Here is a 48,626-nt window from a genome sequence, read left to right as displayed (position 1 = left end):
CGATCCTACCCGCCGATGCCGCCAACGGTTCCGGTCGCCGAGCATCGGGATTGCCCCGACGATGTGCGGTGACGTTCGGGTGCGCTCACCATTCCAAACTGGTTGGGAATCGACCGGATGACTCGGCTCGACCCGGACCTCACCAAGTGGTTGCGTCGTGTCCGGTGGCGGGTAGCCGGCTGTTGAGCTGGGCGCACAATTCCGTAGCGGCGGGGAAGCCGCACTCCCGTCGCCAGAGCTCGACCAGCGCATTTCGAAACGGGGCGTCGTGCCCGGAACCGGACGCGACGTGGCCGAGCTCGTGGCACACCGCCGTTGCCGTCCAGTGCTCACCGTCGACAAACCACAGGAGTCCGGCTCCGTCGCGCCTGCAGGCGGCCGAGAAGGTGGCGGTTCGGGACCGGCGTTCCACGTGAACCTCGATGGGTGCTCCGGGAAACGTGTCCGCCCACCAGTCGGAACAGACGATTGCTTCGACGTGGGTGCGGAGCTCGGCGAACGTGCGGTAGCGCCGTGGCGGGAACGCCGCTGAGACCGCATCCTCGGCTGCGTAGACGGCGCCAGCCCGGGCGTCGCCACCGGCCGTCTCAGCGCTGCGGGTGCTCACCGGCGCAGCGCCCTGGGACTGGGCTTCAGGTGTCCGCCCAGCTCGGCTCGATCGCCGGCACGCTTGCCCGCCCGGGCACCGGAGGACGAGCTGCCGCTGCTGACGTAGCTGCTGCGCAGCCGCGGGAACTGGCGTCGGGTTTCCTCGTCCACCCGCTTGGAGCGGTCGATCAGCACGAGGGCCGCCGAGGGCTGCGATGCTCCGGCAACGCGATCGTGTTCGACGCCGGCAGTGTGACGCGCCGACTGAAGCCGCTCGTCAACCCGGTTGGAAAACGCCACGATGAAGCTGCGACGCCACTGAGCGGTCGCCGTCGGAGTTGGCTGCCGGGACTCGTCGGCCAGCATGGCGCGGGTCATCTGCACGAGCAGCGAGGAGAACAACAGCTCGGTCACCTCGACGTCGTGGCCGAAGCCGATCAGCGCCACCCGATGGCCATTCGATGAGGTGCTCATTCGGATCACGCGACATCCGTTTGCCTGGGCGACGACACCGAGCAGCACGGTCTTTCGGTTGGCATAGGGCGCCGTGACGTCGACGGTTCTCGTGATCGGGGCCGAGCGCTCCTGCTCGGGCGTGTCGGCCCACACCATCGCCTCGTCCAGTTCCCACTTTGAGACCAGCGCCGCCGCCTTTGACAGGTAGGTGGTCGCCTCGTCGGGAAAGTTGGTCTCCTCGGCCTTGGCGAGCAGGGCGCGGACCTTGCGCAGACGGTCCGAGGCGAGTGGGTCGTTCACGACGTCGCCCCAACCAGCTCGATGAGTTCGTTCAGGTCTCGGATCTCGTGGGTGGGCGCCTGGTCGGTCGGGTTCGCGCGGCCCGTGGGGTTGTACCAGCACGTGTCGATGCCGTAGCCCCGCCCGCCGGCGATGTCCGAGCCGAGGTTGTCGCCGACGATGATGGCGCCGCCCTTGTCGGGCCACCCCAGCGCCTCGAACGTGACGTCGAAGATCGCCGGGTTGGGCTTGGCCGAGCCTGCCTCGGTGGAGATGACGATCGTCTCGAACAGCGGCTCGATGCCGAGGCGTTCGAGTCGTGGACGCTGGACGTCGGCGAGAGCGTTGGTAACCATCGCCAGCGTGGCCGTGCTTTTGAGACGGTGGAGCAGGTCGAGCGCGCCGGGATAGAGCTCGCCGTGGGCACCCATGGCGAGGAGAAACACGTCGGCCAAGCGTTGCGGTTCGGCGTCCAGGCCGAGGCGATCCACCCATTGCTCGAAGCGCAACAGGTGCACGTCGCTCGGCGCCAGCGTGCCGGCGTGGACCGAGTCCCACAGCGCCAGGTTGATCTCGCGGTAGGCATCGAAATGGTCGGAGTTTGGCGCCAGCCCCAGCTGGGCGATCGTGGTGTCGAAGGCCGGCGCTTCGGCGCCGTCGGTATCGAACAGTGTGAGGTCGAAGTCGAACAGCACGGTCGAGTAGGTCATGTCCGCCTCGGGTTGATCGGGCATCGGGGGGACATCCGACGATAGGGCACCTGACGCTCGATCACAGTGGGCCACGCTCCCCGGGTTGCGTCCCTCGCCGGGGACGTCGTGTGAGGAGCGGCCCGCCCTCGCTCCTCGATGTTGCCGGGCGATCTGTCGACCACGCGGTGCAGCTACTCTCATCCCGTCCGGGGCGACCACCCGGCGATTGATGACGCCACTGGGGGCCACCGAGCGATGTCCACGCCAACCGACACGACGCCGACCGAACTGCCGCAGGGGGACGAGGAGCCGATCAACGTCCCGGTCAGCGATGTGGGCTCGGACACACCGATCGAACTCGATCACGACACCGTCGCCCGGTTTCAGTTCCACGGACGCGACGTCGGTTGGCTGATCGAGCGGCGGGCCGCCGAACGCAGCGACCACCCCTTTCTCGTCTGGCAGCCCAAGGCCGGGCCTGCCCGCACCTGGACCTACGCCGAGTTCGCCGCCGCCAGCGCCGAGGTCGCTCGTGGGCTCATCGCCCGCGGCGTCGGCGTGGGCGATGCGGTGCTCATCCACGCCGAGAACTGCCCCGAAGCGGTCATCGCCTGGTATGCGGTCGCCCGCCTGGGCGGCATCGCGGTCACGACCAACACCCGCAGCGTCGCCGCCGAGCTGAGCTACTTCATCGAGCACTCGGGCGCTGTGGGCGCCATCACCCAGCCGAAGTTGGCGGCGGTGGTGGCCGAGGCCGGGCCTGATTTGGCCTGGACGGTGGTGACCGAGGACAACTCCGGCGAACCGGCAGGCTCCGACGAGGCGGCGCACGGCTTCGAGCCGTTCGAGGCGTTGATGGGTGACCCCGGAGCGCTGCCGGCGCTGGAAGCGGACCCGCTGCGCCCGGTGAGCATCATGTTCACCTCCGGCACCACGTCCAAGCCCAAGGCGGTGGTGCACACGCACGGCAACGTGCTGTGGAGCGCCACGGTCAACCCACCCAACATCGACTTCGGGCCCGACGACACCTACATGTGCTACCTGCCGTTCTTCCACATCAACACCCAGGGATGGGCGATGTGGACGGTGCTCGGTGCCGGCGGCACCGTCGTGCTGCAGCCCAAGTTCTCGGCCAGCCGTTTCTGGGAGGTCATCGCCGCTCACGAGGTCACCCACCTGTCCCTGATCCCGTTCGTGTTCAAGGCGGTCGGTGCCGAGCCGATCCCCGAGCAGCACACGGTGCGAGTGGGGGTGTTCGGCCTGATTATGCCGTTCCTGGACGAGTGGTTGGGCATGCGGGTGATGGCCGCGTACGGCATGACCGAGCTGGTGACCCATTGCGTGCGCTCCGACCCCAACGAGGTCTACCCCGACATGGCGATGGGCAGGGTGGCGCCGGGCTATGAGCTGATGATCATCAACCACGGCACCGGCCGCCCCGCCGAGGTGGGCGAGATGGGCGAGCTGTGGATCCGTGGGGTGCGGGGCATCTCGGTGTTCCAGGAGTACCTGAACAACCCGGAGGCGAACGACAAGATGTTCACCGACGACGGTTGGTGCAGGACCGGCGACGTGGTGCGCCTCGAGGCGGACGGCAACATCTTCTATTGCGACCGGGACAAGGACGCGCTGAAGGTGGGCGGCGAGAACGTCTCCGCCCGCGAGGTGGAGGATGTCTGTCGTACGGTCCCCGGCATCGACGACATCGCAGTCGTGGCCAAGAGCCACGAGATGCTCGACATGGTGCCGGTCGTCTTTGTGATCCGCACGGAGACCGCCGAGCCTGAGGCGATCATGTCCGAAGCGATCATCGCGGCGTGCCGCAGCGTCCTGGCCGACTTCAAGGTGCCCCGCGGGGTGTACTTCGTCGAGGAGTTTCCCCTCGCCGAGCTGGGCAAGATCTCGAAGAAGGACCTGCGCGAGCTCGCCGACTCCTTCGAGACATGACCATCGGCTGACCGGATGGGGCGGCCGAGTCAGTAGCCCGAGTACCGCTTGAGGGCCAGGCGATGAAGGCGGGTGGGCGCCCGGTTGATGATCGCTCGTTGCAGCCTGGACCCGGGCCTGTCGACGACCCAATGGACACGCGTGCGGTCCTCGGTGGCCGAAACGATGGCGTTCGCCACGTCTTGAGCGCCCAGGTTGACGCCGACAGCATCGACGATGTCGCCGTCGGCCCCGTCGAGCATCCCCGTGCCGACGAAGCCTGGAGCGATGTCGCACACGTGGATGCCGTGTTGCTCCCATTCGATGTTGATCGCTTCGGTGAACCCCTTCACCCAGAATTTGCTGGCGGAGTAGCTGGCCAGCTGGGGGACGCCGTAGTCGGCGGAGGCCGAGCACATGTTGATGACCTGCGGGTCGGTTCCCCCCTTCAGGTACGGGAAGGCCAGGTGGGTGCAGGTGAGCACGCCGTCGACGTTCACACGGGTGATCGTCCGGTGTCGGGCGAGGGGTAGCGACTCGAAGTCCGCCATCGAGAGCAGGCCGGCGTTGTTGAGCAGCGCGTCGAAGGAGCCTCCATGGGCGCTGGCAAAGGTGGCCATGACCGCGCCGACGCGCTCGGCGTCGGCGACGTCCATGTGTTCGTAGCTGTGGCGGTCGCCCAGCTCGGCCCGTTGGGCGGCGAGTGCCTCATCGTCCACGTCGGTGAGGCACAGCACCCAGCCGCGGCCCGCCAGCAGCCGCGCGGCGGCCAGACCGATGCCGGCACCCGCCCCGGTGATCACCATCGTTCTTGGCGGCACGCCGGGCCCCTCGAGCACCGTCGACCGAAGAAACTCGATCTGCTCGCCGACGAACACCTCGAACGCCTCCCCGGTGTAGGGCTCGAAGTGGCCGACGTCATGAACTTTCAAGGTGACGTGGCGACCGGCGCCGGCCGCTTTGATCGCCGCTGCCGGCGGGGTGGTCTGATCCCTGGTGCCAACCTGCATCAGCACCGGCACGGTCAGGTGCGCCAATGCCCGGCCTGGGGAGTAGCCGGCGAGCCTGAGGCCAAACCGAGCGGCGACCCGCTGATCGAAGTCGAACCCCTCCGGTACCAGGTCGAGGTACTCGGTGGCCTCGGGTGAGGACATGATGGCCAGCTCGCCGGGTCGTCCGGTGGCGGGCACATAGTGGGGGGATCGGCCGAGCGCCTCCCGGCCGGCGTCGTAGAGCGCGTGGATGCCGAGGCGGGCGCTGGCGGCCAGACCGGTCGAACGAGCCGACGCGACGGCGTCGGTGTGGGGCACCTGTGCGATAACGCCGGCGGCATTGACACGTTGCGCCAAGTGCAGCACGTGGCCACCCGACAGCGAGGAGCCCCACAAAACGATCCGGGTGCCATCGACCAGGGGACGCGTCCGGGCGTAGGCGACGGCGGCCTCCCAGTCGGCGTGTTGGGCGTCGATGTCGAGCAGTTGGCGTGGCTCGCCTTCGCTCGACCCGAAGCCCCGATAGTCGAAGACGAAAACGAACATGCCGGCGGCGGCGAAGCGCTCGGCGTAGGCGTCCAGGCGCATCTCCTTCACCGCTGCCAGGCCGTGGGCCATCACGACGCACGGTCGCCGCCGGTCATCGCTGGACGCATCGGCGTCATCGCCGCCGTCGGCAGCCGGGTACCACCAACCGGAACACCTGGTTCCGTCCACCACAAACGTCACATCGCTTCGCCCCATGAGCATTTTCCCTCCGGAATGGACCGACGAGGCGGTCCTCGTGTCCCCCGCTTGCACCTCGATCGGCTGGTCGATCAGACGGCGAGCGCCTACCGTAGTCCGATGGACATTCAGAACCGACGACGTGCCAGGGGGGCCGCATGCGGGTTTGGATCGATTGGTGGCGCGGCCATGGCCGGCAATTGGGCGCGAGAGCGGGTGCGTCGTGAACGCTGACGCTGTGCCCTCTGCCGATTGGGAGAGCGCCGGCACCCGGGCCGCCCGGCACCCGGAGGACGGTCGGGCCGGTCGCACCAAGACCGCACTGCGGGAGGCGATGGTCGCCTTGGTGCTCGAGCAGGGTTACGACGCGGTCTCGGTCGAGGCGGTCGTCGAACGGGCCGCCGTCACCCGGGCGGCCTTCGCCGCCCACTTCGGCACCAAGGAGCGCCTGTTGAACGCGGTCGTCGACGAGTTCGCGGAAACGGTTGCGATCGCGTTCGAGGACGCTGACGTGGAGATCGAAGGAGGTCGCCTCAGCGTTCTTTTGGAACAGGCCCGTCGGTCCCATGATGTGTTGGCAATCATCGTCAGGGGAGAGGGTGACGGCGAGCCGTTGAGACGGTTTGCGCGCCGTATCGCCGAGGTGCTGGCCGAGGACTTCGACGACGAAATGCTCGAGGCGGGCACGACCCCCCGGGCCGATCGTCACCTCGCGATCTCGATGTGGGCCGCCGGCTTGACCGCAGCGGTCGGGTGGTTCATCGATGCCGGAGAGGGCGCCGATCCAGCGAAGGTCGCCGGCGAGGTGAATGCGATCGCCGAGCACGGCTGGGCCTGGGCGGCGGGGCGTGGAACGGCGTCGACCTAGCAACGGGCGCGCAGTCGGCGATGTTCGTTAACGTGTCGCCTGGAGCAAGTCTGCTGGGCATCAGGCGGAACAGATTTGCTGGAGGATGTACAGAGTATGTTTGTTGATCTCGTTGACATGGTGCGTAGCCGCGCCGATTCTCAGGGTGACGAAACCGTCTTCCGATTCCTGCTCGACGGCGAGGCTGACGAGCTTCCGTTCAGCTACGGCGAACTCGACCGTCAGGCTCGCGCCTTGGCGGTGCGCCTTCAACAGGAGGGACGCCCCGGCGACCGGGTCGTCATCCTGATGGCGCCCGGGGCTGAATTCGTCGTTGCGTTCGTCGCCTGCATGTACAGCGGGTTGATCGCCGTTCCGGCCTTTCTGCCCGATGTGATGAACGCCGAGCGGAGCGTTCCTCGCCTGCGGGCGATCGCCCAGGATGCCGAGGCGGTCTGCATCCTCACCGACGAATTGTTCGCCACCTTTCGGGAGCAGTTGTGGTCGGTCGCCCCGGACCTGGCTCGAACCCCGTGGTTGCTGGCTGGTGAGGCGATCCGAACCGGCGACCCCGAAGCGTGGTCCGACCCCGGGCTCGGCGGCGAGGCGATCGCCTTCATCCAATACACCTCCGGTTCGACGGCGCTCCCGAAGGGCGTGGTGCTCACCCACGGCAACCTGCTCGCCAACTCCGAGGTCATCAAGTCAAAGTGTTTTGTCGATGGCGAGTTCAGCGGCGTGTCCTGGTTGCCGCCGTACCACGACATGGGCCTGATTGGTGGGGTGCTGCAACCCCTCTACCAGGGCCGACCAATGGTGCTGATGTCGCCGATGGACTTTCTGGCCAGGCCGCTGCGGTGGCTCCAGGCGATCACCAAGTACTCGGCGACCGTCAGCCCGGCACCGAACTTTGCCTTCGAACTGTGCGTGCGGCGCATTGCACCCGAGCAACGCGAGGGGCTCGACCTGTCGAGCTGGCGGGTCGCCTTCAACGGAGCCGAGCCCATTCGGCCGTCGACGCTGGAGCGCTTCGAGGAGGCTTTTGGGCCCTACGGCTGGCGAGGTCAGACGATGCTGCCCTGCTACGGGCTGGCCGAGTCGACGCTCATCGTCAGCGGGCACGGTCCCGAACTCCCGGCGGTCGTGACCCCCTTCGACCGCGATGCGCTCGGCAAGGGTGAGGCCCGGCCGGCAGCGGAAACAGAGACGGTCGAGCGGCTGGTCGCCTGCGGCGGGACCGAGCCCCTCCACGACATCCGCATCGTCGACCCGGACTCAGCGGTCGAGCTCGACGATGGCGAGATCGGCGAGATCTGGCTGAGCGGACCGAGCGTCGGGCGGGGGTACTGGGGTCGTCGCCGTCAGACCCGGGAGATCTTTGAAGCGAGGCTGGACTCGGGCGAGGGCCCCTTTCTGCGCACGGGCGACCTGGGGTTCTTCCACGATGGCGAGCTGTACGTGGCCGGGCGCATCAAGGACCTGATCATCGTCCGTGGCCGCAACCTGTATCCCCAGGACATCGAAGGGTTGGTTGAGAAGGTCCCCGGGGTTCGGGCTGGGTGCGTGGCGGCGTTCGCCGTCGCCGCCGACGATGGTGCCACCGACGCACTGGCCGTCGTGGCCGAGGTCGACGAGGCCAAGCTCGGCGATCCGAGCGCAGCGGCGGTGGCGATCCGCTCCGCCGTCACCGAGCACTATCAGGTCGCCCCGGCGGTCGTGACGTTGATTCGTCCCCGCTCTCTGGCCAAAACCTCGAGCGGCAAAGTGCAACGCCACGCCGCCAAGCGGGCCTTGGAGGAGGGAGCGCTCGATGCGGTGCTCGCCTGGCCACCTGAGTCGGATCGATAGCACCACCATCATCGACACAGCGCAATCGGACGACACCACACCATCAACGCCGCCGACGGCGGGAGGCAATCGTGAGCATTGACCAGATCAAAGACGCCATTGAATCGGGCGGGACGGGTGACGACCTGGCCGGGCTGGCCATTCCCGATACCTATCGGGCAGCCCACACCCTGCGATCGGAACAGGAGATGTTCGCGGACATGGCGTCCGCTGACAAGGACCCGCGGACGTCGCTGCACGTCGGGCAGGTTGCCACGCCCGAGTTGGCGCCCGACGAGGTCGTCGTGGCGGTCATGGCGAGCGCGATCAACTACAACACGGTGTGGACCTCGGTGTTTGAGCCGTTGTCGACGTTCTTCTTCCTCGACCGGTTTGCACGGGAGGGCCACTGGGAGTCCCGCCATCGTCAGGACTTTCACGTCGTCGGGTCCGATGCTTCCGGGGTGGTCGTCCGGGTTGGCAACGCGGTGCGCAATTGGAAGCCCGGCGATCGCGTGGTGATCGCCCCGGTCGTCACCCATGACCAGGATCCCGATGCCCACGAGGACCAGATGCTGGCGGCAAACCAGCGGGCCTGGGGGTTCGAGACCAACTTCGGTGGCCTGGCCGACCTGACGACCGTTCGGGCCAGCCAGCTGTTGAGGAAGCCAACCCACCTCAGCTGGGAGGAGGCGGCGGTCAACCTGCTGTGCGCAGGAACGAGCTATCGGATGCTCGTCGGTGCGCACGGCGCGCGCATGAAGCAGGGCGACATCGTGTTGGTGTGGGGTGGGACCGGCGGCATCGGCGGGTACGCGGTGCAGATGGTGCTGAACGGCGGCGGCATCCCGGTCGCGGTCGTGTCGTCGCCGGAGCGGGCCGAGGTGCTTCGGGAACTCGGATGCGAGTTGGTGATCGACCGCAAGGCGGAGGACTACCGCTTCTGGTCCGACGAGCACACCCAGGACGAGTCGGAGTGGCGACGCTTCGGCAAGCGGATCCGCTCGCTGGCCGGCAGCGATCCGGACATCGTCTTCGAGCATCCGGGTCGCGAGACGATGGGTGCGTCGGTCTTCGCCGCCAAGCGAGGCGGAACGGTCGTCACGTGTGCCGCAACCAGCGGATACAGCCTCGAATACGACAACCGTCACCTGTGGATGAAGCTCAAGCGCATCATCGGCTCCCACGGTGCCAACATGGCCGAGAACGCAGAGACCATCCGCCTGCTCGACCGGGGAGCCATCCAGCCGCTCCTCACCGAGACGTTCGCCCTCGACAACGTCGGGGAGGCGGCCCGCACCGTCCAGCAGAATCGCTCCGACGGCAAGGTGGGGATCCTCTGTCTGGCCTCGTCGGAAGGCCAAGGCATCGAGGACCCCGAGAAGCGTGAGCGGATCGGTGAGGATCGGATCACCTCCTGGTCCCGAAGCTTCGCTGCGACCAAAGAGGCCGTGAACGACTGACGCGGTGGGGGCGGCGTTGCCGAGGAGCTCACTCCGGTCGGGCGGCAACCTTCCGGGCGATTTCGTCGAGCACCGAACGAGGGTCGCGGCGCGAGTTGGGCAGTGGCTCGTTCCCCCGGTGCAACCGGTAGGTCGGGTGGGACTCGATGTCGAAGTCGTCTGCGGGGATCTGGCCGATCACCCGGCCCGGGTTGCCGGCGACCACCGAGAAGGGCGGCACGTCCTGGCTGACGACTGCGCCGGCGGCGATCACCGAGCCACGCCCGATCGTCACGCCGCTCAACACGACCGCCCGGAGGCCGATCCACACGAGATCTTCGATGCGAACGAACGACGTTTCGGTCCCTGGGCCGCAGGCGTCCATGACGTGCGATCCCTGGAACAGATCGATGCCGTGCTCGATGCGCTGGTTGGCGAGGAGCGGGTGGTGCAGCCCGTCGATGATGTAGACGCCTTCGGCCAGCGTGCACCCGTTTCCGATCTCGACGTAGCCGGCGCAGTCGATCCTGGCGTCGACGCCGATGCCACAATAGGAACCGATCGAGAGGTAGGCGTACTGCTGGACGTTCAGGAATCCGTCGACCAGACAGTGGTGGCCCATCTGAACCCGCGACGGGTCCCCGGAGATGTTGGCGATCTGCCCGCGTTCGCCGACGATCAGACCCTCGCCGGGAGTGGAGAGCCGGTGGAAGCGCCGCTCGCCTCCTAGGGCCCGGAGAAAGAAGTCGGCCTGGCGGTAGACGTTTCCGGCGGCTCCGACTGCGTTGCGGAGACGGGGGCTGTGGGCCAGGCGCTCGGTGATCGCTTCGGCCACCCGCCGCCGTCCGCCGATTTTGCTCGCGGTTGGGGGTGCTGTGGTTGGGGGTGCTGTGGTTGGGGGCGCTGTGGTTGAAGCCCCGGTGGGTGGAGGCACGGTCGTCATCTCCGGTGAAGGGATCGGTCGGTGCTGGCGGTGAACTGGATTGAGTGAGGCCATGACGACTGCGGCGACGCCGGCGGCGTGAGGCTCTTGGAGCAGTCCTGCGTGGTCGGTGTCGATCGTCGCTGCGGCGGGGGGAGTGACAAACCGATCGAGCCACGCCGCCACGGGTGCCGAACGGTCACCATCGAAGGTCGCTCCTCTCGTGGCACGCACGAGGGTGGTCGACGCATGAACGACTGCGGACGGGTGATGCCCGGCCATCGCCTCGATCGAGGCGATGGCGAGGCTCCAGAGCCGGGCGAGCAGGTCGCGAAGGGCGAGCTCGTCCAGGCTGGTGCTGCCGCCGTCGAGCACCCGGCGGACCGTGGCCTCAAGATCGGCGCCGGGCTCGAGGTCGGCAAGCTCGGCCGGGTCGAGCGGCTCTCCGCCGGCGTCCGGCCCGAAGAACAACCCGTTGAGGTGGTCGCACAGCAGCGATGCCACACGCTCGGATCGTTCCTGATCGGGTACACCGACGGGTGGCGGCGGGTCGAGCAACCACAGGTGATCCACCTGTTCACCGGCCGACTCGAGCCGTGCCGCCATCTCGAACGCCACCGGGGCGCCCAGCGAGTAGCCGCCGATCAGGTAGGGGCCCTCGGGTTGCCGTCGTCGAAGTGCGTCCAGGTAAGCATCGGCCAGTTCGGTTAGGGAGGCGAGCGGTCGATCATCGGGTTCGTCCAGGCCCTGCGCTCGGAACGCCCACATGTTGTGGTCGTCGAGAGCGGTACCCAGCGGCGTGAACGTCTCCGGGGTGCCAAACATGCCCGGCACCCACCACGACGTCGGGCCCGCCCCGGTCCGCACCGGAACCGCCGTTGCCGTGTTGGGCCCTGACACACCCGACGGGTCGGGCGGTGCGGCCCCGCGGTCTGATGGCCCCGCCACCCCGGGCTGGGACGGCCTAGCCGGTAGGGCGGGGCTCGCATCTCGAAGGAGGGCCGGTACGGCCTCGTCCAGAAGGTGGCCGGCCAGGGCGTTGGTCGTCATCGAACGCGACAACTCGGTCAGCGGAACCGTGTACCCGAAGCTGGCCTCGATCCGGGTCCGCAACTCCATGCCGACGAGCGAGTCGACCCCGTAGGTGTCAACCGGCGCATCGCCGTCGAGCTCGTCGGGGTCGATCCCCACGATCGAGGCAATGTCGGCACCGACGATGCCGGCGATGAGCTCGCGTCGAGCATCCACCGGCGTCGAGGCCAGGATGGTGGGCAGTGATGCCTCGACCCCCTCGCCCGCCGTCTGGTCCACCTGGGGGACGAGCCCGGCGAGCCAGGGCCGACGCGCCGCCTCACCGGCCTCGACGGCCACATGGGACCACCCGTGCTCGTCGTAGGCGGCGGTGGGCAGCCGGGCCGCCAACAGTCGATCGAGCACCCGGCCGGTGAGGTGGGAGGGAACCGAGTGTGCGTCCGCTCGACCGATCGGACCGATCGCAAGGTGGAGCCCTGGTCGTCCTGCGGCGCAGCGGCGCCGGGCGATCGCCGCAGCGGCGCCGTGATGAACGGCGCGTTCGGCGGTGCTGGTGGTGTCGGGAACCGTCGTACGCACACCCGGCAGGTCGGGGGCCATCCCGAGGATCACGAACAACGACAGGTCGAGGTGCTCGGTGGCCTGATCGACCATCTCGGCGGACCCGCTCCGGCGGGGGATCCACACCAGACCGGCCAGGGACGCCGGGGCCGTGCCGGCGTCGGCGACCAGCTGGGCAATGGCGTCGGGGTCGTCAGCGTCGATCAGGTGCTCGACGACCGCCCCCTCCGCCGCCGTGCCATCGGCGGTCGCAACGCGTGGATCGCCGGATGGACGGGCAGCGATCACCCGGGTCGCGCCACGTTCGAGCAGCCAGTTGATCGCAAAGCTTTGGGCGGCCCGGGATTCATCGTCGCCGTCATCGGCGCCGACCAGGTAGGTCGCAGCGGAGTCGGCGGCCCAGCGATCGACGAGTTCGGTGACCGGTGTGTCACTGGCGCCGAGGTCGACGACGATCGGGCCCTGCGGAGCGGAGCCGACGACCTCGCCGAGGGCCTGGGGCTCGAGATCGACGTCGCCCTCGCCGGCCAGTCGGGCAAAGGTGGCGCCGAGCAGGCCAGGGTCGCGTCGGCGGGCGGCGAGGAGGTCACCGTGCCAGGCATCGAGGCGAACCAACGCGCCGAGCGCCGCCGATCGGTTCGCTCCGTCGGCCCGATCGGGGAGCGGCCACAGCGCCGCCCGATCGACGACCAGGTGACTGGCAACCGCTCCCGCGACGACGACCGCCACCTCGGCGGGTGCCGGGGCTCGGTCGCCGGGGACTGCCCCGTTCGTGACGCGCCCGTCCGGCTCGCCCCCCTCGGGTCCGTGGTCGCCGTCAAGGACGATGCTCCCGATGGCGGCGACCCCGATTCCGACGCCGGTCAGGGTCGACGTTGCCTCGGCCGTCCCGGTGAGCGCAGCGGACACCTCGACGACGACCTGGTCGGGCCCCGGCTCGGGGACGACGAACGGGACGACGTCGATCGTGCTCTCACCGCTCCAGACCGCCCGAGACGGTCTGCCGTCGGCGGGATGGCGGACCCGACTGGGCGGGGGCACGGGCACGTCGGCGAGCTGGCCGGTCGATCGCAGCGACCCACGAATGAGCACAGCGTCGTCGGGCGCGTCGGCGAGGAGTTCGGCAGCGAGCCGATCAAGGTCGACGATCCCCCCGGAAACATCGATCGAGGTGAGGAGAAGCCCGGGGTAGGCGGTCACGGCCGCGCTCAACAAGCCGGTCACTCCCGCCGAGTCGAGGTCGAGCCGGCCGTCGGGGCCCTGACGGCCCTCCCGGGTGACGAGGTACATCCGCAGCCGGGGCGGCCTGCGCTGCGCCAGGCGCTCGATCGTCTCGAGCATCACGGCCCATTGGGGAAGGTCCCCTTCCCCGGAGTCCCCGGCGGGTCGCCGGGGACGATCGAACACGACGACGGCCGCCTCGTCCTCGCCGTAGCGGTCGAGCCAGGCCTCCAGGTCGAGATGCTCGGCGTCCAAGCGCTCCCGAACGGCCTCGACGAGGTCGTCCTGCTCATCGCCCAGACAGAACCAGCGCCGCTGCCGGACCGGTTCGTTCGCCGGGGCTTCCTCGTCGGACCAGCACTCGATCAACAGCGAGCCGGGGAGCGCGTCCGCTTCGGGCGCCAGGTTGGCGAAGCCCAGGCCGCGCACCTCGACGATGGCGGCTCCCCACTCATCGACGACGTCGAGGTCGTCGGTCGCAAAGTCGATCACCGCTCGGGCGCCGGAGGCCAGCGGGTGGCGAACGACGAGGCGCTCGACGGTGACCGGGGTGAGGGCGGTCGTCGCGTCGACGTGGGCGAGCACCGCCGCGGCATGCAGCGCGCCGTCGATGAGCGAGGGGCCGACCATCCACTTCGGATCGCCGTCGGGTCCCGGAGCCTGCAGGGTGACGACCGCTTCCTGGTCGGTGGTGACCACCGATCGCACACTGCGCAGCGGGTCGGTCACCGTCGACCGATGTGTCGATCGTTCGATCAGCTCGGCGCCATCGAGCCGTCGTCCGGTGAGCGCCAGGCGCGAGGAGGGGACGATCGGGCCTGGGCCGTCGGCCATCGCTTCGGCGGAGCCTCGGGCGACCAGATGGATGTGGTCGCCGTCGTGCGCCGAGAGCTGCCAGTCCCGTCCGTCGGCGGTGGCCGTTGCGCTCAGCCGGAGGTCCAGTTCGTCGCTTCCGCCGTTCGGCTGGGGGGCGAGCTCCACGTCGCGCAGCATCACCGCGGCGCACCCCATGCTCGACTGCATGGCAGCCACCGCCAGCTCGAGCACCAGCCCGGGCGTCAGCCCCTCGGGTCGATGCGTTTCATCGGCCGCGGCGGTGCGGGCCGTGACAATCGTTGCGCTCCACGCCTGGGTGTCGGCGGCGTCGAACAGGTCGACCCCCTCGTCGAGTATCGGGTGCCAGCGCAGGCGGCGTTCGTCGCGGTGGCTGTGTCGGATCTCGGCCGTCGCACCGTCGGGCGCCGCATACCAGCAACTGCGGTGATCCCAGGAGTAGCGGGGTGCCTCGACCTTCGAGGTCGAACGTCCGGTCACCGCCCTCCAGTCGACCGCAGCGCCCGCCGTCCATGCGGCCGCCAGCGACCGCCGCAGCGCCAGCGGGCCCGGTTCGCCCTGCTTGATCGTGTGCTGCACCGTGCCGGTAGAGCCGAGCGCGTCCAGGCAGCGACGGGCGGAGACCTCAACCACCGGGTGGGGGGCAATTTCGATGAACAGCTCACCGCCGGCGTCGACGGCACTGGCCATCGCGTCGGTAAAACGCACGGTTTGGCGCAGGTTCCGACCCCAGTATCCGGCGTCGAGCTCGGTGCCGTCGACGAGTCCGCCGGTGACCGTGCTGATGATCGGTACCCGGTTGGGGCGTGGTTCCAAGAAGTCGATCGACGCGGTCAGCTTGTCGGCAGACGGCGTCATCAGTGGCCCGTGTCCCGGGATGTCGCCGACGGTGAACACCTGGGCCATCACCCCCTGTTTGGCCGCTGCGGCCACGACGACAACCGTGTCGTCCTTGGGGCCGCTGATCAGGCAGTTGTCCGGCGCGATGATGCCGGCGATCGTGACATCGGCGCCGAGCTCCTCGATCAAGCCGGCGAGATCATCGGCGGCGAGCTCGACGAACGCCGTATTTCCGGTGCCGTTGGATTCCTCCATGAACCGCCCGCGGTTGAGGACGATCTCCAGGCCGTCGGCCAGGGCGATCGCCCCACCGATGTGAGCGGCGGCTACCTCGCCGATGCTCTGGCCGACGAGCAGGTCGGGCTCGACCCCGAACGATCGCCAGCGCTCGGCCAACGCCACCTGCAGGCTGTAGAGCAGCGGCTGGGCCCGCTCGTGGTCGAGGACCGGCTCGCCGGACCGGAGGACGTCGATGAGTGAGAAGTCGGCGAGCTCGGACAGTTCGGTGTCGCAGCGCTCGAGCGCGGAGCCGATCACCGGATCGGCAAGCAGGTCAGGATCGAACGGCCACCAGGCCCGGCCCTGCCCGCTGAAGACGAACACGACGCGGGCTGGTTCGCCGCTCCGGCGATCGCCGCCGATGGCGCAGCGGTGGGCCTTGCCCGCCGACGTCGCCGTGAGCGCAGCGATCGCCCCCTCGGTGTCGGGAGAAACGATGGCGAGGCGGCGGGGGTGTTCGTCGCGGTCGAGCGCCTGGGCCACCGCCAACTCGCCGAAGGATCCGGGGTCATCGGCGAGCGCCTGAGCGAAACGGCCGACGGACGCGGCGAGGGCGCCGGGCGTTCGCGCCGACAACGGAAGAAGGACGACGACACCGCCGTCGTCGCTCGCCGGCGGACGCGAAGCGGGAGCCGCAGGTGGTGCGCTCACGATCACGTGCGCGTTGGTGCCGCCGAAACCGAATCCGCTGATCGCCCCTCGGATCGATCCGTTTTCCGGCCACGGCGTGGGGGAGGTCACCACGGCCAGGGCGTCGGTGCGCTCGAGAAACGGGTTGGGGTTCTCGTAATGGATGGTGGGTGGAATCGAGCGGTGGTGAACCGCCAGGGCCGTCTTGATCACGCCGGCGATCCCGGCAGCCGGCTCCAAGTGGCCGATGTTGGTCTTGACCGAGCCGACCAACAACGGCTCGTCGGCGCTTCTCCCGGAGCCGTACACGGTATCGAGCGACCGCAACTCCATCGCATCGCCCAGCACCGTTCCGGTGCCGTGCGCCTCGATGTAGGCGACCGAGTTAGCTTCGACACCGGCGTCGTTGCAGGCGGCGGTAAAGACGTCGATCTGGGCGTCGGGGTTTGGGGCGGTGAGGCCGTTGGATCGGCCGTCGGAGTTGGTCGCGGAGCCCTCAATGACGCAGTAGATGCGGTCGCCGGCGGCGATCGCCGCCGACAACGGTTTCAGCAGCACCAGGCCGGCACCCTCGCCACGCACGATCCCGTCAGCGGCCGAATCGAAGGCCTTGCACCGCCCGTCGGGCGCGATGGCGCCCGCCCCGAGAAAGTTGAGCGTGATCAGGGGGGTGAGGATGGCGTTTGCGCCGCCGGCAAGGGCGGCGGTGCACTCGCCGCGCCGGATCGCCGCGCAGGCCAGATGGATGGCCACCAGCGACGACGAACAAGCGGTGTCGACGGCGATGCTCGGCCCCCGCAGGTCCAGACCATAGGAGATGCGGTTGGCTGCGATGCTCAGCGCATTGCCCGTGCCGAAGAACGCGTCGATCAGCTCGGGGTGTGCGCCCTGCCGTCGGCCGTACTCGGGAGTCGAGATGCCGAGGAACACGCCGGTGGCAGACCCCCGCAGCGACGAGGGTCGGACGTCACCGTCCTCGAGTGCTTCCCACCCCACCTCGAGGAGCATCCGTTGCTGGGGATCCATTCGATCGGCTTCGAGCTGGGAGATGCCGAAAAAGACGGGGTCGAACTGGTCGATCCCGTCGACGAAACCGCCCAGGCTGACCTGCGGGGGCAGATCCTCAGGCAGGTCGCGGTCCTCCCAGCGCCCCTCGGGGACCGGTCCGACGGCGTCGATTCCGTCCTGCAGCAGGCGCCAGTAGGCCTCTGGTCCGTCGGCGCCAGGAAAACGGCAGCCCATGCCGACGATCGCAATCGGTTCGTGTCCCTGGTCGGCCGAGCGTGCTGAGACTGCATCCCCGGTGTGTCCGGGCCTGATCGGGGCGGCTGCTCGGTCGACTCGGGTGGCACCGGTGCCCAGGAACGCGGCCAGCTCGGAGGGGGACTCGAAGCTGAACACGACCGTCGGGTCCAATTCGGTGCCGAGTTCGACCTCCAGGTCGGCGAGGAGCTCGGCGGCGGCGAGCGAATCGATGCCCAAGGAGTTGAAGGAGGCGGCGGGGTCGATCTCGTTCTCGGCCAGGTTCGCCGTCTGGGCGACCCGGGCGATCAGCCACCGACGGATCTCGGCCTCGCCGTGTCGGGGCTGCGAGGACGCGCCCGGTTCAGTGGGGTTCATCGACGCCTCCGGCCAGCTGGGCACATCCCGGAGCGGCCGCCGCCAGGTCCAACGAGCCATCGGCCGTGGCGCGCAGGTCGTCGAGCAACGACTTCGGGAAGACCCGGAAGGTGATCACCAGCAGCGGATAGGCGATGGCCGTCACCGTAGCGAGCACCAGGAAGTTGTCGCTGACGGTCCTGGTCGCGCTGAGGGCCAGCCAGAGGATGGTTCCGAGGACGGCCAAACGGAACGTGCCCCGGGCATCGAAGGAATACGGCGCGAACTTGCGAAGCAGGAGGGCTGCGCTGACGGCGCCGATCATCGTGGCAACGATTCCCACAGCGGCGAGCCCGGGCAGCCCGAACCGGGGCACGACGAGGGGAGAGGCGGCCACGCCGACGGTCAGGCATAGCGCGTTGATCGCCAAGATCAGCCGGGGCCTGCCGATCGACAAGAACACGAACCCTGCCCAGACCATCAGGCTGGCCAGGATGAGCGCGATCGACATCAGCCGCAATGGTTGGGCGGCGGCGTCGTAGCCGGGTCCAAAGCCGGTGTTGAGCAGCTCGGCAAGAGGTGCCTGAAACAACAGGATCGAGACCGGGAGGAACAGGGCGAGGATGGCGGTGCGGGCGGTTGCGTCGATGCGGCCGAAACGGATGCGGTCCTTGCGGATCCAGGCCGCCGACGCCAGCGGGAAGGCGACGATGGCGATGACGCTACCGAACAACGAGAGGTATTGGATCGGAAGGATCGCGGCGTTGAAGATGGCGACGGTCTCCGGCGGGGCGGTCACCCCGAGATAGATGGTGCCGAACTGGACGGTCGCCAGCCCGAGCAGCCCGGCGACGCCCAAGGTGAGCGCCTCGCCGACGAGCAGTCGGGTGCCGCGGAGCCGGGGACGGAGACGGATCCCGGCCTTGAGGCGAAACAGTCCGTAGGCGACGACATCGGCGATGGCGTACGCGCCCACCCAGGCGAAGAACAGCGCCCACCACGGCACCTCAAGGGCGAGCAGCATCAGGGTGAAGGCAAAGCGCAGTCCCACGTAGACCATGCGGGGGGCGACGTCGAGGTAGGCGCGCAGCTGCGACTGAAAGACGGCACCGACGACAAAGAAGCTCTCGCCGAAGAACTGGCTCGATGCGAGCAGTGCTGCGAGTTGCACCTCGAGGAGTATTCCGCCCCGCGCCAGGCCGATGGCGAGGAAGATGAGCTGGGCGGCCAAGGTCGCCAGCACCGAACCGGCGAGTCGAACGCCGACAGCCGCACCGATGACCTCCTCCGGGTCTTCCCGCTGGGTGACCCGCCGCACCGCCACCTTGTCCATCTGGAGGTCGGCGACGACGAAGGCCAGGTTGATGACGACGTTGACGAGCGCATACCAGCCCATCTGCTCCTTGGGGAGGTAGCGGATGATCAGCAGAAATGCTGCGACGTTGAAGACCAGGAACGAACCGAGCCGGGCGAGCTCCGAGAGGGAACTGGCCGCCCCGCGGCGGTTCCAGTTGGCCGATTCGTCCGCAGCCTCAGCGGTTGGAGCGTCCTCGGTCGCTTCGTTCGATCCGGTCGACGACGTTGGAGCGCCGACCGGCTCCGTCGCTGGATCGCCAGTCACCTTCACCGCATCGCTCCCCGCCGCAACCATCCAGCGCGTTTAGTGGGCGCCCGCACGCCCGGATCCTGAGTTGACCAGTAGAGGATGCTGTAACAGCCGCGAGCCACCAGTCAAGTGCCAGCGAATGCCAAGATGGCATGGTGATGACTGTGGGGCCATCTGATCAGCAACCACCCGAGCCTGCGGGTTCGGCACCGCCGCCGAGGCGGCGCGGTTGCCTGCGGGCGCTGTTGATCACCTTTGGCGTGCTGGCGGTCCTGGCCGTGGCGGTGGTCATCGCCGTCACCATCGTCATGAAGGTATCGGCCAACCGGCCCAGCTCCGGTGAAGCGATCGACGGTCGGCCGACGCGCCAGGGGAGTGAAGCGTCGGTCACGACCGACGTCCCTCCCGGCGCCGAGGACGTCGACCCGATCTCGCCTGACGAGATGCTCGTCCCGGTGGCCCGCAACCCACCGGTCAACCCGTGCGCGGACTCGGGGCCGGACTTCGATATCGAGATCATGGGGCTTGACGGCGGTGATCGGCGTCGAATCGGGGAGGGTCTCGATGAAGGGAGCACGGGCGAAGGTGCGGTCAACACCTCGAAGGAGGAGATGTGGCCGCGTCTATCGCCGGATCGGCGACGCCTGGTCTTCTACCGTGCGCCCAACGCCAAGACCGGTGAGATCTGCCGGTACACCGTTCAGGAACTCTGGATGGCCAACGTCGATGGCACCGGCGTCCGCAAGGTGTTCTCCAACGCTCAGAAGCTCGAGCTCGCCTCCCGGCTGGGTTGGCCCTCCGAAGGCTCGCTTCAGGGTCATGCCGATTGGGCCCCCGACGGACGCCACGTGGTGATGGTGCTTGGGCACGCGCCGTCGCTGGGCCCTCTGCCGTTACTCAATCAGGGTGAGACCCAGCTGTTCGTCCTGGACGTCGATACCGGGGACCTTCGTCAGGTCACCCGACGCGTCGACGATCAAGGTCGTGGGGTCTCCAGCGACCCGAGTTGGACCCCCGACGGCAGCTCGATCATTTTCGTCGGCTGTCCGGACGCCACGCCCAGCTGCGACGACATGCAGATCCTGTCGGTGCCCTCCGACGCCAAGGAGGCGAGCGAGACCTCGGTGGTCTTCGATGCGCCCGGTCGCAACGGCAACGACGTGTACGTCTCGCCGGACGGTAAGTCGATCTCGTGGATGGAGGTAGGGGTGCTCGAAACGAAGCTGTTCGCCGCCGAGTTCGTGCCCGGCCGGGAGATCCAGCCCGAGGATGCGGTGCTGATCGACGCCCATGGGGGGTATGCAAACTGGAGCGCCGACAGCAGTCAGCTCATCTACACCCGGCTGTGGTTGGGGGACCGTTTCGCGATGTACTCCAACTCCTTCGATGGTCAACCGTCGGAGCGGGTGAGCCCGCCCGGCACCGACGAGGTGTTCATGACCCCGTCACCCTGACCGAAGGTAGAACGCTCTCAGTAGCCGTGCGGTGACTGAAAGAGGTGTTTGTCGGCTGCCCTCGGACGGCACGGGTTGAGGTGGGAGTGCCACTGAGCACAATCCCAGGTTTCCTGTTGATGCTCAACCGGGGGCTTGGCTACGTTGTAAGAAGCAGTGTGGGCGAAAAGCGAGACCACGCAACGTGGTCATGCCTGATGGCGGAGGAACTAGGTGGAACAGACCACGTGGACCAGGCGTGAGGTCAACAACGTCCTGGAGAGGTCGAGCCAACCGGTTCGTGCCGTGCAGATGGAGCAGGATGAGCCGGACGAGCGGCCGGTTGTCCCCGCCCGGCTGGAGCTCGATGAGATCGAGCCGTACGTGCGGGGCGTGTTGAACGGCCTCGATTCGACGCTGACCACCAAGCCGAGCCGGCGTTACCGACGGGCCAAACGGGCATTCGACCTGGCGGTCGCTGTCCCCGGGCTCGTCGCAGCAGCGCCGATCATCGGTGCTCTCTCGCTGGCGATCCGACTGGAAAGCCCGGGTCCGGCGATCTTTCGTCAGCAACGGGTCGGCCTCGATGGGCGGGTCTTTACGTTCTACAAGTTTCGGACGATGTACACCGATGCTCGCGAGCGGTTTCCCGAGCTCTACGACTACTCGTTCGATTCGGCTGAGCTTGAGAACCGCTACTACAAGCAGACGGTCGACCCACGAAACACCAAGCTCGGCGTCATCATTCGTCAGACCACCCTCGACGAGTTGCCCAACCTGATCAACGTCATCAAGGGCGATGCAAGCATCGTCGGCCCGCGACCCGAGCTTCCGGAGATGATTCCGCATTACCGGCCGTCGGACCTGGTGAAGTTCCGGGTCAAGCCCGGCCTGACCTGCCTTGCGGCCTGCACGGGGCGCAACACCCTGACAATCGACGCGCAGATCCGGGCCGACGTCGAGTATGTGGCCGGTCAGTCCTTCAAGCTGGACCTCCGGATTATTCTGCAAACCGCCCGCACGATCGTGCAATCGATCGGCGCCGTGTGAGCCCGGTGGCTGGGGCGTCCACCCGTCCGGCCGCACCCTCGGCGCAGGGCGTGACGAGGTCGGTACCGGCTCTCGAACCTTCGGGCGACGAGGGATCGGTTCCGGACGTCTCGGTCACGATCGTGACCTACCAGTGCAAAGACCTGGTGCTGACGTGTCTGGAGTCGCTCACCGACGGCGCTCGCGCCAGTCAGCTCGAAGTCATCATCGTTGACAACGGCTCGACCGACGGTGTGGTCGAGGCGGTGAAGGACCGCTATCCGGACCTGCGCGTGATCGAGGTCGGCGGCAACGACGGCTTCGGTCGATCCCATAACCTGGCAGCGTCCCACGCCACAGGCAGGTATCTGTTGGTTCTCAACCCCGATACGTTCGTGGAACCCGGAGCGATCGACACGTTGGTGCGTTTTGCCGATGAGCGGGAGCGTCTCGGCCACCCGGTCGGCATGGTGGCGCCCCGCCTGCTGAATCCCGACGGAACCGATCAGCGCACCGCCCGTGCGTTCCCGACCGCGTCGGCCGGATTGTTCGGTCGGCGCTCACCACTGACTCGAGCGTTTCCGCGGAATCGTTGGTCGCGCCGGTTCTTGGTCTCCGATCGCACCGAGGACGACGAGCCGTGGGTCGTCGACTGGGTGTCGGGGGCCGCCATGCTGATCCCGAGGGCCGAGTTCGACGAGCTCGGTGGTTTCGACCGCGACTTCTTCATGCACTTCGAGGACGCCGAGCTGTGTCACCGCATCGGTGCGAGCGGGCGAGAGGTATGGTGCGTACCCCGGTCCGAGATCGTCCACGCTGAGGGCGGGTGTCGGGACGGTTGGTCGCCGGCTCAACTCTGGCATTTTCACCGCGGCGCCTATTTGTTTGCTCGTAAGGCGAGGTATCCGAAGCTCTCCGACCCTCGCCGTTGGGGCATCGCCACGTTGTTGGGCATGCGCTTTCTCGGGGCGTTGGGGCTCCGCCTGCTGCGATCAGCCCCAAAGAACACAACCAATCAAAAGGAGGTCGAGCCACGTGCATGAGCGCAACTCGGCGTACAGGACGCAGGATTCGACCAGTGACGAGTCAAAGGCCAGCTCGGTACCCAAACGGCGCGTGCCGTTGAAGTCGCAGCGCCTCGGGGGTTACTGGCGCGTCCCGGTTTTCGCGTTGGCCGCCGGGTTGATCGCCTTCAGCGCCTCCTTCGTCGTCCAATCGCAGTACCCGTCGGTTTCCCGGATGTTGATCCGTACCGGTGAGACCTCCTACAGCGCGACCGACTCGGCCGCGCCGATGGGCGACGGCATCAACATCGGTGGCATCGACATCACCAAGCAACAGACGCTGGGCAACACGCTGATCAACCTGGCACTGTCTAAGCAGTCTGCTGCCGAGATCGTGGACCGAATTGGTGTCGAGAAGATCAACGGGGGTGAAGAACCGAAGATCGGGATGGCGACGAAGATCGTCAACTTCTTCAAGGTTGGCGGCACGGGCACTGCTCCGACGGCAACCGAAGCGGCGATCGAGCGGGTTCAGGGCTCGCTCGAAGCGGTCGTGCTCGACGAATCCTGGGTGATGGAGATCACCGCCTGGGACCCCGATCCCAAGCTGGCCCGTGAGATCGCCGACGTCACCGCCGAGGTCGCCGTCGATCAGAGTTCGCAGCGGTTCAAGGAGAACTCCGTCCGTGAGCTCGAGTATCTGGCCGGGCCGGTCGAGGCCGCTCGGGCCGACGTGACCGCCAAGGCCAAGGCGATCGCCGACTTCAAGTCGGCCAACAACATCATCGCCGAAACCGGGAGTGGGCCCCTTGCAGGCGGCCTTGCCCCGTCGGCCTCGGCCAGCCTTGAGACCCTCAACGGTCAGCTTGCCGGTCTGCGGGCACGGGAGCAGCTGCTTCAGCAGCAGTTTTCCGACACCCCACAGTCGGTGACGGTCGAAACGCAGCAGGCAAACGGCGCCATCACCCGTGCCCAAGAGCCCAACCCTGAGTACGACAAGGCCCAGCAGGCGCTTGAGAGCGTCCAGGGAGATATCGCGGCCGCTGAGGCGCAGTTCAACGAACTCGCCGGTCGCCTCGGTGGTGGTTCGGCGCCCTCGATCAACGAGATCCAGGTGAAGCTGGCGGCGCTCCAGAGCGACCTCGATCTCTCCCAGGAGTCCTACAAGAACCTCAACGACCATTACAAGGCTGTTGCGGTGTCGGTGGAGAAGCCCCGGTTCGACGCTTCACGTTTGGGAGCTGCCAGCGTGCCGACCACCCCCGGCCGCCCGCTGCGCTACCTGTTCTTGTTGGTCGGTGCGTTGGTCGGTGCGTTGGGAGGGTTGCTGTTGACCTGGTTCCGCAGCATCCGCGAGGAGGGCGAGGCTGTCGATGCACCGCAGGTGCCCGAGGACAGCCTGCGCGCCGAACGTGCGACGTCGGCCCCACCGGTCGGGGCGCAGGTGGTCGACGTCACCGGCTCGCCACGTCGCGACGCTGCAGATGTGACCGGCTCGCCAAGTCGCGACGCTGAGGCCCCCACCGACGCCGACGAGCCACGAGTCGAGAAGCGCTCGACCCCGTTCGTCGACAGTCGGCAGCGCACGTGACGGTGGTCGACGTCGCGCCCGACGGGCTTGATGACGTACCGGCCGGCGGGCGGGTCCCGCCGATCGCCCGGAAGCGCCTCAAGGGAGCGATGGTCGGCTTCGGTCTCTTCATGTGGGTGATGAGCGGAGCGATGGGAGGGGTTAAGGGAGCGACGGTTGCCGCTGTGGTGTCGGTGCTGGTCGCAGCCGGCCTGGCTGCACGACCGGGCATCGCCCAATGGTTGCTGGTCGACAGCCCCACTGCGGACGTCCCGCCAACCCGCCGCAGCGTATTCCTGGTTGACCTTGCCGAACGTGCGACCGGAAGCCGGATGCGGGAGGCGGTCACCGCCGTCGTACTGCTCGGGCTCAGCGTCGTGCTGGCGATCGTGGCGGCCAGCATTGGCGAGAAGGCGCTGATCATCCTGGTCGGCCTGGTCGCCCTGTTGGCGATGCTGGCGTTCATCAAGAACCGCACGCTGTTCTTCATGTTCGTCTTTGCAGCGTCGTTCAGCCTGATCTTGTACAAGAAGTTCACACCCATCCTGGCGGAGAGCTACGCGGTAGCGATCTACATCACCACGGTGGACGTCGTGATCCTGTTTCTCTACTTCATCTGGGCATCCGAGGGAACCCTGTTTCGCGACCTCCGATCGGGTCTGAAGAACCCGGTGTTCATGTTGCCGATCGCCGGCCTGGCTGTGACCCTTTTGTCGGCGGTCAACGCGGCCGACCAACGCCTGGTGTGGGCCGAAATGGTTCGCTATCTGTGGATGGCCGCCCTGTTCATCTACGTCGGCATCCGCGTGCGTCGTCGGGAACACATTTGGGCGTTCATGCTCGGTTGGCTGGTGTTTTTGGGGGTGCAGGTTCTGGTCAGCACCTCCCAACGGTTCACCGGTGGGTTCCTCGGTATCGAGATCCTGCAGTTGAAGCCGGATCCGATGGAGCCGAACAGCATCGAGTACATGCGGCCCTTCGGTACCCAGATCCACCCGGTGTTCCTGGGCACCGTCGTCGGCATGGTCAGCGTGATGGTGGCTTGCTTTGCGTTGCACGTACCCAAGGACCGGTTGATTCGCTACGTGCTGCTCGGTTGTATCCCGCTGGCCTTCATGTCGTCGCTGCTGTCCAAGGCCCGCGGTCCGCTGGTGGCCCTGGTCCCTGCGGTGGCCGTGATCATCGTGTTGGTTATCCGCCGCAAGATGATGTCCCCTCGGGTGCTCATCGTCGGGGTGATGCTGGGCCTCATCGGCATCGGGGTGTTTCACAAACCGGTCACCGAATTGACCGGGTCGATGTTCGGCTCAACCCAGTCGAACGCAGGCGAGAACTGGAGCGCCCGGTGGAAGATCAACCTGATCGCCTACCGGATGGTTCGGGCACACCCGTTCGTCGGAACCGGCATCAACAGTTTCGAAAGCCAGATCAAGGACTACACCTACGAGGAGAATCCCTTCGACTTCCGCCCGGCGCACAACCTGTTTGTGCTGATGGCGGCGGAGACGGGCCTGATCGGGCTCGGCATGACCATTCTCGTCGGCCTGGTGTTCGCGAGATATGCCTACCGGCTGACGCGCGCTCGTGACCCGATGTACGTGAGCCTGGGTATCGGCGCGCTCGCCGTGCTGGTATTTCTGATCGTCGAGGAACTCAACTCCTTCACGCTCAAACAGGACATCCCCATGGCCATGTTTTGGACGATCTTCGGGCTGGTCGTCGCCGCCAACCGAATGGCCGATGAAAACGCCCCCGATCTTCCAGAGCTGTCCTGGCTGCGGCCGAACCCGGAGGGCGATGCGCCGGAGACCACGGAGCCCGTCGAAGCGACGGCCGAGCCTGAGCGCGTGATCACAGGAGGTGTGCGATGAACGCTGATACCGAGACGATCAACGGGCAAGCGCCAGCGAGCGTCGAGCGGGAACGCGTCGACGTCGTGATCGTCAACTACAACACCGCCGATCTGCTGATCGATACCCTTGACGATCTCCACCGACAGATGCCCGACGATGTCGACTGGGCGGTGACGGTCGCCGACAACGACTCGGCAGACGACTCGGTCGAGCGTGTTCGCAGGTCGTGGCCGGACGTCAACCTGATCGAGATGGGGGGCAACACCGGCTTCTGTCGAGCCAACAACGCTGCCATTCGCTCCGGCGACGCCGAGTACGTGTTGCTCGTCAACACCGACACCAGGCTGTTCTCCGACACGGTCGATTCGCTGCTCGACACGCTACGAAACGACCCCTCAGCCGCCGTGGTCGCCCCCCGCCTGGAATTCGCCGATGGTCGGTTTCAGCCTGCAGCCGGCGGAGCCGAGATCACCGTTCGCTCCTATGCGATGTGGGCCATGGGCCTCGAGCGCTTCGCCGACCGGTGGCCGTCCCTCGAAGGTGCCTACACCACACGCGACCATGGCCGGGCCGTGGAGGTCGGTTGGGTGTCGAGCGCGTGCATGCTGCTGCGTCGCAGCGCCATCGAAGCGGTTGGGTTGATGGACGAACGAATCTTCCTGTATATGGACGATGTCGACCTGTGCCAGCGCCTTCGCTCCGACGGTTGGTCGGTGTGGTTTCGCGGCGATGTTCGGGCGGTTCACTTCATGGGCGGCGGCGATCGACGGCCCCCGAGGACGATCTCGCCACATACGGTGGACTCGTTGACCCGGTGGTTCGACCGCCAATACGGCGGTTGGCGAACGAAGGTGTTTCGTGCGACGGGAATGCTCGCCCATGGCGCTCGCAGCGGCCGGTTGGCCCTCCACTACGCGATCCGTCGAGACGACGATTCGCTGGACCGGTCGATCATGAACCTGCGCTTGGCGCAGTACTTCATTCACAGCGGGGTCGAGCCGCCCTCGATGGACGTCTCAACCGAATCACACCAAACAAGGGAGAAATTGTGAAAGTACTGGTAACTGGCGGGGCAGGGATGTTGGGTAGATCCCTCGTCCCAGCGCTGGTTGGCGCCGATCACGACGTGACGGTGACCGACATCGATCTCTCTGCCCCCACCCCATGGGGGCCGAGCGGCCCGGTCATCACCGAGTTGGACGTGCGTGAGCGCTCGTCCATCGCCGACGCCTTTGCTGACGTGCGCCCCGATCTGGTCGTTCACCTTGCGGCCGGCACGTCACTCGAGTTCGCAGATGCCAACGAGGACGCGACCTACCTGACCAACACGATCGCCACCAAGTACGTGGCGTTGGCGGCCCGCAAGCACGATGCGGCCATGGTCTACATCTCGACCGCCGGCGTGTTCGACGGCACCAAGCCGTCGGAGGTTTACAACGAGTACGACCAACCGAACCCACTCAACGTGTACGGGCGGACAAAGTACCTCGGGGAGTTGATGGTCAAGGAGTTCCTCGAACGGCACTACATCATCCGTGCGGGCTGGATGGTCGGCGGCGGTCGGTCCAAGGATCACAAGTTCGTCGCCCAGATTCTCCAACAGATTCGTGATGGCAAGACAACCCTGTACGCCGTCGGCGACAAGCTGGGCACGCCCACCTACACGCCGGACTTCGCCCGCACGTTTCTTGGGCTGATCGATTCCGAGCTCTACGGCCTCTACCACATGGCCTGCGGGGGACGGGGCAGCCGCTTCGATGTTGCCGCCCGCATCCTCGACGTTCTGGGCATGAGCGATCAGATCGAGCTGGTCGAGGTGACCAGCGACCATTTCGCCGAGGAGTTTCCCTCTGTGCGGCCGTACTCGGAGATCATGCGGAACATGAACCTGGAGCTGCAGGGCATGAACCACATGCGTCCCTGGGAGGTCGCCATCGAGGAGTACCTGCACAACGAATTTAGTGATCTGATCGTCAAGGATCGGTCGGCGCCGACCGATGCCTCACCTAGCCTCATGGGAGCCTGACATGACCAACCCGACCGATGACCGCAGCGTGTGCGTTGTCATCCCGATGCCCAACGATCCTCCGTGGGAACTCTTCGACGCGATCAGCGACGACATCCCCATCATCGTCTGCGATGACTCCAACGGGAAGCTCGCACCCGCGCCGCGACCGAACGTGACCTATTTCGACTACGCCGCCCAAGAGGCCTATGCGGGCAAGCATTACGCCGCCATGCCTCACCGCTCAGCGGCCAGTCGAAACTTCGGCCACTACTGGGCGTACAAGGAGGGCTTCGACGTGATCATCGCCCTCGACTACGACTGCGACACCCGAGGCGACTGGGTCGGCGACCACCTGTCGTGTCTCACCACCGTCACCGATCAGCCGGCGGTGAAGCCGGTTGCCCAGGGCGGCTGGGTCAACTCGATCGAGAACGACGAGTTCTATGCCCGCGGCTATCCATACGAATATCGCACGAGCGAGCTGTCACAGGTGATCGACACCACCGCCTCCGGTGAGGTGAAGCTCAACATGGGCGTCTGGGATCGGGTGCTCGACCTCAACGGAGTCGACAAGTTCTGGAAGGAGCCGCCCTACGACCCGGGCCTGCGCGCGGACGAGAACTGCATTGCGCTCGGCAACATTCCGGTCTGCGGCATGAACACGTCGTTTGCCGCCGAGCTGACCCCGGCGTACTTCTTCCTGCCCGACTGCTGGGTCAACGGCACCTGGCAGCTGTCGCGCCACGATGACATCTGGGGCGGCTACATCATCAAGAAGCTCATGGACATCAACGGTGACCTGTTCAGCTGGGGTCGCCCGGTCGTCGAGCACACCCGCCAGACCCCGTTGGAGCGTGTGGCGGTGCTCGAGCAGTGGATGCACCTCATGTCGGTGCCGTTCTACGAGCTGGTCGATGAGGCCGTGGCCGACCTGTCACCCGGCGGGTACGTCGACCTGTACGCCAACTTTGTCGACGAGTTCGAGCGTCGCATCGAGGGCAGCCGGGCGCCGGTGCACTACCGCGCGATCTACTCGGAACTGGCCGACTGGATGCGTCGCTGGTCGCTGGCGTTCCAGAAGACTGCGTGATGCCAGCCTTCCCGACGTCGGGACAACGCGTCCCGACGTCGGGACAACGCGTCCCGACGTCGGGACGGCGCTCACCCGGTGCGCTGGGCGATCACCATCACGATGTCATGAACGTTGATAGGCACGACGAGATCCGCCAGCGGTGTTCGTCGGATGGCGCGCAAGGCAGCCTCGCCGATCCGTTGCGGGAGGTACTGGGACAGGATTCCCTGAACCAACCACCCGATCGAGAGACGACGGGTGGGTGCGTAGCACTCACGCACGGTGAAACCGTGGTCGCCGACAAAGCGCTTCAGCGTCTCCGGGGAGAAAAACCAGAAATGGTCCGGGTTGAAGTGGCGGTGGCTTCCGCCGAGCAGCCGAACCAGAGGCGATGCGATGCTGGGTACCTCGATCGCCAGAATTCCGCCCGGTCGCAGCACGCGAGCGATGTGTTCGAGTTCGGCAGCGGGGTCATCGAGGTGTTCGAACACCTGCAACGACACGACGGCGTCGAAGTGGCCGTCCGGGAAGAGATCCGGGGTGAGCGTGGTCGTGCGAACGTCGAGGTCGAGCGATTCCCGGGCGTAGAGCGCTCGACCGGGCGTCGGCTCGATGCCCACGACGTCCCAGCCGGCCTGGCTTGCCGCCAGGGTGAACTGTCCCCAGCCGGCGCCAAAGTCCAGCATGCGCCCCTGCTCGCCTCCCAGGTGTCGGCGAAGTCGATCGAGAATGTCGTCGTAGGTGCCGCCGGGGGCCGTCCGAGTCTGCTCGCACTCCAGGAACTGCATCTCCCAGCAGCCGTCGAGGTCGGCCAGATCGGAACTCGTCCGCAGACGGTCGGCCTGCTCGAGCTGCTCGGGGGACAGGTTGAGACCTCTCACCCGAACCGGCGAGACGAACACCATGCCGCAGTCGGTGCAGGAGACGACGTCTCCCGGCGCGGTTGGAGCGGTCACGAACGGGTCGGTCGAGTGCCCCCCGCACACGCAGCAGGCCACGTGTTCCGGCGTTACCGACCGCCAGTCGCGCCAGTAGCCCTGCTCCCGAAGCCGTCGGGCGCGTCGAGCAACCCATGGCCGTGTACCCGCCGTCAAAGTGTTCCGCACCGTTGCGACGTTACCGGAACATCACGAAGAACCAGTGATCAACGCCGGCGTTCGGCAGCCGAACGCAGCGCACAGATTGCCATGACCGACGGGCATGTCACCCCGTCTCCAAATGAGGAGTCAGCCAATGGGCCCAGAAGCGTTCATTAAGTCGCGGCGCGAAGCCATTTCGCTTGAGCACCGCCATGCCAACGAGAAGTCGGTCTACGACGATATGGCCGATCAGGTACTCGCCGAGTGGACCGACGAGGAGATGCTCGTCGACCCCGATGAGCTCCCCGAGTGTCATCAGTTCGAGGGGCCGATGCAGACCCTGATCGACTGGGCGGGCCCGCTGGAGGGCACGACCGTGCTCGAGACGGGTTCGGGGTTCGGCACGCTCACTTGCTGGTTGGCGATGAACGGAGCCCGGGTGATCGCCACCGACATCTCCCCAAAGTGCCTTGAGGTCGTTGACGAGCGAGCCCGACGAAACGGGGTCGCCGACCGGATCACGACGATCAACACCCCGGTCGAGACGTTGGAGGGAATTGAGGACGAGAGCGTCGACCTCGTGTTCGGTCGCACCGTCGCCCACCACTTCGAACTCCCCCCCTCGGCTGCGAGCATGTATCGGGTGCTCAAGCCGGGCGGTCGGGCGGTGTTTGCCGAGCCGGTGATGTTGTTGCCGGACTGGGTCTTCCGGCTGCGCCGCTCACGTGCGGTGACCAAGGTGTTTCCCCCGTTCGTGCATACCCCGGATGAACGATCGTTCGATCACGAGATGATCGACGACCTGTCGGCGCCGTTCGACAAGGTGACGATCGCCCACTTCGGCGTCCTGACCCGGGTGTCCAGCTTCGTTCGAGTGCCCGACCGGCTCTTCGCCGCCGTCTCCCGGGTGGATCAGAAGATCCTCGAGCGCGTCGACGCCGCCCAAACCCTCAGCCGGTACATGGTGATCCGCATGGACAAGTCCCCGACGGGTGCGGCCGATGTCTGAGAGCACCGATGTGAGCGCCGAGGCTCGCCGCCTGCTCAGCGCCGGCAAGGAGCGGGTCAAGCGGGCCGTCATCGATCCGCGCACCGTGATGCAGGACGTCCTGCGGGCTTCTCCGAAGACCCCCTTCTCCAAGAAGGTGTTCTGGGATGCGCTCGATCGACCCCACTACGCCTACGGGATCTATCAGGCCGCCTACAACGCACGGCATCAGGGCATCGACGAGATCTCCGCCGTCGAGTTCGGTGTTGCAGGGGGCAACGGCCTGGTGGCGATGGAGGACGTCGCTGACGCGGTGACCGCCGAGACCGGCGTCGGGGTGCGGGTGTTCGGCTTCGACACCGGTGCCGGTATGCCCGAGCCTGTCGACTATCGGGATCTGCCCTATGTGTGGCAACCCGGTGACTTCCCGATGGACGTCGACCGGTTGCGGTCACGGTTGCGTTCGGCGACCCTGGTGCTCGGCGACGTTGCCGAGACCGTCGGAGGGTTTGTCGACACCTACGAACCACCTCCGATCGGCTTCGTTGCCTTCGACCTCGACTATTGGTCGTCGACCGTGTCAGCGCTGCGCCTCTTTGATGAGGCCATCGAAAGGTTCCTGCCTCGGGTGTTCTGCTACATGGACGACGTGATCGGATCCGACGTCGAGATTCACTGCGAGTTCGTGGGAGAGCTGTTGGCCATCCGCGAGTTCAACGACACCCATGAGGATCGCAAACTGGCGCCGATCAACGCTCTGGCACACAAGCGACCCGTTCCGGCGATTTGGAACGATCAGATCTGGGTGCTGCACGGTTTCACACACCCCTTGTACGGCACCTACATCCCGCAACCGCGGGCCGAGGTCTTCGACCTGGCACTGAAGGCCTGATCGATGGCGACGTTCCTGGTCACCGGGGCTTCGAGCGGCATCGGTGAAGCCTCAGCGCTGCGTCTCGATCGCCTGGGACACCGGGTGTACGCCGGGGTGCGATCCTCGAAGGATGGTGAGCGGCTCCAAGCCCTCGCATCGCCCCAGCTGCGGCCGGTGCTGGCCGACGTCACCGATCCGGACCAGATCGGGGCGACGATGGCGGTCATCGACGACGAGGTGGGCCCGGCCGGCCTGGACGGCCTGGTCAACAACGCCGGTGTCGCCATCGGCGGGCCGGTCGAGTTTGTGCCGCTGTCGGAGTGGCGCAGCCAGTTCGAGGTCAATGTTTTCGGTCAGGTCACGGTGACCCAGGCGGCGCTGCCGCTGCTCCGGCGGGCACGTGGCCGGGTGGTGTTCGTCGGCTCGATCTCCGGTCGGGTGTCCACGCCGCTGGGTGGGCCTTACGGGGCGTCGAAGCACGCTATCGAGGCCATCGGGCAATCGCTGCGCGAGGAGTTGAGGCCTTGGCGCATCCGGGTGTCGGTGGTGGCCCCCGGCGTTGTGCGCACGCCGATCTGGGGCAAGGGGCTGGTCGCGGCCGACGAGGCGATCGCAGCACTGCCGCCCGAAGGCACCCGACTGTACGGAGCGTCGATAGATCGTCTGCGATCTCAGGTGAAGAAAATTGAGTCCACGGCCGCCACCACCCCGGAGAGCGTGGCCGAGGCCATCGAGCACGCCCTGTTGAGTCGGCGACCTCAGCACCACTACCTCCCCGGAGCCGACGCCAAGCTGGTCGCGGCTGCCGTGTGGCTCTTGCCCGATCGTGCCGTGGCGAGGCTGCTCCGCATGCCTGCGCGGTAATGGAAACCATCATCAGCTACCGATGCGAGAGGAAACCAAGTTGGCCAGCCTGAGGGAACGAACCAAGCGACGTGCCCGCAGGATGTTGCCGCCGCGCGCGTTTGCCGCACTCCACGATCTACCGTTTGCCGCCCAAGATCTGTTCACGGGAAACTGGAACGGTGAGGATCTCGTCCCGCCCGTCCGAATGATGCGGGACGGCCCACGGCATCGGAACGCGTTCGTGGAGGGGGGTCGCGAGATCGTCCCCTTCTACCGGGACGTGATCGGAATCCGTCCCGACGCCGCGCTGCTCGACATCGGTTCGGGCATCGGCCGCAAGACCATCCCGCTGCTCGATTACCTCGACGATGATGGGCGGTACGTCGGGGTCGACGTCGATCCGGACCTCGTCGACTGGTGCGTGCATCACATCTCGACCATCAACCCTCGGTTCGCGTTTATGCCGATCAGTATTCACAACAGCTTCTACAATCCACGCGGCGCCCTGGCTCCCGAGCGTTTCGTATTCCCATTTCTCGACGATTCCTTCGACGCGATCGTGCTGTGGTCGGTGTTCACCCACCTGTACCCGGCCACGATCGAGCATTACCTGCGGGAGATCAAACGGATGCTGCGCCATGGCGGTCGGCTCGGCGCCTCGTTCTTTGTGTTGGATGAACGGGCCCGCAGCGAGGTGCGCAGCGGGCGTTCCCTCTACCCGGTCGGTCACGAGATGGAGGGCTACTCGACCTCCAACCCGACGATGCCCGAGGATCTGATCGCAATCGATCACGACTGGCTACTCGGTGCGTTCGACCGCGCAGGGTTGTCCATCGAGGAGTTGCGTTTTGGCAGTTGGTCCAACCACCCGATCGACCCCGCATACGCCGGGATCAACGTCCAGGATCTCGTGATTGCAACAGTTTCTCCGATGGAAGCACCGCGAGCGGAGGCAGCACCGTGAGCGGACGTGAAGTGAGCTTCTCGATCATCCTTCCCACCTACAACCGCAGCTCGGTGGTCGAGGAGACGCTTCGGCGACTCATCGACCAGGACTACCCGCCAGATCGCTACGAGATCCTGGTGTGTGACAACTCCTCCGACGAGACGCCGCAGATGGTCGAGCGGGTGGCGGCGACGTCGCCGGTGCCCGTTCGGCTGCTGTCGAGCAACGAACGGCTCCCGGCGGTCAAGCGAAACCAGGGCCTCCGGGTGGCCACGGGCGACTTCGTCCTGTTCATGAACGACGACGTCTGGGTCCGACCCGACTTTCTCCGCGAGCACGCAGCGTCCCACGCCGCTCACAGCGCGCCCGTGGCGGTACTCGGCCTAGTGGAACAGTCGCCCAAAATGCCACAGAACCCGTTCATCGAGTGGTACCAGCCCTTCGCGTATCAGCTGATCGAGGACCGGGCGGACCGGTCGGTTCCCTACCAATTTCATTGGTCGATGAACCTGTCGCTGCCCCGTCACGTCATGATCGACCGCCAGCTCATCTTTCACGAGGACTGGGTGGAGATCGGCAGCGAGGACGTGGAGTTGGGCTTCCGCTGGACCAGCGCCGGCTACGAGGTGATCTACAACCCCCGGGCCTGGGGCGAGCACTACCACCCTCACGATCTCGACACGGCGTGTCGCCTGCAGGAGGTGATCGGCAGGGGTCTGCGTGACCTTGAGGCCCTGATCCCCGATCCCGGCCTCCTCGAGCGTTACGGGGTGTTCAGCTGGGACAATTCACCGAGGTCGATCGTCCGTGGAGCAGCGCGTCGCGTGTTGTTCAACCGTGTGACCGTGCCTCCCGTCCAGCGGCGCCTCGGGGCTCTCCGGCATCGCAACCGGCTGGCGGATTGGAGCTATTGGAAGGTGTTATTGCACTACACCAACCGTGGTTATTACAGCGCGCCACCCAGCCGAACGACGCCGGTGGTCACCCTTCCAGAAACCGACCGGATCGGAAGCGAGACATGAGCGGTCTCCGGCCGGCTCCTTGCGATCGGATGTCGCGATGAGGGTGGTGTTGGACGCGACCGGGCTGGGATCGGGCGCCGGGGGTGACGAGACGATGCTCACCGGCGTGCTCGAGGGTCTCGCTGTGGCGGCGGAGGCCGACGATGCGTTTGTCGTGGTGGCGGCTACCGACGCCGATCTGCCCGCAGTGGTCATGTCCGACCCTCGTTTTGAGGTCCATCGGGTCGCTCGCCGCTCGGGCCCAGTTCACTTCGGCGCTGTCATGCCGCGGGTGCTGTCCGGACTGGTTCCCCGACCAGATCTGGTGTTTTCGCCCACCCACGGACCCGTCCGATCGCCCATTCCCCTGGCGCTGATGGTGCAGGACCTGTCCTTCGTGCACCGTCCTCAGGATTATCCGCTCCCCACCAGGCTGCGGCTCCAGTGGGCGGTGCGGGCACAGGTTCGGTCCGCACCGGTCGTGTTGACGGTCAGCGAGCACGCTCGGGGTGACCTGATCGAGACCTACGGGCTCGATCCGGCCCGGGTCTTTCGGGTGTACAACGCTGCGCTGTCGTCGGTGCCGGTCGAGGCGGCCGACATGGAGGCTCAACGGGGCTGGTTGCTCGATGCCGGGGTCCCCGGCCCGTTCTTCCTCTATCTGGGCAACCTCCACCCGAGAAAGAACGTGGTCCGTGCCATCGAGGCGTTTGGATTGGCCCGGGCGACAAATCCGTCCCTGGTCGACCACCGTTTGGTGATCGCCGGTGGGCGCTGGTGGGGGAGCGGGGAGCAGGAAGCAGCGAAGCGCCTCGCCGATCCGGACTCGGTCGTCTTCCTCGGACGCGTTGACGAAGCCCAGCGGGAGCTGTTACTCAGCAGCGCGGTGGCGCTGGTGTATCCGTCGCTTTTCGAAGGCTTCGGTCTGCCTCCACTCGAGGCGATGAGCCGAGGTACGCCGGTTGTTGCGGCGAGGGCGACCTCGATCCCGGAGGTGGTTGGCGATGGGGGCCTTTTGGTGGATCCGCTGAACACCGCCGAACTGGCCGAGGCGCTGATCAGCGTCGCCACCGACCCGGTCCTGGCTTCCGATCTGGCGGAGCGGGGACGTCGGCGCGCTGCGTCGTTCAGCGTTGAGGCGACGGGCGAGGCACTCCGGGCGTCGTTCGCCGCGGCGATCGACCTGGGCGAGCGAGCGGACTAGAGCGGGCCGGGTGGGCGGGGCGAGCCACCACTGGCTCGAAACCCGTGGCCGACGCGACAGAGGACGAAGGGCCCATCGCCCCACCTGCGGGCCCTAGCATCTGGCTTTGGCCACCAGGCCGGACGGAGGGAAGCTGCGTGGGGGAGTTCGTCGCTCGGTACGGACCGTGGGCGGTCGTGACCGGTGCCGCCCAGGGAGTGGGGTTGGCCTTTACCGAAGCGCTCATCGCGCGCGGGCTGGGCGTGGTGATGGTCGACGTCGATCCTCGGGTGACCGCCGTTGCCGCCGCACTCGGCGACGAACGGTCGGCCCGGCCACTCGTCGCCGACCTGGCCAACCCGTCGTGGATCGACGCACTTGACGAGGCCACAGATCAGCTGGAGGTGGGCCTGGCGGTCGCCAACGCCGGCGTGGCTTTCGTCGGACGGTATCTCGACATGGATCCGGGGCGGCGCCGGGCGATTCTTGACGTCAACTGCACCGCCACCGTCGACCTGGCATCGTGGGCGCTGCCGGCGATGGTCGAGCGAGGCCGGGGCGGGTTTGTGGCCACCAGCTCCGGTTCCGCACTCGCCGGCACGGGTGGGGTGGCGCTGTACAGCGCCACCAAAGCCTTCTCGGTCAACCTGATCGAGGCCCTCGGCTGGGAGTTGGCCGACTCCAGCGTCGACACCCTCGCCGTGGTCGCGCCCACGATGGACACCCCGATGTTCCGCTCCGGCGGGGCCGACCCGGCGCGCGCCTTCGCCCCACCGGTCGACCCTCGGGTCGTCGTCGAGGGAGCGCTCGACGCACTCCCCTCAGGCGGCCGTTGGTTGGCCGATGAGGGGCTGGCGTTCGCCGCCGGCGTCGACCGTGCCGAGCGGGTGGCCATGATGAGCATCGCCACCACCGCCATGTACCCCAACACCTTCACGCCGCAGCGCCCCAAGCCGGAGGATGATCCCAAGTGACCGATTCGAGCCTCAACCCCACCTCGCAGGACGCCATCGACCTCAACGCCTGCCCCAACATCGTGGTGGCCGATGCCGCCCGCATCCGCACTGTCACGATCGACCGGCCTGAGGCCAAAGGGGCGATGCGAGGAGACATGTGGAGCGCCCTCGGCGACGCGCTGGCCGACGCCAATGACAACCCGGCGGTGGCGGTCGTCGTGCTCACTGGCACAGGCGACGCGTTCTGCGCCGGCGTCGACCTCACCGAGATGGCCGAGATCGCCATGGGGACAGGTGTGGCCGACGCCCATGCCTTCCCCAAACTGGCTGACACCATGTCCACCTTTGCCAAACCGTTACTCGTGGCGGTCAACGGCATCGGGGTGGGCTTCGGCGCCACGGTGCTCGGTTTCGCCGACCTTGCGTTCATGGCCTCGACAGCGAGGGTGAAATGCCCCTTCACCCGCCTAGGCGTCGCCCCGGAGTTGGCGAGCAGCTACACGTTTCCGGCGTTGATCGGCCGCCAGAATGCCTCCTGGGCGCTGCTGAGCTCGGAGTGGCTCAGCGCCGAGGAGTGCGAGGCGATGGGGCTGGTCTTCCGGGTGTGCGAGCCCGACGATCTGCTCGCGGTGACGATGGAGCACGCCAGGGTGCTGGCCGCGAAGCCGATCAGCTCGCTCGTCGAGTCCAAGCGCGCCATCCTGGCGGGGATGGCCCCGCAGATCGCCGCCGCCCGTCAACGGGAGGACGAGGCGTTCCAGCGCCTGCTCGGAACCCCGGAGAACGTGGAGGCGATGACCGCCTTCGCCGAGAAGCGCGAGCCCGATTTCACCGGACTCGGCTGAACCGTTGGCCGGGAGGCCGCCCACGGCCAAACGTGCCAGTTCGGCCTGAGTAACTCGCCATGCCGGTGCCCCTACCTGGTCGACATCGGGTCCGAGGGCAGCTGACCCGGGCGGTGCTGGTCACCTGTGTGGCCAGCGGCGTCCAGGCCGCGACGCTCCCGGGTCCCACAGCGATCGCACCCAAGCTCTCTCTGGGTGTGATCGCTGTGGGACGGGCCACAGCGATCACACCCAGTTGGACCGTGGGTGCGATCGCTGTGGAAGGGATTGACCCGTGCAGACCACGGCCACAGGTCGGCCGACCCGGGGCGCGACACCCAGTGTGTTGCGCACGACTTCGTCGTACGTTCGCCGACATGGCGGTGCTTCCAGCCGAAATCGATCATCTGGCCAGCCGACAGGGTGGCGTGGTCGCTCGAAAGCAGCTGCTCGAGAGCGGCCTCAGCGAGTGGCAGCTGCGCCGGGCCCTGGAGACCGGCCTGTTGGAGTCGATCATGGCGGGTGTCATGCGGGTGCCGGGGTCGCCTCGCAGCGAGATGCAACGACTGTGGGCGGCGCACTTGCGGGTGGGGGCCGAATCGGTGCTCGCTTTGGGTTCGGCGGCCCGCTTGTGGGGGCTGAAGTCGATCGAAGAGTGCCGACCAACCCTGGTGGTGCCCCATCACCGAACTCCAAAGACTGAGAGTGGGATGATCGTCCACCGCACCCGTCGCCTCGAGGAGGTCGATGTTGGTGCGATCGATGGACTGCCGGTGACTTGTCCCGCCCGGACCCTGGTCGACCTGTCGAGCGAGACCGGCAAAGCCCGGCTGACCGCGGCCCTGGAGGAGGCGCACTACGACCGGATTGTCGGGTACACGGAGGTGGGGCGGGCGTTGGTGCGACTCGGTGAAGCAGGTCGTCACGGCGCCGTTTTGCTGGCGGAACTGCTCGACGAACGGACCGGTGGGCGGGACTTGGAGCAGTCGGCGTTGGAACGGCTGTTGAGCGATCTGTTCGATGCCGCCGGCATCACCGACGTCATCCGTCAGCACCCACTGCCGTCTTGCGGCCAAGTGCGTGGGCTGGTCGATGGGCTCATCCCCCGGGGGGCGGTGATCGCCGAAGGGGATGGACGCCGCTGGCACAGCCGTTGCGCCGACATGGTGCGCGATCGGGAGCGGGACCTGGCGGCAGCCGAGATGGGCATCCAAACGCTTCGGTTCATGCACGAACAGCTCACCTCCGACCTGGAGGGGTGCGCTGCCCAGTTGAGGCGCACCGTCGACCTTCGGGCGAGCCAGGGTCTGGGCCTCAGACGCGCTCGATGATGATCGCCGGCGCCATGCCCCCGCCGGCGCACATCGTGACCAGGCCGGTCTGCAGGTCGCGACGCTCGAGTTCGTCGAGGATGGTGCCGATCAGGATCGACCCGGTGGCGCCGATCGGGTGGCCGAGGGCCATCGCTCCGCCGTTGACGTTCACCTTGTCACGGTCGAGGTTGAGATCGCGCTGGAACTTCTCCGACACGACGGCGAAGGCCTCGTTGATCTCAAACAGGTCGATGTCGGCCAGCGTCATGCCTGCCCGCTGAAGCACCTTGTGGGCTGCCGGCACCGGCGCGTTCAGCATCAGTGTCGGGTCATCGCCCATGTTGGCGGTGGCCACCACGCGGGCCCGCGGCGTGAGGCCGTGGGCCTTGGCGTACGCCTCACCGGCCAACAAAATGGCGGCGGCGCCGTCGACCACGCCCGAGGAGTTGCCGGCGTGGTGGACGTGCTCGATCGTGAGGTCGGGGAACTTTTGGGCGACCAGCTCGCGGTAGGTCTTGGCATCCTCGCTGTGGCGGTAGTCGGCGACCGCCTCGAACGAGGGAGGCAGTTTGGCCAGGGACTCGGCGGTCGTGCCGGGGCGGGGGAACTCTTCGTGGTCGAGCGCCAGGGTGCCATCGAGGTTGTACACCGGCACGAGGCTGCGGTCGAAGCGTCCCTCCGTAATCGCCCGGGCGGCCCGGGCCTGGGAGCTGGCGGCGTGCTCATCGAGTGCGTCGCGACCGATGCCCTCCAGCGTGGCGATGGCATCGGCGCACACGCCCTGGTGGGGCTGGGGATGGAGGTCTTGGAGGTGGGCGTTGTTGGCGCCGATCGGCAGCATGCCCTGCTTGGGCAGTGACATCATCTCGGTGCCGCCGGAGATCACCAGGTCCTCCATGCCGGCCATGATGGCGTTGGCCGCGATGTTGGTGCTGGTGATGCCCGAGCCGCAGAAACGGTCGAGGGTGACGCCGCTTGCCTTGACGTCGTAGCCGGCGTCCAGCGCGGCCATGCGCCCCAGGTCGCCGCTCTGTTCGCTCACCTGCGAGCTGGTGCCCCACACGATGTCGTCCACATCGGCGGTGTCGAGGTCGTTGCGGTCTCGCAGCGCTGCCAAGACGGTTGCGCCCAGATGCTGGGGGTGCAGGTGGGCGAGCGCCCCCTTGCCCGGCTTGCCGATGCCTCGCGGTGTGCGGCAAGCGTCGATGATGAATGCGTCGGCCATGGTGATCCCCTGGTGTCGATGTATCTCAGCGCTCGAAAGAGTCCGCGTCATGCGTAGCTGAACCGTGCGCCGTCGCGCCAGCGTGTCGGCGCATCGGTACGTACCGGCATCGGCGTATTCCGCTGCCGGCCCGCAGCTTGCTCCGGCTTATCGTGATCAAACTCGGGCGTGAATCGGTTCGACGCCCGGTACCCTGGGGTTGACTTCGACCGGCAGGGGGGCCGCCATGGGTTCGACGTGGATGCTCGGCGGGTACCAGAGCGACTTCGCCCGCTCGTTCGCCCGCGAGGGGCTCGGCATCTCGGACCTCACGCGGGAGGTCACCGAGGCGACCCTCGAGGCTGTCGGGGTGAGCCCGGCCGAGGTTGAGTCCGTGCACGTCGCCAATGCGTTTGGTCAGATCTACACCGGCCAAGGCCACCTCGGGGCGATGCCGGCCACTGTGGTGAGCGGGCTCTGGGGCGTGCCGGCGATGCGTCACGAGGCGGCCTGCGCGTCCGGCTCGATCGCCGTGCTGGCGGCGATGGCCGAGATCGAGGCGGGTCGCTACGACTGCGTGCTCGTGTTGGGCGTCGAGGTGGAGCGGACCATGCCCGGCGACCAGGCCGCCCGCACCCAGCAGGCGGCTGCGTGGGTGGGCCACGAAACGGACGGGGTTGACTTCATCTGGCCGGCGACGTTCGATCGAATTGCGGACGAATACGACCGTCGGTTCGGCCTGGACGACACCCACCTGCGGGCGATCGGTGAGCTCAACCTGACCAACGCCAAGCGCAACCCGCTGGCACAGACGCGGAGCTGGCGTTTCGACGAGCACAGCTTCGGAACCGACGATCGTTCCAACCCGCCGGTCGCCGGGCGGTTGCGTCGCAACGACTGCACCCAGATCTCCGACGGCGGCGCCGGGCTCGTGCTCGTCTCGGACCGCTGGCTGACAGAGCGTTCCGGTCCGGCGTCTGCGGGCCCCGCCGGCCGACCACTCGCCCGCCTCGCCGGGTGGGGCCATACGACGGTGGGCCTGGGACTCGACGCCAAGCTGCTGCGCAGCGCCGCGGGCGGCGTCGAGCCGGGCCCATACGTGATGGGTCATGTTCGCCGTGCGATCACCGATGCCCACGGCCTGGCCGGCATCGCGGGCATCGGGGACGTCGACTGTGTCGAGACCCACGACTGCATGACGCCGTCGGAGTACCTGGCGATCGACCACCTGGGCATCACCGCACCCGGCGAGAGCTGGAAGGCGATCGAGGATGGCCGTATCGGGCGCGACGGCTTGATACCGGTCAACCCGGGTGGCGGCCTGATCGGTGGCGGCCATCCGGTCGGGGCGACCGGCGTCCGCATGCTGTTCGACGCGGCCAAGCAGGTGAGCGGTACCGCCGGTGATTACCAGGTCAACGGGGCGAGTCGGGCCCAGACCCTCAACATCGGCGGCTCGACCGCCACGACGGTTTCGTTCGTCGTTGAGTCGGTGCCGGCACCGTGAGGTATCGGGAGCGTCAGACGTCGGGTCGTTGCGTCGTATCCCACGACGGTTTCCTTGTCATCGAGCCGGTGCTGGTCCTGTCGTGACCACCCAGAAAGCGAGTTCATCATGAAGGTCCAAAAGGTTGCCACCTATGCATCCGACCTGCCGGAGAAGGACGATCACCCCTATCGGAGCGGCGCCTGGCGGCCCCAGCACACCGAGTACGACGCCTGGGACCTCGACGTGATCGGTGAGATCCCCGATGACCTGACCGGCACCTACCTGCGCAACACCGAAACGGCTGTGTTCCAGCCGATCAAGCGCTACCATCCCTTCGAGGGCGACGCGATGATCCACTCGATCACCTTCGGGGGCGGTGAGGCCCGCTACGCCAACCGCTTCGTCAAGACCGACGGGTTTCTCGCTGAGCAGCGGGCCGGAAGGTCGTTGTGGGCGGGCATCTCCGAGCATCCGTCCAACGCCACCGCAGAATACGGCTGGGGCGCCCGCGGCATGTTGAAGGATGCGGCCTCCACGGACGTGATCGTGCACCGTGGCGAGGCGTTGGCCAGTTACTACCAGTGCGGCGAGCTGTACCGGCTGGATCCGGTCACGCTCGAGGACCGGGGCGTCAGCAAATGGGGCTGTGAATATTCCGGTCGGGGGGTGGCGGCGCACCCCAAGGTCGATCCTCGAACGGGCGAGCTGATGTTCTTCAACTACACCCGGGACGACCCCAACCTGGGCTACGGCGTGATCGGCGCCGACGGCGAGCTCACCAACTACGTCGAGGTGCCGTTTCCCGGCCCCCGCCAGCCCCACGACATGGCGTTCACCGATAACTGGACGATCCTCAACGCACCGTCGCTGTACTGGAACGAGGAGGCGAGGCAGGCCGGGTACTTCGTCAACACGTTTCACGAGGACGAGCGGCTGCGGTTTGCCCTCATCCCGCGACACGGAAGCGCAGAGGACGTCCGCTGGTTCGAGGCCGACCCTACATTCATCCTGCACATGACCAACGCCTACGAGGACGGCGACGAGGTGGTGCTCGACGGCTTCTTCGAACACAACCCGGGCGTGTGGGGCAGCCGGCCGTCCAACCGGCTGTACCCGGGCTTCGATGCCCTGGCCCTCGATGCGATGGATGCCAGGGCGCACCGGTGGCGGTTCAACCTGGTGACCGGCCGGACCACCGAGGCGCCGATGAGCGAGCGCATCTCGGAGTTCCCGATGATCAACGGCGAGCACGCTGGCGTGCGGCACCGCTACAGCTACAACGCCTTGGGCGTGCCGGGCATGTTCGCCTTCAACGGTCTCCTCAAGCACGACCTGGACACCGGCGAGGAGGAGGTGCTCGAAGCCCCGGACGGCGTGTTCCTCTCCGAGACGGCGATGGCTCCCAGGGATGACAGCGCAAGCGAGGACGACGGCTACCTGCTGACGTTCGTCTCCGACGTGCCCAACGATCGCTCGGAGTGCTGGGTGCTCGACGCTGGGTGCCCGAGCGACGGACCGATCGCCCGGATCAGCCTGCCCGAGCGGATCTCCAGCGGCACGCACTCCACCTGGTCACCGGCAACCTGATCGGACCGGAGTCCCACGCCGCACAGCGCCCGGTCGGCGTCCGGTGGCTCAGCGCGGCCAGTAGGGGTTGGTGCCGGTACCCGGCAGTTCGTCGTTCGGCGGCGGCCCCGGGGCGGTCCCGTCGCCGAATGGACGGCCACCGAGACGCTCGCGGTCGTGCGGCGTGGCCCACGGGGTCAGGTCGGGACCGATTGGCACGATCCCCGACGGGTTCAGCTGCCGGTGCACCAGGTAATAGTGCGTCTTGGTCTGGGGGAAGTCGATCGTGTCGCCGAACCCCGGCGTTTGGAACAATTCGCGGGCGTACCCCCACAGCGCCGGCATCTCTACCAGCTTGTTGCGGTTGCAGCGAAAGTGGTTGTGGTAGACGGCGTCGAATCGCACCAGGGTCGGCCACAGCCTCACGTCGGCCTCGGTGATCGTGTCGCCAACGAGGAACCGGCGGGTGCCGAGGTGATCCTCGAGTTGGTCGAGCCGGGCGAAGAGCCGATGGTACGCCTCGGAGTAGGCCTCGGCGTCGGTGGCGAACCCGGCCTCGTACACGGCGTTGTTGACGTCGCGAAAGTTGGCGTCGGACATCGCCATGATCTCGTCGCGATGCTCGGGTGGGAACAGGTCGTGGGCGCCGGGTCGGTGAAGGTCGCTCCACTCCTGGCCGAAGTCCAGGGTCATGTGCTGGAAGTCGTTGGTCACCACCTTGCCGCTTTGGACGTCGACCAGTGCCGGCACCGTCACACCGCTGCCGGTCTCGACTCCCCTGGCCTCGTAGGCCTCGCGCAGCAGGTGGATGCCGAGCACCGGGTCCTTCTCGCCCTCGTCCAGGTTGAACGTCCACGACTCCTCGCCGTGGGTGGGTCCGGCCAACGCCAGCGAGATGCTGCTCTCCAGCCCGTAGAGCCGTCGGGCGATCAGCGCCCGGTTGGCCCAAGGGCACGCACGGGCGGCGGCCAGGCGGTAGCGGCCGGCCTCGACCGGCCACCCCTCGGCGCCGTCACGGGTGATGCGGGTGGTGATGTAGTCGGAGTTGCGCCGATACGCGCCGGTCTCGTCTGCGTAGTCGGTCTCTGCGCTCATCGAGCGGGTCTACCAGCTCTGCCCGGCGCAGCTGTAGCCAAGCGTGCCGACAGGTTCGTACCATGGGTGGAGCCGGGCGGAGGGAACAGCCCAGGGGTGGGCGAGTGAGCGGACGCCACCGGCGGGGGTGATCCGGTGGGCGTGGCGAGGGTGGGCATGGCGAGGGTGGGCGTGGCGGCCGCCGCGGCGCTGACCGGTGGCGGTGCGGGACTGGCCGCCGAGCTGGTGTGGGCGGGGCGGCGCCCGCTTCCTGAGTTCCCCGATATCGATGTATCCGGCGTCGTTCCCGCCTCGGCGCCGAGTGGTGAGCCGCCGTTGCGCGTCGTCGTGCTGGGCGACAGCACCCTCACCGGGCCCGGGTTGGCCGCCCCGGAGGACATCTGGCTGCGCCAGGCGATCCGCCGTCTTCGGCTCCGCCGCGCCGTCTGCGTTGTGTCGTTGGCGGTCGGCGGTTCCCGCGTGAGCGACGTGGCGGCGCGAGTGGATGAGGCTGCCGTGCTGAAGCCCGACCTGGCGGTGGTGGCGGTGGGCTCCAACGACGTGATCCGCGGGGTGCCCGTCCAGACGCTGGCGCGCAAGCTGGGCTCGGTCGTCGACTCGCTGCTCGATGCCGCCCCGGTGGTGGCGGCGGCAAACATGGGCGACCTGGGCAACGTTCTGCGGTTTCCCGCCCCGTTGAATATCGTGCTGCACATGAGGTCGCGCCAGGCGGCAAGGGCCATCGGGGCGACCATCGAGCGGCGCCGCCGCGCCGTGCTGTTGGACGTGACCCGTTCCAACCCCGCCTTCAGGGACCCGGGTGTCTTCGTGGCGGACCGCTTTCATCCAAACGCAGCCGGTCACGCCGCATGGGCCGATTCGGCACTGCCGGGCATGCGGCTGGCCTTCGATCGGCTGTTCACTGGGCACAGCTCACCAGGCTGACCGCCTGTTCGCAACCCTGGCGCGTTGCCCTCCGCTGACACGACCGGGCGAGTGGCTTGTGGCGTTCGGGCGACGTGTGGATGACATCGGCCCTCTGGCCTTCACCCGTCGAGTCCAAGATCGCTGCTGGCGCCTGTGACTTACGATACCCAGTCATGGGGCGACATCGGGCGCTGATGGCCAACGTGCGAGGGGGCAGGGAATGGACGTGGCAGTCAACGACCGTCCGATCATCACGTGAGCGATGAGCGGACCGACGCAATGAACCGCGACGAGTTTGTGGCCCGATGCGAGATCCTGAGCGGTCCGCTGGCCCAGCGTGCGGTGGAGGCCGAGGAGCTACGCCGCCTGCCGGAGGCCACGCTCGCCGACGCCCACGCCGCCGACCTGATGCGGGTCGTGGTGCCCCGGTCGTTGGGCGGCCACGGCCTCGGGCTGGACGCCCTGGCTCACGGCACCAGGGCGATGGCGCGGGGGTGTCCGGCATCTGCGTGGACCCTGTCGTTCCTGATGTTGCACGGCTGGCTGTTATCGAAGCTGCCGGGCGAGGCCCGCGACGAGCTGTTTGCCGGTGGCGTCGTGCCGTTGGCGCCTGCTCCGCTCGCCCCGACGGGCACCATCGAGCCGACCACCGGCCCCGAGGGCGCCGAGGGGTATCGCTTGTCCGGACGTTGGGAGTGGGCGACCGGCGTGTCGCACGCCGACTGGGTGCTCGTTCACGCAGTTCAGACCGAGCCCAGGTTCTCCACTCGCTTCCTGGTGCTGCCGATCGACGAGGTGGAGGTTGAGGATGTGTGGTTCACCTCCGGCATGGCGGCAACCGGCTCCAACACGGTGACGGTGACCGACCGGTTCGTGCCTGTCCATCGAAGCGTCGACGCCCGGGCCCTCATGTACGGCGAGGGCCAGGGGGCGGTCGCTGCGGACGAGGTTGATGACGACGGCCTGGGCAACCTGGCCGTTCCCCCGGTGCTGGCATTGGTGGCGTCTGCCCCGGCGCTCGGCGCCGCCGAGGCGGCGGTGGACGCGTACCGGAAGCGGCTGAGCGAGCGGGTGTTGGCCTACACGCTGGGCGACAAGGCCGCCGAGCAACCGGCCGCCCAGGTGCGCCTGGCCACTGCGATCAGCGACCTGGCGTCGGCGGTGGCCCGTTGGGAAAGGGCGGTCGCCACACTTGCAGCAGCGGGTGCTGATGGCGCCGTCACCGAACGGGTGCGAGTCGACTCCAGGCTGGCCGCTGCCGCAACGGTGCGGGCCTCCCGAACGATCATCTCGAACGTGTGCGAGGGTGCCGGGGCCAGCGTGTACTTCAGCGACTCACCGCTTCAGCGCCTGCAGCGCGATGTCGAGGTTCTGAAGGGCCACGTCATCTTCGACTGGGATCGCACCGCCGAGCTGGCCGGGCGCTTTGCTCTCGGAGTCCCGCTTCGCCCCACCGACTTGGTGTGATGCTGCTCCTGGCGACATCTCGAGTGGTCGCCACGGGGGAAGGGCAATCCCTTGCGATTCTCTGCCCGTACCTGGCCAAGCTCCGTCTTGAATATCGATACGTGGACGGCGTCGGACGTAGAGGGTGAATGGCGTATGCATCGAGTATTCTGGCGAGATGAACACGACTGGGATGCTGATGCTCGCTTCAGTTCCCGTGATCTTTGCGCTCCACTTCGCTATGAGACGCTCCGCATTGCGAAGCCTTGTTTCTCTTGATGAATTGGTTGAGCGAGGGATCGACATCCGCATGCCCCACGATCTGCTGGGCGCCACCCGGCAGGGGGGTTTTGAACTCAGCCCGAGGTGGCCACACGTCCCAGAAGCGCCGTGTTCCCTTTGGGTTCATCCGGACTATGTGGCAGTGGCTTCGGAGGTGGGTCGACCACCGTTCGCGATCCGTCGACCCGATCTCCAGCAAATCACTTGGCATACCCCCGCCAACAGGTGGCCCCGCACCTCGATAGTCAGGTTTCAAGTTCGAGGTGGTGCCTTCTTGGACCGGACGTTCTACACCAAAGGGCCGATTGACCTCATCGTGCGCACCCTGCTCGATGCGGACTTTCCGCTGGAGAGTTGGGGTCTCCTGCGAGTCCAGCGGTGAGGCGTGGCAGGTGTCGTGCTGAAAGGTCAGGGGGCAGGGGGACAAGGTGACGAGGAGATCACCGGTGTCCACCCGGTCGCCGGCGGCGGGCCGGTGACCGCCTCGGTCACCGGGTGCTCCACCTGGAGGCGGGTGTTGACCTCGAGGAAGGTGATCGTCGCTGCGTCGTTGGATGCAGCGTCGTCGGATGGAGCGTCATTGGGTAAGTCGTTGTCGTGGGGCGTGGCGTCGCCGACGAGAAGCTCCACCGTGCCGGCGCCGCGTTATCCGACGTAGCGGGCCAGGGCCAGGGCGCCCTCGCAGACCGCGAGCCGGGTGGCGTCGCTGATGCCCGCCGATGGGGCTGCCAGACTGATCCGCATGGCTGTTCCGGTAGTTCTTGTCCACGGCTTTGGCACGTCCTTCGACCTCACCTGGATGTCCAACGGCTGGGTCGACCTGCTCGGCGACGAGGGGCGTCAGGTAGTCGGGGTGGACCTGCTGGGCCACGGCGCGGCGCCGAAGCCACACGACGTCGATGCCTACGACGACCTGGGGGCACGCGTGGTCGAGGCCCTGCCAGGCGACGGGAAGGTCGACGCGATCGGCTTCTCGCTGGGCGCCAAGACGTTGCTCAAGGTGGTGGCTGCGCACCCGGACCGGTTCCGGTCGCTGATCGTCGCCGGCGTGGGGGCCAACTTGTTTCGGTCGGACGACATGTCGGTGGTGGTCGACGCCGTTCGCAGCGGCGACGATGGCGGTAACCCGGCCCTCGGCTACTTCTCCGGCCTTGCGCAGCTGCCCGGCAACGACCGGGAGGCGCTGGCGGCCTGCATGGCCAACGGCGGCGGACGGGTGAGCGCCGAGGAGTTGGCGGCGGTGAGGTGCCCGGTGCTGGTCGTGCACGGCGAGCACGACTTTGTGGCGCCGGCCGGCCAGCTGATCGGGGCGCTGCCCGACGCCCCCCTGGGGACGCGGCCCCGCACCGACCACGCCCGC

The 48,626-nt window shown here is 67.3% G+C and carries 36 protein-coding genes; 26 read left to right on the top strand and 10 right to left on the bottom strand.

Going from position 1 to position 48,626, the window contains the following annotated elements; translation table 11 throughout:
- Positions 1-139: 139 nt before the first annotated feature.
- From PKD89_RS05875 to PKD89_RS05865, 3 genes are read right to left on the bottom strand one after another with little or no spacing between them, the layout of a single operon-like run.
- Complete coding sequence (locus tag PKD89_RS05875; protein WP_289010177.1) at positions 140-607, bottom strand: hypothetical protein; 468 nt, start codon at positions 605-607, stop codon at positions 140-142.
- A complete protein-coding gene (locus tag PKD89_RS05870; RefSeq protein ID WP_289010176.1) occupies positions 604-1,344 on the bottom strand; it encodes a DUF2786 domain-containing protein in 741 nt (246 codons plus the stop codon). The genes PKD89_RS05875 and PKD89_RS05870 overlap by 4 nt, the downstream gene beginning before the upstream one ends.
- Positions 1,341-2,057, bottom strand: a complete 717-nt coding sequence (locus tag PKD89_RS05865) for a YjjG family noncanonical pyrimidine nucleotidase (protein WP_289010175.1) — start codon at positions 2,055-2,057, stop codon at positions 1,341-1,343. The genes PKD89_RS05870 and PKD89_RS05865 overlap by 4 nt, the downstream gene beginning before the upstream one ends.
- Before the next feature lie 213 nt (positions 2,058-2,270).
- Here PKD89_RS05865 and PKD89_RS05860 point away from each other — a divergent pair, with 213 nt between their 5' ends.
- The gene (locus PKD89_RS05860; RefSeq protein WP_289010174.1) at positions 2,271-3,962 is read left to right on the top strand and encodes a class I adenylate-forming enzyme family protein; all 1,692 of its coding nucleotides are present in this window, start codon (positions 2,271-2,273) and stop codon (positions 3,960-3,962) included.
- Positions 3,963-3,991: 29 nt separating this feature from the next.
- Here the strand turns inward: PKD89_RS05860 and PKD89_RS05855 are convergent, their stop codons facing one another.
- Positions 3,992-5,677, bottom strand: coding sequence for an SDR family NAD(P)-dependent oxidoreductase (locus PKD89_RS05855; RefSeq protein WP_289010173.1), 1,686 nt, complete (start codon positions 5,675-5,677; stop codon positions 3,992-3,994).
- A gap of 205 nt (positions 5,678-5,882) precedes the next feature.
- On the opposite strand from PKD89_RS05855, the gene PKD89_RS05850 reads away from it, so the two are divergent.
- From PKD89_RS05850 to ccrA, 3 genes are all read left to right on the top strand, one after another.
- Entirely contained in the window at positions 5,883-6,527 is a 645-nt protein-coding gene (locus tag PKD89_RS05850) for a TetR/AcrR family transcriptional regulator (protein ID WP_289010172.1), read from the top strand.
- 96 nt (positions 6,528-6,623) lie between these two features.
- On the top strand, positions 6,624-8,354 hold the full coding sequence (locus tag PKD89_RS05845) for a fatty acyl-AMP ligase (protein ID WP_289010171.1): 1,731 nt from the start codon (positions 6,624-6,626) through the stop codon (positions 8,352-8,354).
- Between the two features lie 77 nt (positions 8,355-8,431).
- Positions 8,432-9,796 (top strand): crotonyl-CoA carboxylase/reductase, encoded by a 1,365-nt coding sequence (gene ccrA / locus PKD89_RS05840; protein ID WP_349257323.1) that lies wholly within the window; start codon positions 8,432-8,434, stop codon positions 9,794-9,796.
- A 28-nt stretch (positions 9,797-9,824) separates the two neighbouring features.
- Here the strand turns inward: ccrA and PKD89_RS05835 are convergent, their stop codons facing one another.
- Positions 9,825-17,714, bottom strand: coding sequence for a polyketide synthase (locus PKD89_RS05835; protein ID WP_324332312.1), 7,890 nt, complete (start codon positions 17,712-17,714; stop codon positions 9,825-9,827).
- Positions 17,701-19,320 carry a polysaccharide biosynthesis C-terminal domain-containing protein gene (locus PKD89_RS05830; RefSeq protein ID WP_289011875.1) on the bottom strand — a complete coding sequence of 540 codons (1,620 nt, stop codon included), beginning with the start codon at positions 19,318-19,320 and terminating at the stop codon, positions 17,701-17,703. The genes PKD89_RS05835 and PKD89_RS05830 overlap by 14 nt, the downstream gene beginning before the upstream one ends.
- A 143-nt stretch (positions 19,321-19,463) precedes the next feature.
- Here PKD89_RS05830 and PKD89_RS05825 point away from each other — a divergent pair, with 143 nt between their 5' ends.
- The 8 genes from PKD89_RS05825 (at position 19,464) to PKD89_RS05790 (ending at position 29,286) form a co-directional block, all read left to right on the top strand.
- Positions 19,464-20,753, top strand: a complete 1,290-nt coding sequence (locus tag PKD89_RS05825) for a hypothetical protein (RefSeq protein WP_289011874.1) — start codon at positions 19,464-19,466, stop codon at positions 20,751-20,753.
- A gap of 213 nt (positions 20,754-20,966) precedes the next feature.
- Complete coding sequence (locus PKD89_RS05820) at positions 20,967-21,782, top strand: sugar transferase (RefSeq protein WP_289011873.1); 816 nt, start codon at positions 20,967-20,969, stop codon at positions 21,780-21,782.
- Positions 21,779-22,804, top strand: a complete 1,026-nt coding sequence (locus PKD89_RS05815) for a glycosyltransferase family 2 protein (protein WP_289011872.1) — start codon at positions 21,779-21,781, stop codon at positions 22,802-22,804. Before PKD89_RS05820 ends, PKD89_RS05815 begins: the two co-directional genes overlap by 4 nt.
- Positions 22,805-22,877: 73 nt before the next feature.
- A complete protein-coding gene (locus tag PKD89_RS05810; protein WP_289011871.1) occupies positions 22,878-24,356 on the top strand; it encodes a hypothetical protein in 1,479 nt (492 codons plus the stop codon).
- Complete coding sequence (locus PKD89_RS05805) at positions 24,353-26,206, top strand: O-antigen ligase family protein (protein ID WP_324332311.1); 1,854 nt, start codon at positions 24,353-24,355, stop codon at positions 26,204-26,206. The genes PKD89_RS05810 and PKD89_RS05805 overlap by 4 nt, the downstream gene beginning before the upstream one ends.
- Positions 26,203-27,240 (top strand): glycosyltransferase family 2 protein, encoded by a 1,038-nt coding sequence (locus PKD89_RS05800; RefSeq protein WP_289011869.1) that lies wholly within the window; start codon positions 26,203-26,205, stop codon positions 27,238-27,240. Before PKD89_RS05805 ends, PKD89_RS05800 begins: the two co-directional genes overlap by 4 nt.
- Complete coding sequence (locus PKD89_RS05795) at positions 27,237-28,214, top strand: SDR family oxidoreductase (protein ID WP_289011867.1); 978 nt, start codon at positions 27,237-27,239, stop codon at positions 28,212-28,214. The genes PKD89_RS05800 and PKD89_RS05795 overlap by 4 nt, the downstream gene beginning before the upstream one ends.
- 1 nt (position 28,215) lies before the next feature.
- Positions 28,216-29,286, top strand: a complete 1,071-nt coding sequence (locus tag PKD89_RS05790; protein WP_289011865.1) for a hypothetical protein — start codon at positions 28,216-28,218, stop codon at positions 29,284-29,286.
- Positions 29,287-29,357: 71 nt separating this feature from the next.
- On the opposite strand, the gene PKD89_RS05785 is transcribed toward PKD89_RS05790, so the two are convergent.
- A complete protein-coding gene (locus PKD89_RS05785) occupies positions 29,358-30,224 on the bottom strand; it encodes a class I SAM-dependent methyltransferase (protein ID WP_289011863.1) in 867 nt (288 codons plus the stop codon).
- A 277-nt stretch (positions 30,225-30,501) separates the two neighbouring features.
- On the opposite strand from PKD89_RS05785, the gene PKD89_RS05780 reads away from it, so the two are divergent.
- The 9 genes from PKD89_RS05780 (at position 30,502) to PKD89_RS05740 (ending at position 39,296) form a co-directional block, all read left to right on the top strand.
- Positions 30,502-31,356, top strand: a complete 855-nt coding sequence (locus PKD89_RS05780; protein ID WP_289011861.1) for a class I SAM-dependent methyltransferase — start codon at positions 30,502-30,504, stop codon at positions 31,354-31,356.
- The gene (locus PKD89_RS05775) at positions 31,349-32,227 is read left to right on the top strand and encodes a hypothetical protein (protein WP_289011859.1); all 879 of its coding nucleotides are present in this window, start codon (positions 31,349-31,351) and stop codon (positions 32,225-32,227) included. Before PKD89_RS05780 ends, PKD89_RS05775 begins: the two co-directional genes overlap by 8 nt.
- A 3-nt stretch (positions 32,228-32,230) precedes the next feature.
- Complete coding sequence (locus PKD89_RS05770) at positions 32,231-33,073, top strand: SDR family oxidoreductase (RefSeq protein ID WP_289011857.1); 843 nt, start codon at positions 32,231-32,233, stop codon at positions 33,071-33,073.
- Positions 33,074-33,155: 82 nt separating this feature from the next.
- On the top strand, positions 33,156-34,019 hold the full coding sequence (locus tag PKD89_RS05765; protein ID WP_289011856.1) for a class I SAM-dependent methyltransferase: 864 nt from the start codon (positions 33,156-33,158) through the stop codon (positions 34,017-34,019).
- A complete protein-coding gene (locus PKD89_RS05760; RefSeq protein WP_289011855.1) occupies positions 34,016-35,023 on the top strand; it encodes a glycosyltransferase family 2 protein in 1,008 nt (335 codons plus the stop codon). The genes PKD89_RS05765 and PKD89_RS05760 overlap by 4 nt, the downstream gene beginning before the upstream one ends.
- A gap of 37 nt (positions 35,024-35,060) precedes the next feature.
- A complete protein-coding gene (locus PKD89_RS05755; protein ID WP_289011854.1) occupies positions 35,061-36,206 on the top strand; it encodes a glycosyltransferase family 4 protein in 1,146 nt (381 codons plus the stop codon).
- Positions 36,207-36,343: 137 nt separating this feature from the next.
- Complete coding sequence (locus PKD89_RS05750; protein WP_324332310.1) at positions 36,344-37,159, top strand: SDR family NAD(P)-dependent oxidoreductase; 816 nt, start codon at positions 36,344-36,346, stop codon at positions 37,157-37,159.
- Positions 37,156-37,986: an enoyl-CoA hydratase/isomerase family protein gene (locus tag PKD89_RS05745; RefSeq protein ID WP_289010599.1), complete on the top strand. Its 831-nt coding sequence runs from the start codon at positions 37,156-37,158 to the stop codon at positions 37,984-37,986. Before PKD89_RS05750 ends, PKD89_RS05745 begins: the two co-directional genes overlap by 4 nt.
- 356 nt (positions 37,987-38,342) lie before the next feature.
- Entirely contained in the window at positions 38,343-39,296 is a 954-nt protein-coding gene (locus PKD89_RS05740) for a hypothetical protein (protein ID WP_289010600.1), read from the top strand.
- Here PKD89_RS05740 and PKD89_RS05735 read toward each other — a convergent pair.
- Positions 39,280-40,503, bottom strand: a complete 1,224-nt coding sequence (locus PKD89_RS05735; RefSeq protein WP_289010601.1) for an acetyl-CoA C-acetyltransferase — start codon at positions 40,501-40,503, stop codon at positions 39,280-39,282. The two genes, PKD89_RS05740 and PKD89_RS05735, sit on opposite strands and share 17 nt — an antisense overlap.
- A 226-nt stretch (positions 40,504-40,729) precedes the next feature.
- Between PKD89_RS05735 and PKD89_RS05730 the strand changes: the two genes are divergently transcribed.
- Together PKD89_RS05730 and PKD89_RS05725 are read left to right on the top strand one after the other, a co-directional pair.
- Positions 40,730-41,989: an acetyl-CoA acetyltransferase gene (locus PKD89_RS05730; RefSeq protein ID WP_287390006.1), complete on the top strand. Its 1,260-nt coding sequence runs from the start codon at positions 40,730-40,732 to the stop codon at positions 41,987-41,989.
- A 108-nt stretch (positions 41,990-42,097) separates the two neighbouring features.
- Positions 42,098-43,558 carry a carotenoid oxygenase family protein gene (locus PKD89_RS05725; protein WP_289010602.1) on the top strand — a complete coding sequence of 487 codons (1,461 nt, stop codon included), beginning with the start codon at positions 42,098-42,100 and terminating at the stop codon, positions 43,556-43,558.
- A gap of 48 nt (positions 43,559-43,606) precedes the next feature.
- Here PKD89_RS05725 and PKD89_RS05720 read toward each other — a convergent pair whose 3' ends face one another.
- Positions 43,607-44,632, bottom strand: a complete 1,026-nt coding sequence (locus PKD89_RS05720) for a glutathione S-transferase family protein (RefSeq protein WP_289010603.1) — start codon at positions 44,630-44,632, stop codon at positions 43,607-43,609.
- A gap of 135 nt (positions 44,633-44,767) precedes the next feature.
- Here PKD89_RS05720 and PKD89_RS05715 point away from each other — a divergent pair, with 135 nt between their 5' ends.
- Positions 44,768-45,556: a GDSL-type esterase/lipase family protein gene (locus PKD89_RS05715; RefSeq protein ID WP_289010604.1), complete on the top strand. Its 789-nt coding sequence runs from the start codon at positions 44,768-44,770 to the stop codon at positions 45,554-45,556.
- Between the two features lie 237 nt (positions 45,557-45,793).
- The gene (locus PKD89_RS05710; RefSeq protein WP_289010605.1) at positions 45,794-47,005 is read left to right on the top strand and encodes a hypothetical protein; all 1,212 of its coding nucleotides are present in this window, start codon (positions 45,794-45,796) and stop codon (positions 47,003-47,005) included.
- 669 nt (positions 47,006-47,674) lie between these two features.
- On the opposite strand, the gene PKD89_RS19920 is transcribed toward PKD89_RS05710, so the two are convergent.
- On the bottom strand, positions 47,675-47,896 hold the full coding sequence (locus tag PKD89_RS19920) for a hypothetical protein (protein WP_289010606.1): 222 nt from the start codon (positions 47,894-47,896) through the stop codon (positions 47,675-47,677).
- A 112-nt stretch (positions 47,897-48,008) separates the two neighbouring features.
- Between PKD89_RS19920 and PKD89_RS05700 the strand changes: the two genes are divergently transcribed.
- The coding region (locus tag PKD89_RS05700; RefSeq protein ID WP_324332308.1) for an alpha/beta fold hydrolase at positions 48,009-48,626 on the top strand (618 nt) is incomplete at its 3' end.

The organism is Candidatus Neomicrothrix sp., assembly GCF_035329545.1.
Classification (GTDB): Bacteria; Actinomycetota; Acidimicrobiia; order Acidimicrobiales; family Microtrichaceae; genus Microthrix; species Microthrix subdominans.
Note: the sequence above shows the minus strand (reverse complement) of the source record. Positions and strands in the feature narration are given on the sequence as shown.

Coding starts and splice junctions, on each gene's coding strand:
- PKD89_RS05775 (WP_289011859.1), top strand. CDS start 31,349: ATGTCTGAGAGCACCGATGTGAGCGCCGAGGCTCGCCGCCTGCTCAGC.
- PKD89_RS05770 (WP_289011857.1), top strand. CDS start 32,231: ATGGCGACGTTCCTGGTCACCGGGGCTTCGAGCGGCATCGGTGAAGCC.
- PKD89_RS05845 (WP_289010171.1), top strand. CDS start 6,624: ATGTTTGTTGATCTCGTTGACATGGTGCGTAGCCGCGCCGATTCTCAG.
- PKD89_RS05800 (WP_289011869.1), top strand. CDS start 26,203: ATGAACGCTGATACCGAGACGATCAACGGGCAAGCGCCAGCGAGCGTC.
- PKD89_RS05790 (WP_289011865.1), top strand. CDS start 28,216: ATGACCAACCCGACCGATGACCGCAGCGTGTGCGTTGTCATCCCGATG.
- PKD89_RS05860 (WP_289010174.1), top strand. CDS start 2,271: ATGTCCACGCCAACCGACACGACGCCGACCGAACTGCCGCAGGGGGAC.
- PKD89_RS05755 (WP_289011854.1), top strand. CDS start 35,061: ATGAGGGTGGTGTTGGACGCGACCGGGCTGGGATCGGGCGCCGGGGGT.
- PKD89_RS05780 (WP_289011861.1), top strand. CDS start 30,502: ATGGGCCCAGAAGCGTTCATTAAGTCGCGGCGCGAAGCCATTTCGCTT.
- PKD89_RS05835 (WP_324332312.1), bottom strand. CDS start 17,714: ATGAACCCCACTGAACCGGGCGCGTCCTCGCAGCCCCGACACGGCGAG.
- PKD89_RS05725 (WP_289010602.1), top strand. CDS start 42,098: ATGAAGGTCCAAAAGGTTGCCACCTATGCATCCGACCTGCCGGAGAAG.
- PKD89_RS05730 (WP_287390006.1), top strand. CDS start 40,730: ATGGGTTCGACGTGGATGCTCGGCGGGTACCAGAGCGACTTCGCCCGC.
- PKD89_RS05765 (WP_289011856.1), top strand. CDS start 33,156: ATGTTGCCGCCGCGCGCGTTTGCCGCACTCCACGATCTACCGTTTGCC.
- PKD89_RS05865 (WP_289010175.1), bottom strand. CDS start 2,057: ATGCCCGATCAACCCGAGGCGGACATGACCTACTCGACCGTGCTGTTC.
- PKD89_RS05735 (WP_289010601.1), bottom strand. CDS start 40,503: ATGGCCGACGCATTCATCATCGACGCTTGCCGCACACCGCGAGGCATC.
- PKD89_RS05740 (WP_289010600.1), top strand. CDS start 38,343: ATGGCGGTGCTTCCAGCCGAAATCGATCATCTGGCCAGCCGACAGGGT.
- PKD89_RS05855 (WP_289010173.1), bottom strand. CDS start 5,677: ATGGGGCGAAGCGATGTGACGTTTGTGGTGGACGGAACCAGGTGTTCC.
- PKD89_RS05720 (WP_289010603.1), bottom strand. CDS start 44,632: ATGAGCGCAGAGACCGACTACGCAGACGAGACCGGCGCGTATCGGCGC.